A 56,402-nucleotide genomic window follows, 5' to 3' on the forward strand; every position below is an offset into this window, starting at 1 on the left:
AACGGTCGCTGGGCGCCGGGCTGGGCGCGCTGGCTTTGCAATCGATGCGCCATCCCTTGCGCATGGCGCGGGTGTGGAGATTGGCAGTCTCGAGCGGCGGCGGACATCCTGCGCGGATTGTGCGGCGACTCTCTCATCTGGCGCAAGCGGCGCTGGTCGCTCGATGCGCTGAACGTGAGGGCATCGAGCGACTGCATGCGCACTTCGGCCTTGCGCCAGCAACGATCGTGTGGCTAGCAACCGCGATTGCGCGCGCCTCTGGTCGAGATGATGCGAAATTCAGCTTTACCATCCATGGCTTCCACGATTTCTTTGATGCCGCTGAAACCCGGCTCGATCTTAAGGCGGCCGATGCCGCTGCGGTTTTTTGCATCAGCGATTTCACTCGTTCGCAACTGTGCCTCACAACCGATCCCGGGTTGTGGCCGCGTTTCCATGTCGTGCGTTGCGGCATTGACCTGAGCACGTTCGCCTATCGCGACCCTCCCACGCTTGGCTCCCGGCGGCGCATCGTCGCGCTTGGCCGGCTCTCACCCGAGAAGGGCTTCGCGGTCCTCATCGAAGCGGTTGCCGCGCTGTTGAAGCGGAGAAAGGACCTAGACTTGAGAATCATCGGGGAAGGGCAGGCCCGTGGCGCACTCGAAGCGCAAATCGCAGCACTCGGCGTGGGCCATTCGATCAGTCTCACCGGTGAACTTGCGCCTGACGAGGTGCGGCACGAGCTTGGTGCGAGCGATGTCTTCAGCATGCCGTCGTTCAGCGAGGGTCTCCCGATCTCGATCATGGAAGCGATGGCCGTGGGCGTCCCGGTCGTGACCACCTGGGTCGCCGGAATTCCCGAACTGGCGCGAGACGGAAGTACCGCGCTGACCGTAGCGCCAAGTGACAGCGCAGGCATGGCCAAGGCCATCGAAAGGCTGCTCGACGACGGGCCCCTGCGCTTGCGGCTCGCGCGCGCGGCGCGAACGCGGGTCGAGCAGCAACACGATATCAATCGCTGTGGGGAGACGGTTGCTCACCTCCTCCGGGGGGACATGGCATGAGCCAGGGCGCCCTTCGCCCCTTGCGGGCCGCGGTGATCGGATGCGGCGCGATCGCTTACGAACATCTACCGTTCATCGTCGGTTCGGGAGCGGCACTTCCTGTGGCCTTGTGCGATCGCTCGCATGCCATGGCGGCCGCCGCCGCGGCCCACTTCGAGATCGATGTAGCGCTGTACACCGATGCCCAGAGTATGCTCGCCGCCGAACGCCCCGAACTCGTGCACATACTCTCGCCGCCGCAAACGCACGACTCGCTAGTGCGCCTCGCGCTCGCGGCAGGCTCGCATGTCGTCTGCGAGAAGCCGATGACCGGGTCCGCCGCCGAAACCGAAGAACTGCTCGCCGCAGCTCAAGTTGCAGGGCGGGTGCTGGTCGAGAGCCGGAACTTGCTGTTCAACGATCCAGTGCTGAAACTCTTGGGGCTGATCGGCAGCGGTCGGTTGGGTGAAGTGCGCGAGTGCGAGATTTTGCTGACACTCGATTTTCTCGGCGGACCGATGGGCGATCGAAACTTGGCCGGACCGGGTGTTGTGCTACCGGGTGGTGCGGTACAGGATTTTCTGCCTCACCTCGTCTATCTGCTCCAGGCGTTAACGGGCGTCGGATCCGCCGACACCGTGGTGGGCGAATACAGCAACCGAAGTGGTAACCTGCGCGCCCAGTTCGACTTTTGCGACGTGCTGTTACGTTGCGGAAAAGTACGCGGGCGGCTGCGCGTAGCGACCGATGTCGAGCCGAGTGCCTTTCGCGTGATCGTGCGCGGTAGTGATGCGAGCGTGGAAACCGATCTATACAACCCGTTCCTACGGTTTGAAGGCGCACCCAGTGTCGGCAAGCGTTATCCCTTGGGCCAAATGCTGGCGGGCTTCAGCCTTGCGGGCGCAGGCCTCACCAACCTGCGGAACAAGATCGGTCGGCACGGCACCATGCACGGCCTGCCGCGCATGCTGGCCGCGGTCTATGCCGCAATTCGTGAAGACCGTGTGCCGCCGATCACGCCCGCTGAAATGCTTGCCACCGCCCGGCTGACCGATCAGATCGTCGCATTGGGGAAACCGGCATGAGAGTTTTCGTGACCGGTGCCGGCGGCTTCCTCGGCAGCGCAATTGCCAAGGCGGCTGCAAACGAGGGACACGAAGTTCTGTCCATGCACCGGCCGACATCGCCGTTGAGTTATGCCGACGACATTGCCGGGATAATCCCCGTACCAGGCGATCTACGCCAAGACGGCGACTGGCGCGATCACCTGGCGCGCGCCGAGAGCGTCATTCACTGCGCCGCGGCAGCTTCGGGCGACCTTGCTACGCAGCTTGGCGGAACCGTACTCGCGACCGAGAATCTGCTCACCGCCCTTCCGGACACGCTTGCTCGGTTCGTCCACATTTCCAGTTTTTCCGTTTACGACTTCGGCGCGCCTCCCCTGATGGGTCCACTGGACGAACGCACGCCGCTCGAACGTCGGCCGTTGCGGCGCGACACCTACACGCAGACCAAGCTGATGCAGGAGGAGATGGTGCGCGCACATTGCCGTGCAAAGGTGATTCCCCTTGTGGTCATCCGCCCTGGGGCAATCTACGGACCAGGCAAGGACTGGGATTTCGGCCGGGCGCTGCGCGTTGGGCCTTTCGACCTGATCTTCGCGCCGCTGTCCAGAATGCGGTTAATACACGTCGATGATTGCGCGCGGGCAATCGTGGCAGCTTTGAGCGCGCCGTTCGACGATGAATCCATCGTCAACATTGTGGGCTCTAATCCGCCAACGCATTGGGGCTTTCATCGGCGCGGGCGGCAGGGGGGGGCACCGCTGGGCTGGCCGGTTCCGGTTCCCTATGCCTTGCTCAGGCTGCTCGGAGGCGCGGCGTGGTTGACAAGCAAGACTTTCTTCAACGGTCGGGCACAGCTTCCGGAATTATTGGACCCGCCGCGGATCCAGGCCCGCTGGCGCCCGCTGCGCTATGCCAATACGCGAGCAAGATCGTCGCTCGGCTGGGATGAGGGGATCAGCGTGGCCAACGCGGTAACGGAAATGTTGCTGCCACGGTCGGGTACGTAACGATCCTGGGGGCGGGACTGGAGGATCGTCCACTATCGTCGATACGCGATCCGGCTTCGCCTCGCACAGCATCGGGCAGAGCCTTTTGACGCACTGATCTCGCTGTGCTCGCGGCGACTTTGATGCTTCTCGAAAGGCCGGCGATAAGGCCGAGTATCACGGCCAGCATGTATTGCACGTTTTCGGACACAAACCCCCATTCGACACGGTTGTGAATCACAAATGTAACAAACGCGATACTGAGACCTGACAGAATATCGCCACGAACATTTTTCCTATTTGTAAAAGATATATACAATGGGTAGGCTATAGCGCACGAAAGCAGAATGAGCATTGTAACTAATCCAATAACTCCGGTCTCCGCTTCGACCAAAAGATAACTATTGTGGACGTTTGCGCCCATGTTACCCTTCGTTACCGGCACTCCTGCGCGCTTCCAATAATTGCCGCTATTGGCTGCAACAACGAAATAGTTTGATCCCACTCCCAGTGGAAAGTCATTTATCATCATTCCAGCTGCCTGATTCATTCGGAGTCTCACATCGTCACTATCGAACGAGAAGCTTACGTCGGATCCTTTGAATCTGTTTGACAAAGAACTCATGGCCAATGGGGCGCTTAGCGCCAATGCTAGAACCGCTAACACGGCCATCCCTGTCTTCCGACTGGTGGGCTTGCGCAACAGCGAGAGCACAACCGTCAATCCCGCGCCGACAGCGCCAAGGCTGAGCGACGCGCGCGACGCCGTGAAGATCAGCGCAATGACGCAGACCAACACACCGAACGTCGCCCATCTCACCCGGATTCCTGCCAGCGCCATTGCGATCGAAGGCATGAGCACCATGTTGGTCAGCATGCCCAGGAGGTTCTGGTGGCCCAGCGTTCCTCCCGATTGCGCCGCTCCGTGGGCCCTCGCCCAGCCGGCTTCGAGCGCCTGAAAGGCTACGCCGAGAATCAAGCCTGCGACGATTGCGCTACAATGCCTATCGTCCTGCGCAACAATCGCAACTGCTCGGAAAACGACGTAAAAGCGCAATAGTTGCCATACATAAAAAGAGGATGCCTGGGGAACTGGGGATTGAGACATGGCGATTATTACTGCAATAAGGTAAAATATCATCGGCCATATAAACGGATTTTTGCATGTATTATGCCAATTGTTTAAAACGATGGCCAACGCAACTACATCTAGTACGGTGATCTTGACCCCCTTCACATACCCGGGCCACATCGGCCAAGGGTATGGTGCTACGGAGAGGTTGTACGGGGAGTAGACGAAGATCAACACGCCAAGCAATCCGCTCAGCCACGGCGCCTGACTGGGATTCGACCGCAGCCACTCCATGAGGGCCGGCACCGCGGCGATCAGGGCCGCAAGAACAATCCATTTCATGGCTGCATTATCTCGCTATCTTTACCTCAAGCCTGTCTGAATTGCGGGCGAAACGGCGAATTCAAGTTCAAGGTGATGACGCTCAGCGCAATCCCTGCGCATCGCCTCGTGGGTCGCTTGGCCGAGCCCACAGATACCATTCCTCGTTCTCGGAGACCAACCGGAACGATCGTCTCAGGTCGTCTCGATAGATATCGCTCAGAACTGCGGCGGTTCCTTCATTCTTCGCGATAATCACGCAACCGACATCGGAGAAGAGTTTCTGTCCAGGAACATGGATAGCGCGGGAAAATGAACGGTCAGTGTTTAGCCATATCGGTGCATGTCTGGGCGACGGCGAGCCTAGCAGCGCCGGGAACGGATTCGAGAAATCGAACGCCAACACGGCGGCAAAGCGATAGGCGGGGCAATTATGCCAGATCAGTTCACGGCCGGAAAGCATTCGCCGAATATCGCGACACGTCTTGTCGAGGCATTCACTGCGAGGGTCGGGTTGATAGGTCTCGTCGACTACGAGGTTGCCGAATTCGGTTCCGGCCAACGGCGCGGCGAGATACAACTTGCGGTGCATCTGCACCTTCTGAGCGAGGATGAAACCCCCATCGATTGCAGGCAACGCGAGCGTGACGAGCATGATTGCGCCAAGCCATTCGGCATTGCATGTCCTCATCCCGAACCTGCAGCCTGCGACATCCGCCAGCATGCCTTCGCGCTCCGCGATGATCAACGGCATCAGCAACAGTGTGACCGCTTCGGTGGTGTAGTGGTTCTGCATCAGGACCACCAATCCGCTTCCGCCAACGGCAAGGACCACGATAAACACCCGCCAATTTGCCCACCAGCGGCGCTCGGACCGGTCCGCGCGGTGCCGGCTGGCAGCACTCATCAGCAGGAGACAGCCGGTCGAGAAAGCGATGAACGTAGGCAATTCGGTCAGGAACTTGCCAAAGCGGACCCCGTTCGAAGGCATCTGCGCCGATAAGGCGAGATCGCCGAAATAGGCGCGAACCTGCCCGGCACTCACCCAGTCAAGCACCGGAATGCTCAGGATAGTTGCGAGGGTCACCACGCCGATCTCTCGCCAGCGGAACGGGTACAGGGCGAGCACGACGGCAAAGATGCCAATGGCCGCAAAGGCATAGGTGATTTTGAGAAGTACAAGCACAGCGATCGTGAACCCGGTCAGAATCGACTCGGTCACGTCCACGCGGACGCCAGGAAGCGCCGCGCGCATCGCAACCGGAAGGAGCAGCGCCCAACCCCACCGGTTGTATGGCGCGAGCATGCTGCTCTGCTGCAGGGCAACCAGCGAATCGATATCGCGCGGGGACAATGCGGTCGTGACCGCGATGAGGCCTACGATGGCCACGGTTATCGGGCTTGCTCTTTGGCGCAGGAGAACAATCGTCAACATTAGCGACAAGGTGGCTATCACCACATTGGCCAGCACCAGTGAAGCGGAAGACGGCGGCTGGAACAGTAGTGTCAGCGCCAACATCCAATCCAGAACAGGACCGATCGGGTTGAAATAATCCACGCTGGACCGAACCCCCTGCGCCGCCTTGTGGAGGGCGTCCTGCGTCGTCCATATATCCACCAGATAATGATCTGCATCATACCAGATGCCGCGCGTGGACAGCGCAACGAGGATCAACAGGATGGCGAATGCGTGGAATCCCCAACTGATCCTCAGCGGCGAATAGCCGATGATCTCGCGCGAGGCGACAAACGCCACCGCAACAAGAGCGATGGCCGCAAACAGGCAAAGCGTCACTATCACCCTCAGGCCTTTAGCCGATTGTTCCAGAAGCATTCCTAACAAATGCCGCGACTTGTTCAGGCGTACCCAGCATGCCGACGTCTTCGGAATTGAGCAGCGATACATGGACGTGTTTGCCCGCGCGGATCAGATGGTTGTACATCGGCGCGATGTATCGCTCACCCATCTCCTCACCGCCCGATCCGAAAAAATCGCGATATAGCGAAATGTAGGAGGCCGCGGAGGCGAACCAGTAAAGCCCGACCGTCGCATGAGGGGAAATTCGCTGCTTCTCGCGGAGCTCCAGAGCTCGTCCATGCTGGTCGATCCGGGCGAACGACCAACTTTCCCCGGGGCCGGGAAAACACGGCACCCAGCCTGAAGCGCCTGGCGGAACCTGGTCTGGGCACATCGCGTCGGGCCGAACGTAGGTGTCGATGTTGAAAACCAGGAAGGGGAGGGCGGCATTCGCCCCTTCCGCGAGCAGAAGGGCAGTCGTGGCTTGACCGTCCGTCAACCCGTCCAGCTCGAGAATTGGGCCCATGGCGATCGAGAGCGCATCGCAGCGCCGTGAAAGAAAATCGAGCGCGGACGTTTCCTTGCGGGTCGCGAAGTGGAACTGCCAGCCTTCGCGTTGAAATGCGGCCAGTGCGCCCATCGACCAATCGAATAGCGGGCGGCCAAGCACCTCGATCTCATACTTGGGCTGCGCATAGCCGGCCTTGGCGAAGCGGCTGCCCATTCCGGCCATGGTGATCGCGACCGTGCCGCGTGCGCTGCTCATGCGATGCGATCCCGCGCGCAGATCGCATCCAGTTCCTCTAGTGTGTGTTCGACGAATTCCCGCGGTCGAACGGTGCGGTCATCGACATAGAAGCCCTGCTGACCTGGCCAGGTCTTACCCATCCACAGCTCGTCAAACGGCACTTCATGTTTTTTGAGCCATGTGATCAGTGTGGGCAGTACGTTTGCGAGTATCTCACCACAATTGCCGTCGTAGGTACGCATCCCTCGCGCCGACGAGAGTATGATGCGCCAACCCTCCTGCTTTAGTTCCACAAGACGTTGACGCATCCTAGGCTCGACCGGCAGGTCGGAATAGGAGTCCGCCGAGCCCTTTATCGGGCACAGCGTGCCGTCGATGTCGATCACCATAGCTTTCGTCTTTTCAATCACACCGAATCTTCCAATTCCGCGAGAATATCGCCGGCGATCAGGCAGAAGGCGGGCAGCTTCTCGGGGGAATCCCCATGCAGGGGCAACATCGACAAAAATAGCGATGCCTCGATCGCGCGCGTCAGGCCAACATCCCAGCCATGCGCGTCCAGCTTCGAACGAAAAGCTTCTTTCATCCAGTTTGGTGGACCGCCCCGTTCCATCGCCAGAGATAACTGCATTCTGCCGTTGAGTTTACATTCGGCAAGGCCACTATTGACGAAGTCGTAACCGCCCAACGCGGAATGGCTGAACTTGGCGACATCGTAGAACGGATGCATGAAGGCTCCCTCGCGGCTTTCGGACCCGCGCGGGTCGATCAGCCGAAACAGATTGATCTCTGAATTATACAGGATGTTGGAGAAGCACGGATCGCCGTGGCTCAGAGCTAGGTAGTCCAGTTGCGAGCGGGCGAACCCTTCGCGCAAAGACGAGCCGCACCGATCGACCAAGACATCGAGGCTGCCGTGCGGCCCTGAAATCTCGAGCCATCGATCGAGGTGAGCACCAACCGGCGTTTCCCGCAATTGTGCGATGCGCATGTCCAACTTGTCGATGATGTCCCGCTGACCGACCAGCCTGACCTCTGCCGCGCCGACCGCGTCTCTCCCCCGCGAAGCGAGGAACGCAAAAAAGCAGTCGGTAAACCGATCGAACGTCGCCTCGTCGAACGTGTCATGTACGATCTGCATGGCTGCGTCGGGCACGGACAGTTGCTCCATGGCATAGGACGCATTGTCGTCTTCATCGATGAAATCGAACGTTGGTTGCAGGAAGCGCTTCATCCCTTCGTCCGCAATGTGGAAGAACGAATATTCTCCCCGCATCTTCGCTTTATCCCGCGAACGCTTGCGGAAGACACCGCCAGACTGGCTGGTGCTGTTGAAATGCCGGGCCTCCGTTCCGCCCGACATAAATGTCAGGAATGTCGAGATCTGGGATATGTCCGCGAACCGGGCTTGATTACCGACCCGCACGGACTGTGTTTCGAGACCCTGAATGAACCGCCGGCGCCCGGCGGCGTCCCGCTCACCAAGCAATGCCACAGCGTTGTCGCGCGACAACAGTGTCGGCGCATCACTGGCGTTGGCCTCGCCATAGATGACCTCGCTCAGGGCGTACGGCAATTTGGCGATCAGGGCGGCGAAGATATCGGTGGCAAGCGGCACGATCGAGGAAGGGAGGCGGAAAACCTTGGCTTCGCTAGGAAGTTTCTGAAGGTATTCCAGCAATTCCGGTACCTGCTCCTCATCGATCAGCCGTACATATTCACCAACGGTGTTGGCTTCGACCATTGTCCGGACAGCATCGGCCAAGCGCTGCCTTCGCCGGACGATATCGCCGAACCGCTGCGCACCGATGATCCGGGAGATCGCGCGAGGTACTGGAACCGTCTCGTCGTAGACCACTACAATGCGCACATCAGGCCCTTGTCACCGTTGGCCCCCAATGGCGGCCAAGGAAATCTGCGTTGGAAACCTCCAGCATGCGACGTCTGCAATAGAACCAGATCGTTAAAGGCCAAACAATTAGCAGGCCGGCAAAAAACAGCCGAGTGGTGAGCGCGGACGGAACACCCAGTTGATCGAGCAACAGAAGCGTGCGCCAGCCGGAGTTGGCGCGGACCAGCGTCTCCGCCAATGAAGCGGACAGGCTGCCGTGAGCAGGACTGAAGACCGAGAGCATCAGCGCCACGGCTCCAATTTCAAAGAGCCAAATGCCTATCGTGCAGACCACCAGGATTGGCGCGGTGCTCTTGATCGTTTCGCGGCCCAAACTGGCCAGCTGACGCAACTGATGCACGATCTGCAGCGACTGAAGCGCGCGAGGCTTGTAGTGGTGCAAAAAGATGTAACTCTGAATGAAATGAAGAACCCTCGACGCGGCGAAAAAGCCGATCGTTACCGCGATCATCCCAATCCCGAAGATGCCGACGAAAAGCGCGATGCCGGGCATCCCGCCGAGTACAAGTACGACTGCAAAGGCCAGGAACATCGGGCCGTCCATCGATCGGTCGATGACGATTGTGATCAGCGCCTTCGGAAGCGAACCGTTGACCGTGCGCAATTCGTTCAGCCGGATAAATTCGTCCAGTTTGAACGGTGCGATCATCGACCATGGCGCGACGGACAGGTTGAGCAACGCGAGGGTGCGGAAACTTGTTTTGTGAATGTACACCCCGATCACGGCCAGCCGGATGGCGCGCAGCAGATGCGAAACCAGATAAAGCCCGACGCAGCCGATACTGACGAACGCCGCTTGGGCGTGCGGAACCTGACGAGCCGAGAAGGCCTGCGGCGCCCTGAAGAGCCAGATGGCCATAACCAGGAACGTGATCCCGGATACGATCGCAAAGGGAAAACGATTGGCCTGGGTCAAGCGGGATCTTCCGATGGCGACCAGCGCCGAACGACCGTAGCCGGGTAACTGCTCCGCGGCGTGATACGATGTTCGGCGCGCAGGAAAGCCTGCTTCGATCGGATGCGCTGTCCAAGCATCTTTAGCATCGTGATGCCCTGGGTGAACAGCTTTGCGTTCGAGATCTGATCGTCTTCGCGCCAGTTGATCGGGAAGAAGGCGAGGCGCTTGCCCGTATCGGCGAGCCCGAACACCAAATAATAATTGAAGGTCAGGTTGTCGGCGAATTTCAGGTGAAAACCGTTGTCGAAGATCGATCGCCGGAACAGATTCAATCCGGAACCGAGATCGTAAAAGCGCTTGCCGGCAACGGCCGAGAAGATCAGGTTGAAGGTGACATTGGCCCACGTCCTCAACATCGAATACCCTTGAAGCGTCGATCCCTTCATGAACCGGGCACCGAGCAAGGCGTCAAGATTCCGGTGCCCACCTTTGCGCAGAAGCGGCAGGATGTCGCGGATCGATCCCTGGTCGTCGCCGTGAAGCACGATGACATACTCATATCCTTCCGCGCGAGCGAAATCGAACGCTACCTTGTGCGACCCGCCAAGGTTGTAATTTTCGTCGTTCTGGATGAGTAATTTGTCCGGCAATGGGCAGGCGTCGAGCGAGGCCTCGGCACGCCTGAGGGTGCTGTCGGTCGATCGGTTTTCGATGAGCGCGATGGCGAACTTGCCCGGCTCGTCCGTCAGGCACGCCAAGTCGGCAATCACGCGCGGCACCTGGTTCTCACAATTGTAGGCGGGCACGAAAATTAGGAAACGGTCAGACATGATCCCGACTTTATAGGTGACTGGTCTAGTAAAAGCTAAATCGACGTTCGACGATGTAGCCGACGGCCAGAAAGTTGGCATACATTGTAATGGGAGTAACGAGTAGTTTGGACAGGTTGGACACGATCGTTACTCTATTCGGAGTCATGCCTGTGACATGTCCGGTCGCAGAGGCGATGCCGCTGAGATCGATCTGCTCCAGGCCGCTGGCGGTAATCTGAACGAAGAACGATGCCGCCGTGACGGACACCACATTCCAAAGCACGTATTTTACAACGACTCCGTGCAGGCTTTCGACGTGGTTGCGGAAGATCCAGTGTCGCGCCGTGATCAGAACGAACGACACGGCCACCGCCGCGCTGACCAGATTTGACGCGAAATAGGTATGGTCGAGCGCGACTAGGTAATTGAAGATCACGAAATCGATACACCAGCCGATACCCGAAAGCAGCGTGAAAGCTGGCAGTTTGAGCAAGCTCATTTCGTCCTTCAACTCCGCGCGTTTGGCGAGATGCCGGTACGGTAACGAATGGTTGCACGCAAGCGTCACTGCTTGGTCTGAACCCTGCCGATTCGCCGTGAGATGTTGCACAAATCATGCTCAATCAGGGGCGGCGCACCATCCTCAGGAGAGATGCTGGCTGCGGCGATCTGCCCGGTCGAGCACGTACATGCCCTGCGTCGGCCCAAGGGTTGGGCAATCCGAAGCCTTGGCGCTCGACCCGGTTTTTCAGAGGGTTCAACGCCCAATCGCCGTCTTGGCCAGTTCTCGGTCCATGACCTGGGCAAGCGTAGCGGCGAGCTTGCGATCATTGGCGTCTGTGAAATGACCATCCGGCAGGTAATTTGTCGGGGTCTTCGGGTCGATGTGTTGACTGGTCGACACGTAAGGAATCTGCTCGCGGGCCAGGGTGCTGCACAGCGCGCGCGTAAGCTGGTCGCCGTAGCCGAAGCTGTCGATGATGTAGATTACGGGCACGATCCCTTCGGCTCTCGCCCTTCGAGCGAAATCGATGACAATGGCGTTGGCAATTCGGACCGGTTCGCTTTTGCGATCATGGCTCTGCGCCGTGAGCGCACGGTTGCGCCATTCGCGGTCGCGCCGCTGCGCCCATGCGCGCCGGATCAGTCGAACAAGCGTGGAATTGTCGAGCCAACTCGCACGAAACAGGAAGGAATCGTAGAAGGGATCGGTCCGGGCGAACTGTTCGAGGGCTTGCGTCCACGCCGGAGGATCGTTGAAGGTGCTCACATATTCGGGAAAACTCTCGTACGGCGGCTTTATTTGGCGCAGGCCTCCGGCGGTTTCGATAAACCGGTCCGCTGTATAGGGCATCGCAAAGCTGGTATTCCAATCCATTGGACTAGGCGAGAGGATCATCGGTAACGTCGAGGACATGATCGCCAGCACCGCCACCTTGCTGTGCCGGCGATCCGGGTCGCGCAGGAACGCGCCATAGGACCAGTTCGTGGTTGCCCCCGGGGCTCCAACCGAACGCGCTTGGAACTTGGTCGGAGTGGCCTGTAGCGCGTCGGCCAATCTGACCGCATGGGACATTCCGTAAATCGTCACCTCGGTCGCGCCGGGCTTGGCCGGCCGTTCAACCGCCACCAGCGGATCGTACCAGCCCGCAAGCGTTATCGGTGCAGTAAACTCTCGATGGGAGCGCGTGATGCGCCGCAGGCGCCCCTCCATCGAGCGCCCATAATCGAAATAGAGCGCCAGCTTGCTTGGATGAAGATTCTTGGGGTCGTTGGGATAGGCGAAGGCGACGTTTACACCCACATCGAGAATGGCGAGCCATAGCGCAACCCAGGCAATGGTCACCCAACCCCGGCGGCGGGCAGCTCTTTCGTCAAAACTGGAAATAGATGAACTGGGCGGGCTCATTGCTCGTTCCCATCAATGTAAGAAACAGCATAAATGCGATGGCCAAACCCACGATCGTAGGGTGGATCTGGCGATAGAAGCGCGCGTCACCCCCGCTTCGATACTGGGCGATCTCCCAAGTGATCAGTAGCAACAGGCCGGCGACTGCCGAGATAGCGGGCCGACCGGCATCGATTTCAAGCCCTCCACGCCCGCTGAACAGGGTAGCCGTGTAATTGACAACCTGATCGAACGAGCGCGCGCGAAAGAGCAGCCAGCCGTACAGCGTGATGATCCCGAAACCGGTGATCTTGAGGATGGCCAACGCCGGGCGGTCGCGCGCCGGACCGCGCCCGTTGACGATAACCCGGTGAACGCTCAGTGCCGTCCCATGATACAGGCCCCACAGCACATAGTTCCACGCCGCACCATGCCAAAGCCCGCCGAGTAGCATCGTCAGCATGAGGTTGCGGCAGGTGAAGGCCAGGCTTCCGCGGTTACCGCCGAGTGGCTTGTAGAGATAATCGCTGAGCCAGGTCGACAGGCTGATATGCCAGCGTTGCCAGAAGTCGCGCGGGGAGCCCGCGAAATAGGGCTGATTGAAATTGTACATCAGCTCGATGCCGAAGAGCTTGGCTACACCGCGCGCGATATCCGAGTAACCCGAAAAATCGCAGTAGATTTGGACAGCGAAGGCCAGCGTTCCGGCCACTACGGTTCCCCAGGTCGCATCCGGAACCGCATAGGCTTGATCGGCGACCATCGCCATGCCGTCGGCTATCGCAACCTTCTTGAACATGCCGAACATTATCAGGAAGCAACCGCGCCGGATCTGATCTCCGGTTATTTGGCGAGGCTGGCTCATCTGCGGCAGCAGGTTGCGCGCGCGTTCGATGGGGCCGGCGACGAGCTGAGGGAAAAAGCCCACGAACACCGCGAAATCGAAGAAGCGGTCGGTGGGCTTCAACTCGCGGCGGTATATGTCGATCGCGTAACTCATCGACTGGAAGGTGTAGAACGAGATCCCAACTGGGAGCACGATGCTGAAGTGGCTTGCCTGGGCCGCGAATCCGGCCGCGTTTAACGAGGCAACGAGGCTGTCGATAAAGAAGTTGAAGTACTTGAAGAAACCCAGGACGACGAGCTGCAGGGTCACGCTGATGCCGACGCAAGTTTTGCGCCGGCGCTCCTCGGGCAGCGTCGCCAGCACGCGATATGCCAACGTGAGCCCGGCCAGAAACACTGGTATGCCGATTAGCACGTACTGCATCATTGGCGTCAGCAGAGGCGCTTCGGTTCCGTCTCCGCGGAGCCGACCCAGCAGTTCTGACATGTTGCAGCCGAGCAGCAACAACGCCGCACCGGTCAGAAACAGCCCAGGCACGATGACCTGGTGCCTTGTAAGTCGTCCGCGATCGAGCACGAGTCCGGACCAGAAATCGATCGTGGTGGAAAATATGAGTAGGAAAAGGAAGCGCCAGTCCCACCAGCCATAGAAAACATAGCCCGCTACAAGCAGTAGCCAATTCTGCCCGCGAAACGGCAACACGCGGTAAAACGCGTAAACGATCGCAAGGAAAACCAAAAAATCGAGTGAGTTAAACAGCATAACCTATGCGCGCTCGTTATCAGTTCAAATGCCTGACTAGCCAGAGGAGTGCGTTGTCTACAACACTCTTGACTCACCTCACGGGTGGCCCACTTGGCCCATCCCAGCTATCGCCGATTTAGGAGAATTCACTTCCGGTCCTTGTTCAGAGCACGCCTAGTCTTCTGACATAGATTTCGCCCCAGCGATGGTATCGTCGCGAGATTTCCCCTCGATCTTCCCGGACCCTTGATATGTTTCGCAGACAGCGATTCCCTAGGTCAATTACACCACCGCTTCTCGACCTAGCGATATCAGGACGCACGCGTGTACGATCATCAGGTGCGCACCATTGGCGATTACGAACGACGACGTCAATTCAGCCTGCCAGGCGAGGGGCGGATATAAGCACCGTATAAGCACGTTCCCAAGGAGGCCCCGGACGAACTCGAATTTCATGCGGTTGCAACGCTTGTCAATTCTCCTCATCGCCCGGCGCATGCCGATGTATCCCCCTTGGGACGCCAACCGGTCGAATCAGACGGTGCTGTTGGGAGGAGGTTAACCAAACCTGCGCTATGTCCTGCGCAAAGGAGCGGAAATTTGATCGCGAAAGCTTACCTGGCCCTGGCGGGAATGTGCCTCCTGGCAGCTTGCGGCACTCCGCCGCGCGATGTGAAGCTCGCGGGGCTCGATCTAGGTCAACCAGCGGTCTTGGAAAAACTCAAGGAGGGGCTCTCGCCCGGTGAGGGCACAGCGCTGATTACCTATGCTGCGTTTCATTGGCCGGGATCGAAAAATTACTGCGGACGACCTGCGTTCGCCCAGGATATTGAACCGAAGACCATCGGTGAGGCAATTGACCGCACGATCGCATTTGAGACAGCACTCACGCGCAAGCGAATGGCCGAGGCGAAACACGCAACGCCCGCCTCCGAGCGTGCGCAACAGGACAAGCAACTGATCGACAGATTCGATGATCTCACACTTAGGCGCGATATGATTCTCAGTCGGCAGGGTGGACGAACCGATCGGGCAAAAGAACTGCGCAAAATCGAGCAGCAGATCGAATCTGTAAGGCTGGAACGGGCGAAGCTCGCCAGACTACCATCTTAAGTTCAGGACCCTTTCTGGGCAGGAATGCGAGCATGGTCGCGACCGCGGAACCTCAGAGGCAGTTGACGGCGCGCTTGTCGTAGCTGATTGCGACGCCACGGACGTCCTTCCGGCGGCAGATGGAATTTCCGATCAGATGACGGCCCTCGAAGCGATCGCGGTCGACTCGGACCGTTCGCTTGCGGCTCGATCGGCCGAGCAAGACGAGCATGCTTTCGGCTGGACGCAGCGAGGGGCGGAGCCGGTCGGCATCATAGCCGTACTCGCGAACCAGAGCTCGGGAACGCGCTGAGAACCCTTGTTGGGCATGGAGCGGTGCGACGAGTCCTGCTGCGATTGCGCAGATCAACTCGAACTAATGAGAGTTTGCCGTGAGTTCCGCCTGCGGACCTCCCTGTCGCAGATCCCGGATCAAGCCCCAGCACCTGTCGAGGCAATTGATCGGACCTGCACTCACTTGAGTGGATACTGCGTCGCTTGGCCGCAACCAAGCCACGGCCAATCTCGTTTAATCCAAAAATCCGGGCCGCGCGACTTGTCGCTCAAAAACCCACCGCTATCCGCCCCGCAACAAAAACAGACGGGTCGGGTCAATGTAAGTTTCTCAGGTCGCGCCAGTTGGTACGGGGCTGTGGCCTTGCGCAAGTCGCAGTGGTGCCTCGGGTAACGCACTCAAACGAACGTCGGCCCCTTTTACATCATGGTCAATTGATGATTTGCGGGTTCGTCTTGTCGTGCTGCCAACGGAATGATTGCGAGCGCGCAGTTCGGTTAACAGAAAATTAGGCAACCGGTTTTACTCGTCCTTAGGCAATTCACCTCAAATTAAGTCCACTCGCTTGGGGGCCGGACTGATATGACCTATAGCCGCAACATGTCGATTGCCGCTTTGTTACTTTTCTGCGCAAGCTGCGGGGGCGGGTCGGGAGACTTGCTTTCAAGCGCTGACCAAGGAGAACTGGCGCGCAAGGTGAAGCTCGTCGCAGCTCCATCGCCAACTCCGTCACCCTCACCGACGGCGACATCGACCTCCTTAGCGGTGACGGTCGGGGCAGCCGGCTATGTGCTGTCGCCAACGCTCGATGGTGCACCCGATCTTCTGGCGTCCTTCGATATTGCCAACGGCCTACAGGCTGCGTGGGGGACCGGCGAAATTCCCGGACTTTACACGAGTGACCGGTCGGAAGGCGCATTCCGATTCACCTGCGGGGGAGATGGTAAGGTCGCCCAGGACGATCCGCTGGTCTATCCCAATCAGCCGGGTAAGAGCCATCTGCACAAAGCGTGGGGCAATACGGACTTTAGCGCCGCCACGACCCCGGCGAGCCTCGCCGCCAGCGCGACAACGAACTGCAACAAGACGGCCTATAGTCTGAACCGCTCCTCCTATTGGATGCCAGCGCTTATCGATGATCTTGGAAACGTGATGCAGCCTAATTTCATTTCGGTTTACTACAAGCGAGGCGCCGCATCTTCCGCTTACTGCGATCCCAACAGTGCAAAATTCGTTGGCACCTGCGTATCGCTGCCCAACCAGATCCGCTATGTCTTCGGCTGGAACATGAACAGCCCCACAGCGAAGGTGGATGGCGCGAGTTGGTATTGCTCGGGCGGCGACAACCTGCATCACGCAAACCTGAATCAAGTTTTCGCCAGCGGCTGCAAGGCGGGCGATACCCTGGTAGCGAACACTATCGCTCCCAATTGCTGGGACGGGAAGTATCTCGACACGCCCGATCACCGCAGCCACGTGGCGTATGCAGACTATTCCCGGGGGGATGGAAATGCCCACTGTCCCGCTAGCCATCCTTTCTACATTCCGCAGGAAGAGAACAAGGCGATGTGGACGGTGACCGCCGCCATGATCCGAGCGGATGGTACTAGCAGCGTAAGGTTGTCGAGCGACGATATGTTGCCTGGCGCCCAACCCGGTGAGACACTCCACGCGGACTACATCGAAAGCTGGGTAGCCGGAGCCAAGAAAATTTGGATGGACAACTGCATCAACAAAGGACTGTCGTGCTCGGGCGGCGACCTCGGCAACGGCAAGCAGTTGATTGGTGCCTGACACACTTCCTGGAACTCCGCCAGCCTGAGCCAACTTAGAGCGAAACTGGTCCCGGCTTGTATCCGGCGGAATGAGGATTCTGATCCGTCGGAGTTTGGCGGAGACCAGTGTGTTTGAGTTACTCCAGGGTGCGGTTGTGCACTGTGTCGTAGCATCTTGCTCCGGCTTCGGAAACGATCGATACTGCAATAGTCGGTAGGTTGCTTCTGCCTTTTGGAGTCGGTTGATCGTCTCGGAGCCGTGGCCATCGCCGATATTGATGAAAGGGCTCTCGGGTCGATCTCTCCCGCCCGCAATTGCGGTCCCCCATCGGTCTCCGGCAGGTAAGCGTCCGGTGAGCGGGTTTTCAGGCTGACCGGTAGTTCCAGGGCAGCAGTTCATCGATGTGGCGCGCTGGGTGATCGGCGATGCGGGCGATGGTGTCGGCGAGCCACGCTTGCGGATCGAGCTTGTTGAGCTTGGCGGTCTCGATGAGGCTGAAAATGGCGGCGGCGCGATGCCCGCCCTGGTCGGAACCCGCGAACAGCCAGTTCTTGCGACCGATGGCGATACCGCGCAGCGCGCGCTCGGCGGCGTTGTTGTCGATCTCGAGGCGACCATCGTCGATGTAGCGGACCAGTGCCGACCAGCGCGCGAGGGCGTAGCGGATGGCGACCGCAAGGTCGGAGCGCCGCGACAGCCTGGGCAGCGTCGCATCGAGCCAGCTTCGCAACGCGGACAGCAGTGGGCTGGCTCGAGCCTGCCGTTCGCATCGTCGCGCATCGGGTGGTCGGCCGCGAACCTCGTCTTCGATCGCGTAGAGTCCGGCGATGTGGTCGAGCGCCTCGCGCGCGGTGGCCGAGCCGGTGGCGGCGTGGACGTCGAAGAACTTGCGCCTGACGTGCGCCCAGCAGGCGACCTCGGCGATCTTCGTACCGTAGAGCCGGTCGAACCCGGCATAGCCATCGGCGTGGAGGTCGCCGGTGAACGCGCGCAAGTGCCCGGCTGGCCGGTCGCCGCGGCGGTCGGGCGCATAGCGGAACACCACCGCGGGCGGCGCTTCGCCGCCCCATCCCCGCTCGTCGCGGACGTAGGTCCACAGCCGCCCGGTCCTGGTGCGGCCGGTGCCTGGAGCGAGCACCGGAACCGGGGTGTCGTCGGCATGCAGGGTGCCGCCGCCCATGACATGGCGCTCGAGCGCGTCGACCAAGGGGTCAAGCAGCGTCGCCGATCGCCCGACCCAGTCGGCCAGCGTCGAACGGGCCAACTCGACTCCTTGGCGCGCGTAGATCCCCGACTGCCGGTAGAGCGGAAGGTGGTCGGCATACTTGCTGACCAGAACATGCGCGAGCAGCCCGGCGCCGGGCCGGCCGCGCTCGATCGGCATCGATGGCAAGGGCGCCTGGACGATGCGCTCGCAGGTCCGGCAGCTGAAGCGCGGACGGACGTGACGGATGACGCGGAAGCTCGCCGGAACATAGTCGAGCTGCTCGGTGACGTCGGACCCGATCTTGCGCAGCGCGCCGCCGCAATCGGGACAAGCGCAGGCGGGCTCGTGCAGCACCTCTTCGCGCGGAAGATGATCGGGCAACGGTTGGCGGAAGGGCTTGGCGGCCTCACGCATCCTGGCCAGCGCCGGTGCGGTCACCGCAGCAACATCGGCCTCGACTTCTTCGAGGCCCAGCTCGAGCTGATCGGCCTGGCGCGCAAGCCGCTCCGACGACGCGCCGAACTGCATCCGTCGAAGCTTGGCGAGCTGCATCTGGAGCCGCTCGATGAGCAGGTCGCGCTGGCCGAGCTCGGCCTGCGCGGCGACCAGCATCGCCTTCAGGACGTCGATATCGTCGGGGAGAAGATCGGCGTCGAGCAACATGGCCACTTATACCAGATACGGCCCGCCACGGCACGCAAAAAGCACGCAAAACCGCCGTTCTACTACCACGCCAGCGAGGGTTGCGCGGTGCGGATCGGGTGCCGCCACTCGACCCCTTCGAGCAGCATCGACAACTGCGCCGCGCTCAGCACGGCAACACCCTCGGCGGTCGCAGGCCAAGTGAAGCGGCCGCGCTCGAGACGCTTGGCGAACAGGCACAGACCCTGTCCGTCCCACCATAGCAGCTTGACCAGATCGCCGCGCTTGCCACGGAACGCATAGACCGCGCCGCCGAACGGATCGCGCTTCAGCCGATGCTGGACCAGTGCCGCGAGGCCGTCGAAGCCCTTGCGCATATCGGTGACGCCGGCCGCGAGATAGACCCGGACCCCAGCCGGCGGGCCGATCACGTCAACCCGGCAAGCACGGCCTTGAGCACGCGCGCGTCGATCGGCGGAGCGAACCGCACGCGATGGCCGCTCGCCGCAATCACCTCGATCGCGCCCGCGGACAGTGCTTCTGGAGCAGCCGCAACCGGCCCGGCGACTTCCACAGGCACGAACCCGCTGGGCGGCAACAGTGATCGCTCCGCCCGCACCAGGCTCGACCCCACCAGCGTCCTGCGCCAGCGGTAGATCAGCGACCCACACACCCCATACCGGCGGCCGACCTCGGCCACCGACGTGCCGGGCATCATCGCCTCCGACACGATCCGCGCCTTGTCGTCCTCGCTGAACCGCCGGCGCGGACCAGCCGGGGCCGCGTCCACAACATCGATGATGCGCGTAGCCATAGTGCCGCACCAGTGCCTGCCACAGTGCTACACCTGTGGCTTGCTCGTCACGGCAACTGCAAGGTGGGGATCACCGGACGCTTACTCCGGCAGTACGCCGTTCCTTCATTGTGCTCATTGCGCAGGGTAAACAGCGAAGCTGTCGCGGTCCCTTCCACAAATGGCAACGGGTATTTCCGGTCGTTCGAAAGGACGATGCATATCGCTTCGCTGCTGCCATGCAGATCAAGATGTCGATGTGCCGATTATCTCATTTCGAACGCGCGGAGAGGTACGGCTGCAAATTCTCGCGCGTGATTAAATATTGATACAAACGGGTGATGGCGCCTTACTGCGTAAAAGCACGCCGCATCAAATCTGCCGCCAAATAAGCAGATTTCCTTACAATTTGCCGTTCGCTTATTTTCGGTCGCCAGTCACTTCTGGTCATTTTACTCCGTGAATCCCCGGATGTTCGCTCGATACAGCGCCGATGCCAGCAGGCGGAGCGCCTTGGGCGCACGCGATCGGCCCAGCAATACGACCCGCGACAGAACAACGATGCCGCCGCACCCAGGCCCGGTGCGCGGGGCACGAGCGGGTGGGATTGACGCGTCGCTCGCGGACGAGCCGGGGAGGGAGGTACATCCTAGCCATGCTCGATCACTCCTTGTTCTGCGCCCAGCGCCGTTGCGCGTTTGGCCCGAGCCGGCTTTGCCGGGCGGGTCGTTTGGGTGTCAGTAAGATTAGCGGTCGAGTCTGCACACCCAGAGGCAACCGCACGGGCCTTGCCGCCGTGATCATGCAATTTTTAGTGCCGAGCGAAAATAGGCGATCGTCCGCCGCAGTCCTTCCTCGAGTTCCACCGTCGGTTCCCATCCGGCAAGCTCGGCCTGGGCGATGGTCGTGTCGGGCTTGCGCTGGGTCGGATCGTCGGCGGGCAGCGGCATCGTAACCAGCCGCGAGCGCGAGCCGGTCTGAGCGATAATGGCTTCGGCGAGCTCGCGGATCGTGAACTCATTGGGATTGCCCAGGTTGATCGGACCGTGCACGTCGGGTCCGGCCTCCATGAACCGGAGGAAGCCCTCGATCAGGTCGTCGACGTAGCAGAACGAGCGGGTCTGCGAACCATCGCCGAAGATCGTGATGTCGTGCCCTTGTAGCGCCTGGACGATGAAGTTGGACACCACCCGCCCGTCGGCGGCGTGCATCCGCGGCCCATAGGTGTTGAAGATCCGCACCACCTTGATGTCGAGCGCATGCTGGCGATAGTAGTCGAAGAACAGCGTCTCGGCGCAGCGCTTACCTTCGTCGTAGCAACTGCGGATCCCGATCGGGTTGACGTTGCCCCAATAGCTTTCGACCTGCGGGTGAATGTGCGGATCGCCGTAGACTTCGCTGGTCGAGGCCTGGAGGATCGGCACGCGCAAGCGCTTCGCGAGGCCGAGCATGTTGATCGCGCCGATCACGCTGGTCTTGGTCGTCTGCACGGGATCGTGCTGGTAATGGATCGGCGAGGCCGGGCAGGCGAGATTGAAGATCTGGTCGACCTCGACGTACAGCGGGAAGCACACGTCGTGGCGCATGAACTCGAACCGGGGATTGGCCGCCAGGTGATCGATGTTGCTCTTGTCGCCGGTGAACAGGTTATCGACGCACAGCACCTCGTCACCGCGGGCCAGCAGCCGGTCGATCAGGTGCGAGCCGAGAAAGCCGGCACCGCCGGTGACGAGCACGCGGCGCCGTCCGTAAGTGATTCTAGCCAAGGAAATCCCAATCCAAGTTTATGAACAGCGTCCGCACTAGAAGTTGCCCTTACCGCTGCCAATGTCGAGACATTTTAGATCCGGCGAACCGCAAGGCGTCTTGAACGCCTGCAAATCTTCGTCGGCGCTGATCATAAGAGCGGCCAAAACTAAGGAACGGCCAACCTCTGTCAACCGGCGCTGGATCGCGACCCTCGATCGGCGCCCAACATTGACCCCATTGGTGAAAAGCGTTTTCGGGTTGCCCCGGTAGTCCGTGGAGGGACCCGCGGGCAGAGCGAGCGCCGTCAGGAGCGCTGGCGGCCGCGTCTTGGGAGGTGCCTGTGGGCCCTCCGGGTCAACCCGGGGCATGGGGGTCCGGAGGAAGGGGTTCAGGTGGCGTTGCGGATTTTGAACCGCTAGCTCTCGTTGCCAGTCTCGACGATGTCGCAGCGGTGAGCGAGCCGGTCGAGCAGCGCGGTTGTCAATGGGCACTGAAGTTTCCGCAGAAGTGGGCGCTTCAAATTCCCTATGCTGGCGGCGGAGCGGTGATCAGCCGTATTCGGGATCGCGTTTTGCTTTCTTTCGTGGTCGTTCAGCCGCCGCGCGAACGGCCGATCGACAATTCAGTCACGCCGCCAGGCTCGATCATGGTCAGGACGCTGTGTTGCTCGAGATTATCAGGAAACTGTCGGGAGCCGCGGCGAAGTAGAGCCCGAGCCCCGGTCTGGCTAGTCGATCGTCTCGCCCATGGGCAGAGGTCTTCTCCTCGACCAACAGATCGGGATAGGGCTGTCACAGCTCCAACGCGTCGTTGGATCCATGTGGACTCGCCACGCTTTAGCGCGTTCCTCAAAATCCCTTATTGATTTGTTCCACGCACCAGCCTCGTCTCGTTTTGAGACACACGATTGAGTCGCGTCGCGCGTTAGGTTCGTGTTAGTTTTCGACGAGCCGATCCCACCGCATCGTCCAAGTTTGGAGCGCCTGCACCGATCGACGTTTTATCTTGGGGGGCACCCGATGAGCAGACCATTCACCACTCTTTGCGCGGTGGCACTCGGCATGATCGCCACCTCTCCAGCGCTTGCAGCAACCGTCCTCTTCACGGGCGGGAGTTCGGCGCTGGACGGCACTAACGGCAACGTCCGCGCGTTCTCGAGCGGTGGCATCAGCGTTCAGGCATCGGCCTGGACATGGAATAATGATGTTCTTGAGCAGGCTTATCTCGGCTATTATTCGTCCGGTCTGGGCGTCACCAGCAATAGCGACGGCACCGGCGCAAGCAACAACAGCCACACTGTGGATAACGTCGGCCCTGATGATTTCATTCTGCTGGTGTTCAATCAGCTGGTGAACATCTCGTCCGCCCGGCTGACCCAGTTCGATGTGAGTAGTACCATTGACGACAACGACGCGACGGTCAGCTACGCGACGGTGGCCAACGCGTTTGTCTCGCCGACGCCGGCTACTGTGCCGATCAACAGCCCCCTTTTCGGCGCGCTCCAGATCGGCGGTGCGCTCCAGAACAACGACTACACGGTCTCGGGGCACAACTCGGCACCCTACGACACCATGCTCAATTCGGCGGGTCTTGTCGGCAACGTGTAGATGATTGGGGCCGCGAGGCAAAACCCGGATTCGCGAGACGACGGCTTCAAGCTGGGTGCGATCACCGTAAGTGCGGCGGTCCCGGAACCGGCGACCTGGGCGATGATGCTGATTGGCTTTGGCTTTATTGGCGGCGCAATGCGGAGTCGCGGCAAGGTGCGGCGCCGCGTCGCATTTACTTTGTGAGCAAAGGCAAAAGGCAGAACAATTCAGCCGCGGTCCAGAGCGGCGCGTAACCAGGCTTCCCACTTCCGGCGTTTTTACCCCAGCGAACCATCGCCCAAACCCAGGACGAAGGTGAAGCCAGCCAACGCCTCGAGCGCGGCGGCTACTCGAACAGGGTGGGGTGGGCACCGGCCAGGTCCCATCCCGCGGTTAACTCGAAGGAGTCGAGCCGCTCGGCGAGATAAAGAGCGAGCCAGCGGATGGCCTTTGTCCGATGATAGCGGTCGGCGTGAGTGAGCGCTGCAATGGCGGCGGGCGGGCTGCAGGCGAGGGCGACCTCAAGGTGGGTCGCCAGACTCTCGGGGTCGACTCGGGTCATAGCGTTCTTGGAACATAATAAGAACACCGTATCAACTGCGGTGAGGCATCCGTCGCCTCCGGTCTCACATGTGCGGTTCGTGCATCACCAGCTACACCACGCCCCGGGACAGGACCCCCAACTATCAAGCTGTTGGACTGCGTTAGGGAGTGAGGGGAACGGCCACGATCAAACGGAAACATCGACCTGCTCGTCAGCCAGCCCGCACTGCACACCTTTGAGACTTAACAAACTCAAGTTCCCAAGCAGGTCCGTACCCGGCCTGAGGAACATATCCGTTGCTGGTATGGCGACTTGTCTTGCTCCCGATTACAGTCTGGGACTTACCGAACCACAATTCGAAAGTAGGCCCGTGTCGCTTGATGCAAAATTCGCTGGTTCAAGGGAAGTCCCCTTGCCAACGAACTCACGCTGCACCCGCAGCGCGCGCGCGAGCAGGCGCTGGCGAGTTCGATTGAGGCCGTGAAACCAGCCGAGGGTGGAGGCAGCTTGGCAATGGCCGCTCTCGTTGTCACGGCAAGCTAAGGTGTGCTCGGAAGGTTTTCGACCAGGCCGGGACGGCCGAAGTTCGACTGAGCTCTCCCCCACCGCATTACACGAATTCGATTGCGCACTCAGGAATGATCGGCGAGCGCTGAGAGGGCGGGAATGACGCTGTGACATCCCCGATGCTCGTGACGCCTGACGGCACCGGGAAGAGCTCGGACGCGCTCAACAACCTGCGGCTCCGGCTTCTGCGACTTTGGCGGTACTGGGCTTTTCGGCGTACCTTCTACTTCATTTCTGCGCTCGTCGCCCTTTGGTTTGCCATGACTAGTGAGAGGCCTTGGGTAGAATCGAGGAGTGCCCCTACTGCCGAAGAGGCTGGCGCTGCTCGGTCCGCGCTTTGGCAACTACGCGGTAGAAGCTCTGGTCTCGCTGAGGGCATTCCGGTCAGGCTGTCCGACACCGAGATGGCCGGTATCAGCGCGCTGGTCAGCCACGGACTGCATCCCTGGCGATTGAAAATGACGGCACGGCATGGCCAATTCGAAGTTCAAACTAGTCGCCCCCTAGTGGCTGGACGTTGGCTCAACTTGCGGGCCACTTTTGCGGGCGAAAGCACAGGATTTCCATCACCTCAGCTGTCAGCGGGCGTTATTACTCTGCCCGCCAGCCTAGGTCGGTATCCCTTTGAACTGGCCCGCTGGGTGCTGACATTAAGCGGTACTGACCTTGCCCCGCTCGACGAGATCTTGCGGGCCGTCGTCGTCGATAAGAATGTCGTGAGCGCGACCCTAAAACTCCCGAGCAAGACGGGGTTAGTCGATCGACTAGCTGGCCTGTACGGCAACGCAATCGACTCCAAATCTGTGGTCGAGCTGTATTGCGAGCTTACGGCCCAGCAGCGTGCAAAGCCCGAGCGCGACTTTGCAGCTCAGGTCCGACGAGCCTTCGCTTCCAGCAATGTTCCGCCTTCTCCCAGTCGCAATGCAGCTACCCTAGTCGCCTTGGCTATGTTGGTCGGCGACGAGAAAGCGGGCTACCTCGCTGGAGTTGAACCAAGCCAGACAAATAGCTGTCGCATCAATCCTCCCACGGTGACGCTTTATGGCCGGGGTGACTTGCCAAAGCATTGGGCGTTGTCGGCCGCCATTTCAGCAGCCCAAGGAACGCAGCTTGCGCGTGCCGTAGGCGAGTGGAAAGAGCTTGCCGATAGCGTCTCCCCGCAATCGAGCTTTGCGGCTAACGACCCGTCTGGCTTCTCCTTTGTCGATTTGGCAGCGGACCGGGCGGGGGTTCAGATAGCAAAGGTCGCGATTGCACCGCAGTCCGCCAGCGCGACAGCGAAGTGGCTCTCAATTGCCACTGCGGATCAGCTTTTGCCACAAGTGGTGCTGCAAGGGCCGGAAGGGATTACCGAGGGCGAGTTCAAACGTCGGTTCGGCGCGCTCGATGCGAACCGATATCAAACCGCGGTTGCCGTGATAGACCGCGCGCTGGCCACCGCTCGGTAGACGCGCTGGTGGCTATGGCCGGCGGGAGCTCGCTCTCTGGGTGCCTCACAGACGAAAACCCGGTAATTAACGGTGAGTGCCGCGCCGGTCGCCTTTTGCTGTGCTTTTGATTGGTGGACACGATCGATTCATCCTCCATTGACGTGGATCTCCGGCAATTGGCATTCGAGTGATCTGCACGAGCGGATCGCGGATCACGTGTATTCTGCTCTTTCCTGGCGCGAACCGCCGCGGCGCTTCCGGCTCGGTGCGAGTTGAGCAGCGAACCGGTACAGCGGGCGCCACGAACGGGATGGGCGGCGCTGGCGCGACACGGACGTCCCCCCGGCAATGGCAAGCTGGTACTGCGCATGGCGCGGGTGATTGCCTGGGCTGAGGCCGAGGACGACAACTCCGTGCCTGAGGTGGCGGTCTGGCTGAAGACCGAAGCCAGCCCCACGGTGCATCACGCTACACTTTTTAAGGACCTGATCACAGCCGGTCTTAGCTTGGAAAAGACTGTGCTGGCATCGGAGTACTGATGCGAGGATTTGCGGCGGGCACGGCCGGACTGCCGGATGCACCCACTGCCTTTGATGCAACGTGGCCCCCATCGCCTAGAGTTCGTCAACGAGACCGCAACCTTCACCAAGATGATACGGGTGAAGGGGCGAGCGCGTAAAAAAAGTACACTTCTCCATGGGCGCCCACCGTACGAACACGGAAACACCCAGACTTTCATTGCCAGGCTCAGAGCCGATGCTCTGACCATCCTAGATTGTCGATCGTCCGGTGATCTGGGAGACCAGGCTGTCCAAGATCGAGGTGCAGGTCAGAACCCTGCATCAAAAGCGGCTGGGGGTCCAGAAGCGGAAAGCACCTCAGTCACTGAAATCTTTCAGCTCTGAACCGCCCAGGACTCGAAAGCCGGTCACATTTCAGCTGAAACCGGGTCTCAATACAAGGAAACAAATGCGCGCCGAAGCCGGATTCGGCGCGCATCTAAAAGAGCTAATCGAAATTCACTGTCTACGAACTGAACCGAACCCGGGCTACTCTAGAACCGCCACGACGGCGCATCACCGTCCCAATGCCCGCAAACCCGATCAGCATCATCAACCATGCAGCAGGTTCCGGTACAGGCACCGCGACGTTGTCAATTTCAAACGAGTTCTTCGAAGATTCGAGTCTAAACCCATTGAATAGCGTGTCTCCCGTTCCGAACGCCTGAAAAAGGCCATTCGTTCCGGGGTCAACCTGATCCCCGTTAGCGGGAGTGAAGAAATCGCTGCCAGGAATTACCGTTTCCAGCCCATCACTCGTCAGCAGAGTCAACGTGTTGTAATCGTCGATTGATCCCCAATCGAAGCTGAATGCGGAGACCGGATTGAGGAAACTGATCGTGGCCATACCACCAGCCAGGACAGAGAGATATTTGGTGCCGGCAGGCGTAGAATTTGCCGGAGGAGCACCATTGCTGTCGCCGGGAGGACTTTTAATCTGCACAGATGAACTCAGCACCAAACTGGCTGGAGTTGTTGAGTCGAAATCGTACACGACTGCCTGACCGGCGGGCGGGCTGGAACCACCGGGGGTAAAGCTGATCATCGTCGCGGCGTTCGCTACACCAGCGGGAAGTAACGCCATTGCGCCCAAAAACGCGAGAGATTTACGCATGACCAAACTCCAACAAAACCGAGGAAAACTAGATTGCGCCCACTCTCGACCCTTTGGCCGATTCGAAGTCACCATACCTGTCGAAAAAGCGAAAGGGAAGGTTAACTAACAGAGAGATAGCGTTGCTGGCCATTGGGTTGCCATCTTGTCCCAGATTGAAACGAAATCCTGGCAAGGGACGAACTTCGCGTTGCCGGTTATTCCCCCGCGGTGACGGTGGCTGGTCGCCGATTGCCAGGGATATCAATCGCGTGTGGATGACGGCTTGATAGAATGACTAGGAATGTCGGCTCCCAAAGATTGCCGTCTGCGCGGTCTAGGCGCCAGCCAGCTCGCGCAACGCCAGAATCTTGGGCTCGTTCGCCTTTTTGAGCTAACTCACTCGTGGCAGCTAAGCGCCCAGCCGCCTCATTTGAATACGTGAGCACCGCGCGCGCGCAAGACAATACCAAGGTCCAGAACGCCCTCCGTCTCGGGAAGGCCGGCGTGCTCGCGGCCCAGCTCTCCGGCCTCGACTTCGTCGACTGCGAAGAGCTGGGCTATCCGCCGTTCGCCCACTCGTAGGCCCGGCGGCTGTTCCACCTCGTCAGGAGGCTCTACGAGCGCACTTCGGCGATCGTCACCACCAACCTGGCGTTCCCGAAAATCTCGCCGCCATGCGTAGACCTGAGAAGGATCAAGCCCATGCCGACGTGCCACGGCGCTGACGCCCTCGCGGCCAGAATAGCACTCCGCGAAAATCGAAGCCTTGACCTCAGGCGGCCAGTCACGGCGCTTGCCCGCACCCGTGAACACCTCGAACCGCTGCACGCCCCTGCTCACAGGATTATCACCCGAGATTATCATAGTAGCAGCGCACTCCAGCCCGATCGGGGCGCGGAGACTCGGCGCTGCGCTTCAGCCACGCAATGTGGCGGTGGGACAGCGCCTACGCATCATCGAACCCGCAGCGCGGTATATTCTTCTTTAAGATGAAGAGGTCATACCCAGGTCGCAAGGAGCTGGGTGATGCATTTCAATGCAGTTCTTCAAGTCGGCGCGAGTGAGGGTTTAAGCGGCGCGGAGCGACCGGCTCGTAGGGCGGCCAGTCGAAGGTCTCTCACTCTTTCGGCGATTAGCCGTTCGCAATCCCAAGGCGAATTGCCGGTTATAGTGCGTGACATTTCCCCCATGGGCTTCCTGATCGAGGCCGAGACCGAGGCCTTGTCGCAAGGGGAAGTGATCGGAATCGAGTTACCCGGCGCGGGCACGGTGATCGCACGCGTGGTGTGGGCGAACCACAGATATTTCGGTTGCAGCCTGGACGAGGAGATCTCGCCTGGCACAATCAGTGCAGCGCTCCTCAAAGCCGACGCTCGCGGGCATCAAGGCGAACCCACAGCTGCGACACGCGAGATGGTTTTTGCTCCCAGGGCGGGAGCTATCCGATTGGGCCCAGAACTCAACTTCTCGGTGGCGTTCCGACTGACTGTGCTGTTTTGGACCCTGATTGGCTCGGTAATCTATTTTGTCCTGAACTGAGCTTGCCGCGGGAGCTACGATTGCAGGCGCCGGCATTATGGCTAAAAAGCCCGTTTAGGCGTTGGCGACGCGGAAACGATAATCCCATCTAGATGGTTGGGCGATGTGGCCGCTAGGAAACCAGAAAGACCGACCAATACAAGGTCGGCAAAGGCTAGCGTAAACGCGGGGTGCACTCCTTAGATAATAAGTCGAAACATTGCACCGCTGCGAACTTTCCTTAGGTCCGTTGAGGGAAGAAGGCGCTAGGATTGCGGACCCCGACAGCCCGTTTCATCTGAGCACCGACCCTGTCGAGGTCAGTCTGCAACCCGATGATGGCGGCATCGATCTCCTCGACACTCAGGCATCCAGCGGTCAGCGGTTCCTTTTTGACGACAACGAAGAGCCCATTCGCGCCATCATCAAAACCAAAAGCTCCAGCCATGATCACCTCCAAGCAGTGGCGGGAACATACAGATACCCTCGATTAGGTGCGATTGGCAATTCTAGAGGACACCGCAGGCCGCGTCGATCCTGAGGGCGCCTTGACGCGGTAGTGAGATAATGCCGTGCGTTCCTCGATCTCACTTCCAACGCGGACCACAATACGCCGCTTTCGACCAAGAAGCCTTTTCGCGGGCGGCGAGCGTTGGGCCTTGCCGCCCGCGGTGACATGCTCAACATGGGCCTCCTGCGCGACCTTCATCGCCTCATGTTTGGCCAAGCCTGGAACTGGGGACGGGCTATTCCTGCGAAAACAATCGCCGCAAGTTTCGGCTAATTCGGAATCGGAAATAACTCGAGCGATTTACCGGATCCGGCAGAAGAGATCGCTTCGATCGCGAGCTAGATACTCGAGCTTGCCGCGACGAAAGATGCCCGGCTTGCGACCATGGGAAGCTGCGCTGGCGGCCTCATCGCCTCCCTGCATCTGACCAACAAAGTCTGGGAAAGTGGCTTTGCCGAGGAGCGCGTTCTCTAACCAGTTACTATTGGCGCAATATACGAGGCTGACGCCAGCAATCCGATCAGCCTCCCGCCGGTCCTAAGCGCGATCGCCGGAGCTATCGACCAGATGCTCTGGGAGAAAAGGCGCATGCGATGGTGCGGCCGCAGGCAGATGGTAAAGTTCGAGATCCGACAGCCCGCGGCAATATCAGCTGCGGCGGTGAGCCAGGGTCGTCTAGCGGTAAGTGCGGCGCGGTGCGGCTGCTCAGGGTTGGCCGGACTGGTTGGTGGCGGTGCCATCTATATAGTAAGCACACGTCGATGCGGCGAACGCCGTGCAAACACCTCCGCCAGCGCAACCAGATCGAGCCCGTAGCGGATCTCAAACGCTGGCTCACCGATCTGGTGCTGCTCGGCGTGGTGGGCGCGACACAGGCTGATGGTCCAGCGATCGGAGGGTTTGAGCGCAATCCCGCCGTCGGTCCCGGTGCGGACGTGGGCGCACTCGATGGGCCCGGCAAGGCAGCCGGGTACCGAGCAGCGATGCTTGCGCACCCAGGCGCGGTGCGCGGGACAGGACCGCGCGGGGTTGGTGCGGCGCTCGCGGACGAGCCGGGGCGGGAGGGACACGCTAGCCATGCGCGGCGAGCCCTTCCGCGACCGCGATGGTGCTCGCCCGCTTCGCCCGCTCCGGCTTGGCCAGGCGACTGGCTTTGGCCCCGGGATGCGCCGCGGGAACACCCGCGGCCTCCGGGGTGACGCTGGCCGCCACCGGCTGCGCCAGCACCTTGCGCCGCGAAGCAATGGCCCACCCGACCCGCGCGTAGGCGGTGGGCTGCTCGCGCGCCAGCGCGGAGAGCTGGGCGCGGTTGCTGGCGAGCAGCCGCTCGATCGCCTCGGGGGTGACGCAGCTCTCGACCACCGCGGCGATGTCCTCGGCCCACTGGACCCAGCCTTCGACCGGCGCGGGGAGGGCTGCGATACCGCCGCGGCCCGACGAGCTGCGGCCCGACGAGCTGGGGCAGGGCGAACTGCGATCCGGGTCCTCGCGTCCGCTGGCGGGGATGCAGAACGCATGGAGTACCGCGTGCTTGTAGGCCGAGGTCATCGCCTTGGCGCTGGCCTTGTCGCCATGGTCGAGCGCCTCGCCGATCGCCTCGATGGTGTGCGACGAGCCATCCTCGACGCTGACCAGGTCGAACGCGACGCGCAGGACCACGTGGATGAGGTTTTGTCCCTCGGGATCGGTCCGCTCGCCCTGGGTCCGCTCGAGCACCCGGGGCAGGATACACAGATTGTGCTCGGCCAGCAGCGGCGCGAGCCGCTCGACCACCTCGTCGATGGCGCGATAGGCATAGCCCTCGTCGCGGTTGATCCGCTCTTTGGGCAGGCCGTGATGGGCGAAGGCGGCGGTGATGGCGCTGATCGCACCGTAGACCCGGGGCAGGCTCATGAGCGTTGCCCGCGGATCGGAGCGGCCTCCCTGATGGTGATCGCGCCGGCCTTGCTGCGTTTGGCCTCGATGCCGTGGCCGTAGGCGCGCGCGACATCGGCCTCGACCAGTTCCTTCAGCGACGAGGTTGCCGTGGCATGCGTCTTTGCCGCCTCCCGGTGCGCGAGCCAGTCGGCGGCGAACGTCGCCCAGGCGTTGTGCCCGGTCATGCATACCTCGCGCACCCCCACCGGTTTGGGGGCATAGCTGATAATGCTGATCACCGGAGGCTCGCCGCTTCGGACACAATGCCAGAACCGCATCTCGGCCTCGAGCAGATCTTCCTGGTACATCCAGTCCGAGGCCACCTCGTAGACCTCCCACTTGGAGTTGCCGTAGAGCACCGAGAGCAGCGCGGTCTCGCAGCCCACCACGGCCATGGTGTGCTGGAGCTGGGGCATGTAGCGTTGCAGCACTTCGTCGGGACTGCCGAACGGACTGGTGTGCTTGGCCTCCCAGATCGCACCTTGCTCCATCACGTACCCATCGAGCGTGGCGCTGCGCCAGGGTCGGACCGGGCAGCGCACGCGTTCCCCGACGCGGGTGACTGCATGCCCGACCAGCTTCTCGTACCACTGGCGGTTGAACGCCTCGGTCCAGCTGCCGAGCATGACCGCAAGCTTGTCCGACAGGTCTTCGGGCGCCACCTCGCCGCGCTTCTCGCGCCAGAGGCGCAAGATCCGCTCGGCCGAGCCCGACAGGATGGTGTTGGCGTCCGAACCGCCGATACTGCCCACCCGCTCGGCGATTGCCGCTGCGCTGAGGCCAAGCGAACCAAGCTCGGGCCAGATGGCCGATCCCCGCAATGGCACGCGCTCGGGTTGCGCGGCCGATCCTGGCCGACCTTGCGGAGTGGGCAGCACCTGCGCTGCCTGATCGTGTTTTGCCACGCGGGTTGATCCCCGTTTACCCGGGCGCGGGTTACCGGCATGAACCTTGGGCGAGGGTGCGGCGCGGGATGGCTGGGGGTTGCTCATGACAGCGCGCTCCCAGTGCCAGTGGTGGTGTCGGTGATGGTCTCACTGACCGCCGGGTCCGCCGGGGTGATCGCGTAGCGCGAGATGCCATCGCGCGTTGTCCGTACGATCGCGTGGCGCTTGTGCCGCAGCGTGGTGAGCGCGGCGCGAACGCTGTGCGACTGCCATCCCGTGGCCGCCATCAGCTCATCGATGCTGACGCCGCCGGGTTGACCAAGCAGCTCCATGACCAAGGTGTTCTTGCTCCGGGGCGGCGGCTGCAGCCCCTTGGCGTTCTCTGGCGCTGCGCCCTTTCTGGCCTGCGCTTGGGATCGTGGTTTCCGCCCGCGCGTGGCGACGCGGCTCGGGGCGTTGGTGGTCTTGCGGATCATGGGGTGTCTTTCGGTGTTCGAAGCCGCACCAGTGCTGCTTCCACCGACCACACCCCCGCCGGTCAGCCGGTCGGGGGTAACGCGCCGCTCAAGCGGCTGCATTCGCACGAGCAACCAATGCTCGCTTCGCCAGCACAGTCCACTCGAATGTCGAACACCCGAGCACAAATCCGCGTCCGGCAAAAAAGCTGGAGGTGGACTTGGCGGCCACATCGCGGCGAGGTGGCCTTGCAAGTGTGAACAATGATCAAAAGCGAGACCAGGAGGAGGAAACCGATGTCATCGCGACCGTTTGCACTGCTAACCGCCCGGTTTGAAGATGACGCGACCATCGCTGCGAAGGGGAAGGAACGCAGATCGCGCGAGGAACTCAAACACCGCGCCCAGCTGATAGCTGGCCACTTTGATGAGGTTGTGACCATTAACCGTGCGATCTTGGCTCTTACTGAGGATTGAGCCACTTTCGGGGCGCGAGCGAACCATGCCCTAAACGGGAAGGCTCCGGGCAGAAGGCAGAAAGCATCCGCCAGCCTCTCGGACGTCGTCGCTGTGGGGTTGCGCTTTCCCCGCTGCACGGGGCACTACTCGCGACTGATCGGGCGCACTACCTGGCGCCCGACGTTGTTACCGCCATCCTAAATGGAACGCAGCCAGCGAACCTTATGCCGGCCCAGCCGAGTACGACCCGGAAACGGGCATTCGCAATCGTCACAGGCACCGCTCAAACGATAAAGGGCGCAACCTTTCAGACTGCGCCCCCAATCGAGTTCGAAGACAAATGTTATGCTAGCTGGAGCAGACCGTTGCTCTGCCGACGACGACGCAACGCGAAGCCGATCACGCCGAAGCCTAATAGCATCATGGCCCAGGTCGCAGGCTCGGGAACCGGTGCGACCGCACCCTCGCCGATCTGCGCAAAGCTAGTAATAGTGTTACCGCCTGCAGAGAGATCGATACGATAGGTATTATTTTGGCTGGCGTCGAAGTTATTTCCGAATAGGAAACCGAAATTCAAGCGCGCGCTGTTCTGAACATCGCCCGTCGCGGTGGTGAAATTGTCGTTTCCGGGGAAAAACGGATTATAGCTGACAGCTTGACCGGTGAGCAGGCTGGTAAGTAGGATGTTCGCGTTCGAAGTATCAAAGCCGCCGTCGGAAAAAACGTTGCCGATGCTGAAGTCGTAGCTGATCGGGCTAGTGCCGAGTGCGAACGCGTAAACACCATTCGTCGATGCTGGCGCCGATACGCCGGTCTGATGAAAGCGAACCGCGAGCTCATTGTTATCGTTCACCAGAACGGTTGCATTTGCCGGCGTATAGTCGTTGCCAGCTCCATACTGAAATCCGCCAGTCGGATTAGAGTTATATGTGACAACCGACGCCGCATAGACCGCCGGAGCCGAGCTAAATGCAAGCGTGGCAACCAGCCCAATAACAAAATGCTTCATGTTCCATCACTCCATTTCGCTGGTCGGCTGGAGTTGCGAATAGATCGTAGTGGCAAACTATTATGCCAATTAATCATAGGTAAAGTGCGACAATCACCAGGGAGGCCCTGGCCATCAGCCTATTTTTACCAGTCCGCCCCCACTCACCCTAACGCTACAAGACGCGTTAACGGAGGTCCTAAATTTAAACTAACGATGTTGCAACCGGAATTTTTCGACTTTTCGTCAAAATTCAGAGCCTTAGCCTATATCAAATGACATAGACCGATAGTCCAGGCGCTCAAAACCGCAAATGTGCACTGCGCAATCTTCCTTTCTGATGGGTCACCCGAATGACTCCACAATTGGGTTCTTCGCCGCCTTGAGCTAGCTGGAAAAAACGGTGTGGTTGAGGGTGCCCGGGCTCAACGTTGCCGAGACACTTACGCTGCATTTTTGGGCGCTTTAGGACGGGCGATGCCCACTTTCGCAAACTGCCATTTAGGCGAAGCCAGCGGAAGCCGGCGTGTCAATTCCAAGCGATGCGGTTAAAGCAGGGCGATCGGCTTCCTCGGCGCGGACGAGGCTCTACCCGCAAGCTCCGCGGGCATCATGACCCCTATCAGGTCGCCCTCGTCGCGCCACACAACTCCTGCCGCTAGAAACGCCTTTTCGATCCGCTCAAGCATCACAACGTTGTTTGTACCAACCGCTTCAAAGTTGAAAACCGTCGAGCGGCTCACGCCTGCCATCTTGGCCAATCGATTCGTCGACCACCCAAGAGCCGCCCGAGCCATCCTTGATTGCATTCCGTCCATCTCAGACAGACTATCTCGGACTAACTTGCGGTGCAACGTACGGAAAGCGCTTGGTCCCGCTACAGGAATTGGCCGGTGGATGCCGCAAGTTCGGCAAGCATTGCTACAGAGACGTGCAACGGCGAGATCGCATTATGCTGTAATTCGCGGGCTGGCCCGGTTCGGCTGCCACAGCACGTTGCAGCGCACCCCACAAGTCGGCGGCTTGGCAATTGCCCGCTCGTTCATTCTCATGACGCGCATTCGAGACGAGGGCGAACGCAGGGTTCCAAGAATATTCTTCACGTAGGCTAGCCAGGCCGAGTGGATAGAAAGCAGGTTCGGAATTCATGCATCCATCCGGTGAGGGCCGCGGCCCCGGGAGGCGGGAAGGTCGGCGATACGAGCGAGGACATCGGCGAGCAAAGCTTGCGGATCGATGTCGTTGAGCCGCGCGATTTGGATGAGCGTGTAGAGTAAGTCAGAGCCGAACGGGCTAGCTCGAATGGATAAGCGCTTCGGCGTTCAGGCGTAAGTTACTGCGACCTTTTGCCCACGCCGACGCATTGCCGCTCCACTGATCCCAAAACCGATCAGCATCATTGCCCAACTCGCTGGTTCGGGTACCGCGGGTGCATTGATCAATCCATTGAAGTTCAGAGCGAGCCGCGAAGGTGGACCGCCCCGTACGTCGACTGTTCCGATGTTGACGAATGAACCACTCGCTCCATCGAAGATTCCAGTCCCGCCAGCGATGTTGTAAGTGAACTGCTGATCGAAGAGTCCCGCCACTCCCGCACGCGCAACTGATAAGCCATCGAACGCACCGTTGAGCAGCGATCCTCCAAAATCGAGCGCAAACGTACCTGTAACTGGCCCGGTCGCCCCCTGAGTGCAGGCGTCGTGGCTGTAGGTGAAGCTGCCCAGGTTCGAAGTGCCCGAACTGTTTTGAGGCATGACGATGCCGCGAAACGGTAGGGGGGTGCAGGCCGCACTGGCACTCACCGTGGCGGTGGCATTGGCGGACCCGATAAAGATCAACTCTGCGGCCTGAAGCGGCGCAGCAACACCAATGGCACCAAATCCGATCGCAGCTGACACAAGAATCCTGCGCTTGCTCATGACACTTACTCCCTCAGCTTTACAGGTCAGTCGCCTGCCAACTGACAGCACGCGAACGGCAGGAGGTGAGTGGGTCAAACGGCGGCTGCGGTGAATGATGGGACGCCGATGATTTGCCGATGATTTGCCGAGGGTGGTTCGGGCCGCGCCTTTCGCATCGCGGACGAACTCACTCCGGAAGCCATACTATGATCGCATCCGGCGGCGCCTGGTGTGCCCCGAAACCGCCCGCCATTGCTGGCATCTGAAACGTGCACCTGATCAGGGAGGCGGTTCAATCGATTGCGCTCGCCGCCGGACGCTCCACGAACAATGCGGGACCGGCTGCAGTGTTTCGCGGCCACAGCCGGTCCCGCAAGCTCTGGTCGATTGCGACCCAACCAGGGGAGCCCGGCCGAAATGCTGTTAGGTCGGACAGATACTAGACTCTCGTTCCACGCACGGGTTCCGTCTCGACGGCTTCCGGTTGATCAGATCGGGGTTTTTTGTGGAGGTCGCATAAGTCGCGCCCACTTTCTGATGGGCGGGGCACGGCTCCGTGCTCTTCGATCCAATTGGCGTGCAACTCCATGTCCGTGGAGATTTTCAAAAAAAGTTGCGCTCGATCGGGTTCGGCAACGGCGCGTGCACGATAGTCGCCCCCAGCTTGCACCGCACGCTGGGATCGCGGGTATGCACCGCCTCTGCTCCCCCCGAAGCGAACGTGACTGCCGCCAATTATACCCGATCAAACTGGGTGGGGAGTTTCCTATGCCCAGCTTGGCGAAGCCGCCTTAACTCAACTTCGGGCCTTCGTCGGATCGATAGTCTCACCAAGTTGAACGCCGAAACGATCGCCGAGAACCCACGCAACTGTGCCCTCCACCCAACCAATATTGCGCAGATCGAAACCAACGGACGAACCAGGCCGTACGGGCACATCGCCCTCCGCCAGAAGGCCGGTTTCGGACAGGTTCCGAACCTTCACACGATATTCCGCATCCTCGCCAGCCAAGCGCAGAGTCGCAAATAGGAAAACGCTATCGCGCGGAGCGCGGCGGTTTTCATCCTCGACCAATGGCGGCATCCTCTTCGTGGAACCTTACCATGCTTCTGGCCAATCATAGCGGCAGTTTGGGCGACGCTGAAATGATTGATCCAGAATGCAACATGCCAAGACTTCGGGCTTGCCTCGGCCGGCACAGTCCGAGAAAGCTCTCCCTCTTCATGAGTTTAGAAGCACCCATGGTCTCTTCGCGACCTATCCGCGAAGTCGTGGTCATCGGACCGGATGGGCATTTACGAAAGTGGGAGCACATCAAGGCCGAAATCATCGACAACGCGCTGCTGGCTTGCGACCTGAACGTCACCCAGGCTTGTGAAGCGATCGGGGTGGGACGGAGCAGTTTCTATCGCAGGCGTCGCCCTTCGCGCACTCGCTCTAAGTCGCGGCTGGTTTAGCCCAAGGATCGCTAGTTTGCACCCTGACCATCAAGTCGGGATAGGGCCGGCACAGCACGCGGGCGTCATCGGGCGAGACGTCCGGCCACTCTCTCCAATCCTGCCGTCTGAGAATCACGGGCATGCGGACACGAACCCGAACCCCATGTGCGCGTGTGAGATCGCAGGCTTGCCAGCGCTAATCTGGTCTGTTGTAAGCTAATCCGGCAGGACTAGGGGGCTTGGCCATGGCGCTTCGATCGATCGCGATACTGATGGGGTTGGCCGTGTTGGGACTTTCGACCCCCTCGGCAGCCGCCGTGCAGCTAGTGTCGGGCGGGAAGCTTACTGGGGCAAATGGTGTCGACGTCGGAGGGGCGCTTTACGACGTGACCTTTGCGGAAGGGACGTGTGCAGGTGTTTTCGGCGGCTGCAACGAGCTTTCGGACATAACTTTCACTTCGCTAACTGCTGCGAATGCCGCGTCGCAAGCATTGCTCGATCAGGTATTCCTCGACAGCGATCTTGGCCAATTCGATTCTGACTTCAGTCGCACATTTGGCTGCGCAGCAAATTCGGACGGCTTTTGCTTTGTAATCGTTCCGTATGAAGTGTTCGACGACGCAAGCTTCTCCGGAGCAGGAGCGGTGAATTACAATTCTCTTGCTGACTCAGTTGGTTCGATCGGCGCCAGTTCGGCCTTCAACACGGCGAATGCCAATGCCAACAATAGCGTGTTCGCCCGCTTTAGATCGTCATCCCTCGCGGCGGTGCCGGAACCAGCTACTTGGGCGATGATGTTGCTCGGTTTCGGCATGATCGGATTTGGGATGCGTCGGCGGATGACAGCCAACACGCAGGTCCGGTTTTCAAACATTTAGCGACAGCCCTATTCGGCCAAATCCGAGGCGATCTCAAAGACCGAGTTCTCGCAAGCGATCGAGTCGCAACGCTGCTCGAGCCACAGCAAGTGAAGGGTCGTCCACACCTGCGACCTATACCGTATGACAAAGGCGCGCGGGGAAGTGGCAAGACTTTTCAAATCCGCGATCGGCCAAGTCGGCAACGCTGGTGGCGAGGTTTACCCCGGCTATCCCGGCCTGGTAGTTGCCGGTGGCGATCTGCGATCCATGACCTGGGGCTTCCCGCTGGTGCTCAAAGGCAAGACCGGCCAACCGCTCAAACCCAGACCGGTCAACAATACGGGCGCCGACAAGCTGGCCAGCTTCATGTGGCGCTACTCGTTTCAGGATCGTCGCTGCCTGTTCCTGGTAACCGAATTTGCCGAGGCGGAAGGCGAGAAGGGCGCCAAGACCCGGACCTGGTTCCGGTTGCCTGACCAGGGACGTGTTCGCTGTCGCGGGTATCTGGAGGGTACGCCGGAGTGGGGTCCGGCCTATTCGATGATCATGATCGAAACCTGTATGAATGTCGCCGATGTGGATGATCGCATGCCCGTAATCCTCCGGCCGCAGGATTGGCGAGACTGGCTGGACGGCGCGCCAGATGATGCCGCGATCCTCTGCCGCCCATACCCCGACGTGATGGTGAAGGAGCAGACCACTGTTCCATGGGTGAAGCGGGCAAGCACAGAGGTGATCTACACGTAACTCAGGCCACCGGAGGGGGGAGAACGCGATGAATAACCATGGGGTTCTAGTCGGATGGACTCACCAGGAATTTGGGCAAAAGCTCGTTCTGAATCTCCAGACGGTGAAGCAAATTGGGTCACCCGACGACATTGATCGCACTACGATCCTGCTCACCAAGAACCAAGCGGCCGTTCTTGGAAATTACCTATTCCAGATCGCTGGGCACTCGCCCCCGGTTCCGGGAGAGCGTTCCTGGCTCAGACGGGTGTTCGGCTGAGGCCGCGTGTTACAGGCGCCGCAGGCATCGCCAAAATACGCGCAATTTGCCCGTCGATGCCTGCTGGGCGTAATGACGGGGGCTTGCGGCCGTGCCCACGGGGGACGCCACTGTCGCTGTCTGAGCGCCTCGCACAACACCCAGAGGGTTGTCTTACGGTGCCACAGCCCCAGTTTAGAGGCGCGCAAACGTCCCTTCCTGTTCCAACGTCCCATGGCAACGACAACATCGCGGAACTGCGCACGAAAGCGACTAGGCTGAACGCTGATTGGCCGCGCTGCGTAGGGCCGGCCCAGGCTATCAACCTTGGCTGGCACGACCGCTGGGGCGCAGGGCGGCGATCTCACCATGGGCGCGTACGCAGCCGTAGCGCGCGCTTCACCCTGCCGCTCGCTGTGCGTTCCTTGAGAATCCGCTTCCAGTGGATGAGTTGGAACCGCACGAACTGGCTGAAGCTGTCGACCTGATCGTCGTAGCGGCCCGCAGGAAAGGCTTTGAGCTCATTGCGGAAGTCTGTGAGCCACGGGGCTTCTGCAGGGAGTAAAAACTGACCGGCTTCGACTTCGGCCAAACAGCCTGCGAATCGCTCTTCCTTGCTGGCGGACGGACGGATCATCACTGGGCGGAAAGGACCGGTCGCCGCCAGTTCCTGGCAAAGGCAAAATCCACTGCCGGCCTTCTCGATTAGCACTAGGTCAGCAGTCCAACGGCGCTGCAGCTCGATTACCGCGCGCTTCAGGTCTGGAAAATCCAACCGATGGCGGAATACTTCCAGAAGGTACCAGTTTTTGGTTGCTAGCTCGAACCCCCAGGTGGTGCAGACCGAATAGTCGCTGGTCGGCGCGGCCGACATGCCGGTGTCCCAGCTCTGCACGACTTTAAGAAAGCGATGCCGCTGGGGTGCCGTGCTGTAGGTCCCGAACCACTCCATACGGATGAGGTTGCCCTCTGGAGCGATCGGATCCTGCTGGTACTGGGCGGAGAATACCGGGGAGCCCAAATCGCGGCGTAGTTGATCCAGCACAGCCAAGCTCTCGCGCTGGGGGTCCAGCAAGTCTCCGACCATGCGCTTGTGAAACCGGCCCGCTCCGATGGCCACTTGCTCTTCCTTCTCGGCGATCGCCGGCAGGTTGAGGTGTTGGTAACCCTTTTCGAGCAGGTACGCGGGTAGATCGTCCTCATGCAGCCGCTGCTGGATGGAGAGGATTACCCCGGCGCCCTTGGCGTCGAGCCGGGTTAATAGGGTATTGTCAAACCAGCCGTGCAGCTCCTCGCGCGTCGCCTGGCTGCGAGCCTCGTCCGCCTTCATGCAGTCGTCGACGATGATGATGTCGGCACCAAATCCCGTGACGCTTCCCCCACCGAGACCGCCTTGCGAGATCCGCCGGCGGTGGTCACGAGTTCAAGCGCCCGGTTGCCTCCATCGCGAATCCGGGTTCCGGGAAAGTCCGCCTGGTACCACGCCGCCTCCAGGATCGTGCGGGTCTGGTTCGAATGAAGCCGAGCAAGGTCCTGGCTATAGCTGGCGACCATGATCTTAAGGCCTGGATCGTGGCCCAAGAGCCAAGCGACGAGCGCAACCGACGCTGAAATCGATTTGAGGTGGCGCGGGGGAACTGTGATGACCAAGCGCCGGGTGCGGCCGGTTAGGACGCCCTCGAGCGCGTAGCACATCGCCTTAATATACCACGCAAGACGGAGCGGGGGCGCACCGGGATGGAGCGTCTCGAACACCTTCATGACGAACAGCGAAAGGTCTTGCCGTCGAGCGGCGGCCAGCGCGCTGGTCACACATACTGTCATTGGTCTGGCTCCCCTGTCGGGGCGAAGCTTGCTTTGAGTTCTTCGAGGATGGCGAGATCGGTAGCGGTGAGCTCTTGGTTGGACATCGTTGCCAAAGCTGGCGCGGGGGCGTCGGGAACCGCGCTTGCGTAGAGCGCATACAGCTGCTGGAGCGCGCGTTGATTGCCCTTCATCGCCAGCTCGACGGTCTTGTGAAGCACCGCCTCCATCCGGCTCATCCGTTTATCCCCCGCGGCGGTGCGAACCGCGACCTTCTGGGTGAGCGTCTCGCGAACCATGGTCTTGAGCCCCTTGGCACCCCGCGGGCGGCCCTTGGGGTTGCCCGACCGGCCGGGTTTGAACCGGCTCTCGAATGGGGGCTTCTTGTAGCCGACATCGTAGTCGGTCCCCGTCTCGAGCGGGATCCCAACCTCGCTTGGCGGCTTTACTACTGCCGGAGGCTCGCAAGTGGGTGCTGGTCGTTCTCGCTGGCGGATCCGCGGTCCGGGGATCGGGCGCGGGTCGGTTTGGGCCCCGCTGGCGGCAGCAAAAGTTGGCGTTGAGGTATTGCGGTCGGTCGACATTGGGCGATTCCAAACGGTAGAGGGTTTGGCGAGAAAGATGGCGGCCTTGATGGGCCTGGCCGGTTCGTCAGGCGCCGTCGCCAGCGCCCGGAAGAGTGCCATCCACGCTGGGCGATCTGCGGCGCTCGGCGACCGCGTCAAAGGTCTCGCCAGTGTCGACCAGCGTCGCCTTTTGCCCGGTCATTTTTTCCCAGCGGCGGATCGCAACGTCAATGTAGCGCGGGTCGATCTCGATACCGTACCCGACCCGTCGGGTTCGTTGGGCAGCCAGGATGGTGGTGCCCGACCCCATGAAGCCGTCAATGACGATCTCATTAGGGTTCGTGACGTCGCGTATGGCATCCGCAGCAAGCGCTGCAGGCTTTTTGGTCGGATGCTCCGCGAGTTCCGCTAGGCGGTTCTTCCCGAATGTGTTAACTCCGGGGTAGTCCCAGACGTTAGTGCGGTAGCGGCCGTAACGGCCCAACTCGACGTTGTTGGTGTGCTTGGCAGTGCCCTTCTTGGCGATCCAGAACAGTTCGTGTTTGGAGCGGTATAAGGAGCCCATGCCGCCGTTAGTCTTGTTCCAGACACACAGGTTGAGCAGGGTTAGGTTGTTGGATTCCATCGCCGCCAGAATCTCGGGGCTGTGACGCCAATCCATCGCCAGCGTGAGCACGCCACCGTCCTTGAGCACGCCCGCCATATGACCAATACTTGTGGCCAAAAAGACGGTAAACTCGCCCGCGCTCATTTCGCCCGAGGCCATCGCGAACTCCGCGTGTTTAACCCTTCCTAAGCCGCTAACGTGCCCGTTGACCGGAAGGTTGAACGGCGCGTCGGTGAACACCATCGCCCCGGTCTGGCCGTCCATCAGCCGAACCCAGTTTTGGCCGTCGAGGCTCGACCCGCAAAGCAAGCGATGCGGTCCCATAAGCCACAGGTCACCCAGACTCGAAACAGGTATGGAGGGCGGCTCGACAATCTCGTCTGCGGGATCGCACGTGTGCTCCTGATAGGCCGGCGCATCGAGGATCAGATCGATCTCGGCGGTGTCCCAGCCGAGGATTTCGACGGGCGCTTCGTCGATGGCTATGATCGCATCCAACTCGATCGCCAGTTGCTGCTCGTCCCAGGTGGCTAGTTCGGCCAGGCGGTTGTCAGCCAACCGATAGGCGCGAACTTGCGCTTTGGACCAGTGGCCCGCGACAAGCACCGGAACCTCGCCAACACCGAGCCGCCGCGCCGCTTCGACTACCGCTTCGCCGGCGACAATAACGCCGCCTTCGTCAATCAGCGCAGGCATCGCGAAACCGAACTGGGTGAGCGAAGCCATCAGTTTGACGATCTGCTTTTCGGGATGCTTCCGCGGGTTGCCAGCGTAAGGAATCAGGCTTTCCAGGGATTGGTAGTGGATCGGGCCGAGCTTGTGCTCGAGCATCGCGAGCTGGTTGGCGAGGCGGGTAGAAGAGGCGGTCCGAGCTGGTGACTTTCGCATGACTTGTTCCTTCGCGTTGCCAGCGAAGGAAGCAGCAGGGCAGGCAGCAAGCGCGGCGAAGCCGAACAACCGTCACCCCGCCGCGCTTTCGCGTGGCAGTGTTGAGTTGTCCTTTTCGTGCTGCCAACTGCCGCCGGTGGCGAATGCTGAATGCTCTAAAGAGACGGCGATCTCTTAGCCTTAGGCAGGCGTCCTGTAAAGTATAAACTTTTCTTTCGAGCCCACCCGCACAAACGTGGAAAGTCTATATGAAAATCGTCTAACAAACAGACAGGTATTAATGGCAAAGTGTAAGTAAATACGTGATGAGAAGCATAGCGCCGTGTGGCCCGGGATTTTGAACAGGGTCGAGCGTTGCCTCGCAGGTGGACCTCGGTTGTTCAGGCCGGTGCCAGTGGCGATGATCCTGCCGCCGCAGCCCAAGAGGTGATGGTCAAGCTAAAGATCACTCTTTTGGTGCCAACATCCCTGAAGGCGATCCTAAGCTCGCTGTTTGTGCCAGAAATTTCCCTGTTCCGATTCTAGGGAATCATCAGAGCGAACTTGGGGCTTTCCGAGGATATCGACGCCTTTCCGACATCTGTTGAAGACATCGATTCCGCGCATTCCCTGTAAATTCCCGCATATCAGTGAACCCCACCAAGGAGCGGTTTGCGCTCGACTGCTTGCACCGGCGGTTTAGCAGCCTTCAAGGCAACCTCGGTCAGGTGCACTTAACCGGCCCGCACCTACAGCGAGCGCGCCAAAGATTATGCCTGAAATGAGGGCGCCCGAACCGCTAGTTGGCTTTGCGCGCTACGGTGTTAGCGCGGCTCAGAGATCCAGAAACAGTTATGGCGGAGACGGAGTCCGCCAAACCATCGGCCGGATGCAGCCTATTCCGTCCAAACAATTCTCGCAAAACCGGTGATATTCGGCGATAACCGCTGCCAGCCGTTCATATCTGTTCGTTTGCGTTCCCATAAAACCGCGCTATTATCGGGGAGCGGTTATGGGAACGGCTGGCGAAACGCGCAACGGTGGCGCGGCGCAAGGTTTGATTTCCTGACAGGGAGCCGAAATGCCTCGCAAGCTCAGCAACGCGCTTACCCCGCTGGCAGTGAAGAACGCCAAGCCTGGCCGCCATGCGGACGGTGGTGGGCTGCATTTGTTGGTGAAGCCGACCGGCGCGCGCTCGTGGGTCTATCGTTTCATGCTGGCGGGCCGGACGCGCGACGTTGGCCTTGGCGCGGCTGGGCCGGGCGCAATGTCGCTTGCCGATGCCCGCGACGAGGCGGCGGCGCTGCGGCAGAAGGTTAAAGCCGGGACCGATCCCCTAGCCGAACGCGAGCGAGAAGCGGCTCAGGCACTCGCCACTGCTCAGGCGTCCAAGGTGGCCGGGACTACGTTCAAGGAAGTGGCGACCACCTACATCGCCTCGAATGAGGAGAGCTGGCGCAATCCCAAGCATCGCCAGCAATGGGGAAATACGCTTGCCAGCTACGTCTATCCGGTGATCGGCGACTTGGCCGTCGCGGACGTGGAAACAGCGCACGTGCTCAAAATCCTTGAGCCGATCTGGAAAGGCAAAGCCGAGACTGCCAGCCGAGTGCGCGGGCGGATTGAAACCATCCTCGATAGCGCCAAGGCGCGCGGATACCGCCAAGGCGAAAACCCGGCGCGTTGGCGTGGCCACCTTGCGCAAATCCTTCCCGCGCGCACCCGTCTGTCGCGCGGCCACCACAAGGCCATCGCCTACGACGAAATTCCGGCATTTGTTCGCGCACTCCGCGCGCGCGAGGCGGTCGCCGCGCTGGCGCTGGAATTTACCATCCTCACTGCTGCCCGCTCCGGCGAGGTGATCGGCGCACGCTGGAGCGAGGTCGATCTGGCCAAGGCCATTTGGACCGTCCCAGCGGACCGCATGAAGGCCGCGAAAGAGCATCGGGTTCCCCTGTCAACCCGCGCGGTGGCAATCCTTGAAAGCCTCCAGCCGTTGGAGAGCGAATGGCTCTTCCCCGGCGCGAAGGGTAACAAGCTGTCGGGCATGGCCATGGCGATGCTCATGCGCCGGATGAAGGTTGACGCGACCGTGCACGGCTTCCGCTCGGGCTTCCGCGATTGGGCAGCCGAGTGCACCGCCTATGCCCATGAGGTCGCCGAAATGGCCCTGGCGCACACCATCGAAAACAAGGTGGAGCGGGCCTATCGGCGCGGCGACCTGTTCGAAAAGAGACGGCGGCTTATGACTGATTGGGCCGCCTATTGCGCCAGCGACGGCGGGGCTAGTGGGAAGGTTTCTCCGATCCGAAAGCCCTTTGAAAACCGCGCTTGATGTGCCGCATTAGATGGGGATGCTGGGGCTAGTACAAGGGGGGGATTCGTGATGCGCAATAGCTGGGTCATTACGATCGCTGTTTTGGGCCTTGGTATGGGTTCCGGAGTTGAACCTGCATCGGCGCAAAGTGCGGCTCTCCTGCTATTTGACGGCGAAAAAGGGGAGCAGTTTGCTGGCTGCTTAAATTGCGGCCGATACGATCAAGCTTCAGTGTGCAACCGTTACGGGGACTACGGATCGCGCTACTCGTCGAAAAGCATATGGAATCGATACGGCGATTTTGGATCACGTTACGCGACAAATAGCCCCTGGAGCCGCTATGGCGCGGGTCTGAGAGTCGTTGATCCCAAGGGCAATTATTATGGTCGATTTTCGCTCTCAAGCTATGGGCAATCCAAGCTCCCAATAGTTCGCGCGCTGCTCGCGGCTTATGAAGCCGACGATGATCTTGAGAAGCTTCGGGACGCCCTCTGCGACAGTTAAGCCTTTGCGGCAATTTGCGTCGATCAACGTTTGCCCTTCATGAGACTAGCCCTAAATTTTAAAGGGGATAGGCCGGCCAGCCGACAAGCGCGCATCCCACGCGCTTCCCCGCCTCACCTCTTGGGAACCGCTCGGGAGGCGGATGCATGGAACTTGCGTTAGCAGAAGAGGAACGGCTTTTTTGGGCGGCTTTTTGGATGCGTGATCGAAGAGTAACGCGCGACTTCGATGACGCCGGACGCAGTTTGTGCGCCTACCATATCAAGGCCCTTGTCGAGAATGCCGAGCTTGAGATCTCGACTTTTGCAACGAGACTTAAAACGACCGGTTATCCATCATGGGACGTCAATATGCGTGCCAGCGCAATGTTGCAAAAATTCGCCGTCGATAAGCGGATGGTCGGCAAAAGCTGGCCATCGATCGCGCGAGAGGTGCTTGAGCGAGAGCTGACGCGAGCTTCAAAAGCCCTTTGGGAATACCTCAAGGCTACCGACACGTTACGTGGAGGTGCGAAGGAAGGATTCCAACCGCACCAATCTCGCGCGCCATCGGTGAAGAGCGGGCGACCTCCTGCCGACGACATAATTTTAGCTAAGGCCGATGAAATGAAAGCCAAGGGATTAAACACTTACGAGATCGCGAGTCTGCTGCGGATGGAGACCGGTTTCGAGAACGTTACAACGACGGCGGCGCGCAATCTCATCAAGGGGCGGTGGAAGCCGACTGGCAGGCCTAAAAGGGGTGAGACCTAAAACACGCATCCTCATCGCGCACATGCGGAGTTAGCCGCGCATTTCTCGTTGGGCTTTGGAGGACCCGGTTCAAATGAAACCGAGGGAAACCAATGCCAACCGAAAAACGCGAGCCGCCCAGAATTGCCTACAGCATCAAAGAGGCATGTCAGGCGTCCAGTCTGGGGCGGACCACTCTCTATTCCCATATTGCGGCGGGTCGCTTGCTGGCGCGGCGCATCGGCGGGCGCACCATCATCCCGGCGGATAGTCTGCACGCACTTCTGACCGGGGAGGAGTGATCCATGCCCCAGACAAGCAAAACCCCGGCAGTTGAGGCCGGGGCTTCGCGCGATAGCTGTGGTGGGCGTTCGCAATCCCTTCCTAGCCTGGACCTCTACCGGGCGCAATTCCTGACTTGCGCTTACGCTGTCCGGCCCGAAATGGCCGTCATGGTCGCGGCGCTGGCTTTCGGGGGAGGGTCGGCATGATCGACATTCATGCAATCCGCCGGGACAACCCCTTGCCGGACGTGGCGGGCAACGTGGTCGCGCTCAAACCCAGCCGCACCGAATGGCTGGGGTGCTGTCCGTTCCACGCCGAACGCACACCCAGCTTCACGATTTTCGCTGGCGGGGAGCGATTCCGTTGTTTCGGGTGCGGAGCTTCGGGTGACGTGTTTGATTTCGTGCAGCGATACTATGGCGTGACGCTGTCCGAAGCCGCGCGGTTGCTGTGTGCAGGCAACGTTCCCAAACAGGCCATGGCGACCCAGCCATCGCCGCTGAAGGCCAGCCGGACACCCGAGGCCATCGCCCTTTGGAACAGGGCCGTTCCGGCGGCTGGGACGCACGCTCAGTCGTATCTGGCGCTCCGGGGCATCCAACCCCCGTTCCCCCCTGACATCCGCTTCCCTGACTCTTCCCTGCGACAATCTGGGGCCGTTGCCCTGCCTGGTTGCGGCGGTGCGCGACGTCGCGGGCGATCTGACCGGAATCCAGCGTATCTGGCTGGCGGACGATGGGGAGGGCAAGGCGAACGTGGCCAAGCCCAAACGTTCGCTGGGCAGCGTGAAGGGCGGAGCGATAAGGCTGGGCGATCTGGACGCCAGCGGTATCGTGACAGTGTGCGAAGGCCCCGAGGATGGGCTGTCGCTGCTGGAGATGGTGGGCGGACCGGTATGGGTCGGGGCGGGGGCGACGTTTCTGCCCGCAATGCAGTTTCCCATCGGTGTGCGTAGTGTTGTGATCGCGGCGGACAACGACGGCGCTGGCGAGCGTTCGGCGCGCGAAGCGGCGTTGGCGTTTGCTCACCGTGGCCTGTCGGTTCGCATCATCAGGCCTCTGCCAGCCTTCAAGGACTTCAACGATGAATTGCGGGGAGCGGCATGAGCGTGCGGCGCAAAATCGACCCGGCGCGGCTGGCGGATGCCGAAACCGTCACCCCCGCAGACATCATCGGCCAGCCGCAACCGCTGGTTCGGGCGATCCCCGGAGGGTTGCCGTATCCTGTCGTCGCGCTGGGACCGCTGCGCGGGGCCGTGGAGGCGGTGCAGGGCATGACCCAAGCCCCGGTCGCGATCCCCGCGCAATCGGCCTTGGCGATAGCCGCGCTGGCCTTGCAGGGGTTTGCCGATGTCGAGACGCTGGGCGGGCCTCGACCGCTCTCGCTCTATTGCCTGACCATCGCGGCATCGGGCGAACGCAAAAGCAGTTGCGACGCCCCGTTGATGCGGGAGCTTCGCGCTTTCGAACGGGAACAAGCGGCGGCACATGGCGATGCCCGAAAGGCGTGGGATGTCGAACGCGCAATCTGGAAAGCTCGGCACGAAAAGGTGCTGGGCGAGGTCAAGAAAGGCAAGGCCGACAAGGCCAACCTGGCCGCGCTGGGAGCCGAGCCGTCGCCGCCAGCCATGCCAGACCGGCTGGTATCGGAGCCGACTTACGAAGGGCTGACCAAGCTGTTTCACTTAGGCCAGCCGACCTTGGGGCTGTTCTCCGATGAAGGCGGGCAATTCCTGGGCGGCTTCGCGATGTCGCAGGATAATCGGCAAAAGACGTTGGCGGCGCTGAACAGCCTATGGATGGGCGACCCGATCAAACGGACCCGGCAAGGTGATGGCGCATTCACGCTCTACGGGCGGCGGCTGAGCCTGCACCTCATGGTCCAGCCGATGGTCGCCCATGCTTTGCTGGCCGATCCGCTGGCAGCGGACACCGGTTTTCTGCCGCGCTGCTTGATTTGCCAACCGGCATCCACCATTGGCACCCGCCTGCATGATGCCAGGAAGTTGAACGGAGCGCCGCTGGAAGCCTTTGCCGAGCGGCTGGCGGAAATCCTGCACACTGGCATGGCGATGGACCCCGACACCCGAGAACTGAAGCCGCGCGCCGTGCTACTGTCGAGCGAGGCGAAAGCGCAGTTGGTCGCGTTCAGCGACTTGGTCGAGCGGGCGCAAGTACCCGGCGGCGATTACGAGCCGATCCGGGGCCATGCCAGCAAGGCGGCGGAACAGGCGGCGCGAATTGCTGGCGTGCTGACGCTGTGGGTCGATCTCGGCGCGCAACAGGTGTCGGGCGAGGCGATGGCCAACGGCATCGCGCTGGCGCAATTCTACCTGTCTGAAGCCGCGCGACTGGCAGGGGCGGCGACGGTATCGGTCGAGGTCGGCAAGGCCGAGGCGCTGCGCCAATGGATGCTGTCTGCCTCGTGGGGCAAGTCGTGGCTCACCGTGCGCGACGTGGTCCGGCTGGGACCGAACATGCTGCGCGAGAGCCCTGAGGCCAAAAGGGCGGTGCTGTTGCTGGCCGAGCACGGTTGGCTGCTACCCCTGCCGCCGGGCACAGTCATTGAGGAACAGGCGCGAAAGCAGGCCTGGCGGATCTGCACATGACCCCTGCGACACTTGCGACATTGCGACATTTCCCACGTCGAGCGGAGCGGCCTTTGTCGCGATTGTCGCGGTTGTCGCAGGGGGTGGGGCGAAAACACAAATTTGGAAAAAGGATCGATCGGCATGACCAAAAGCAAATCAAAGCAGACTGGCACCACCTCGAAAGGGGCGGTTGTAGAATGCAAACCGGGTGAATCCGAAGGTCGGAGCATGGCGGGCGCAATGGTCGATCCGTTCTTCCGCCACGGCGTCGTCGCCAAGGGGCTGGCGGACAAGATGGCGGGTAAGCTGCCCGGCGAACCCGACTTTGGAGACTACGGTGAAAGCCTGAAGGCCAAAGCGAATGCAGCCGCCAATGGCGAACTGAAGATGGCGAGCGAATTGCTGACCGTGCAGGCATTTTCATTGGATGCAATGTTCACCGAACTGAGCCGCCGGGCTACCCTCAACTTCGGCGACTACCCCCAAGCAGCGGACCGCTATGCCCGACTGGCCTTCAAGGCTCAGGGCAACTGCCGGGCCGTGCTGGAAGCGTTGGCCAAGCTGCACCAGCCGCGCGAACAGACGGTGCGGCATGTCCACGTCAACGAGGGCGGGCAGGCCGTCATCGCCGACGAATTCCACCACCACACCGGGGGGAGCGGAGAAAATGAAAAATTTGACGGACAATCCCATACAGCCGGATCGACTGGCGCAAGCCCCGCGTTGCCGTGCCCGGACCCGTTCGGGAACGGAGTGCCAATCGCCAGCGGTGCAGGGCAAGCGGCGATGCAGGATGCACGGCGGGACTAACCCCGGCGCTCCCAAGGGCAACCGCAACGCCTGGAAGCATGGGGCTAGGTCCGCGAGCGCGATGCACGCGGCGGCGTTCATCAGGTTGATTGGGCGACTGGTTGATGATGAAGAGGCTTAATCACGCTGCCGGGTCAAACCGGACCGGCAGAAAACGACCTATTGCTGCCGTTCCCCGCTCATTGATGCGAAGGTTTGGAATGGGGACGATTTCCGGCTGTCGGCTAACTGTTGGATTCTTACCACACTGCTGCTAAGGTCAAATCATGACTAGAAAACGCGATATTTTAGCATGGGGGCTGATTGGCCTTTTCGCTTTGGGCATCGTAGTTAACCGGCATTCTGTTCCACATTCGCTAGACACCACGATTAGCTACTTGGCCCGCTAGCAACGAGGCGACGCCACAGGAGCGGCCAGTCTAGCGCCTGGTCTTATCCAACGTGATTGCCGTTTGGCTTCTTACCAGATCGTCCAGCGCCTTCCCCAAGCGATCATCGTTGGCGTCAGTGAAATGTCCGTCTGGAAGATAGCCGTTTACGTCGTTGGGCGAGATGAACTGGTGTGAACTTATGTAGGGCACATTGCTGGCTCGCAAAGCGGGCTCGACAGCTCGGAAGAGCACGTCCGAATATCCAAGATCATTGACCAGAAAGACAATTGGGATCCTGCCCTCGGCCCTGACATCGGCTGCGAATTTGAGGATGATTGCCCGCGCAAGCTGAACAGCCTCGCTATCCTCGTTGAACTTGACGGGATCAAGAACGGCATGCTCGATTTTCTTGTGCCGGTCGGTGTTGTAAGCACGCCGAGCGAGGCGGGCCAGGGCAGAATGGTCCAACAGGTTCGACCGAAACGAGATGGAATCGAACAGCGGATCGTTTCTGGCGAAGAAATCGACGGCCCGCGACCAAGCGGCCGGGTTCGTAAGCGTTCGCTGATATTCCTCGAAGGAATCGTATGGTGGGTGAATCACTTTCAGCTCGCCATCGCGCACGACAAAACGATCTCCGGTGTACGGCATTGGATTGTCGTTGTTCCACATGGTGGGCGAGAACGACGTGATCGCAGGCAGCAGATTCGTATTGAACGTCAAGACCACCGCAACGCTGCCCTTCCTCCCATCTTTGTCCCGAAGAAAAGCTCCGTATGACCAGTTCGACGATGCGCCAGGAGCCGCCACAGAACGCCAAGTGAGGTCGTCGGTGACCCGGACAAGAGCGTGCGCAAGGCGGACGGAATGGGAACCGCCATAAATGGTCACGGCGGGTTTTCCGGCGGCCCCACTGGGTTGAGATGCGATCAGGGGCTGATACCATCCGGAAAGGGTAATCGGTGCCGTTTGCGACCTGTCCGCCCTGGTCCTGCGCTGCAGCGAGCCCTCGGCCGATCGACCATATTCGAAGAACGATTGCAGGCGCGACGGCATGGTCTTCGGATCGTCAGGGTACGGAAAAGCCAAACCGATGAAAGTGTCGATCGCAGCAAGGCCCACGCTCGCCCATGCGATAATTCCCAGCAGCGGCCGGAACGTCCACCTGGCGCGGCGCGCGTGTTCAAGATCAGAACTGGAAATAGATAAACTGTGCTGGCTCACGGGACATCTCAACAATCATGGCTGTGATCGAGGCGGCGAGAACCAAGCCGCAGGCGGCCAGTCCGATTGCATTAGGTTGCCATTTGATGAAGCGAGTCCCTTCCGGGAGGGCGACATTCTTCCATTGGTTCCAATTCACCGAAGGGCGATAGGCCCTTAGGATCTGCTGCGTGTTGGGCAGAAATAGGATGATGAACCACCCCACGGCGACGAACATCAGCAATTCAGGGCGGTAGGGGGCGACGGACGCGGGATCGATGTCGAAGCCGAGCAGCGTTCCGTAATAGGCCAATGCGCCCGACACGGTTTCCGAGCGGAACATGACATTGGCTGCGAGGACGCACAGGAGGGTGAGCAAGTGATAGAGAAGACGCTCGCCCCTTGCAGGCTCGTGCGCACCCTTCAGACCCAGCCGCTTCCGCCTACGCTTCCTCGCATTGCGCCAAATCTCGTTGATCGAAACGTAGCTGGCATGGAGAATCCCGAACAACACATAATTCCAGCTCGCCCCATGCCAGATTCCGATGACGACGAAGGTTAGGAAAACCGGGAGCACGACTGAGGCGAAAAAGGTGCCTTGGGAGCCGAAGCGCCGTCTGACGGCGGCGCGGGTCAGCTTGAGCGACAGGGCTGGCAGGAAATAGCGAACCATGAACCGGTTGAGGGTCATGTGCCAACGCCGCCAATATTCGATGATGCTGTTGGCGCGGAGCGGCGAATGGAAGTTCAGGGGAAGTCGGATACCGAACATCCTCGCCGAACCGATCGCCATGTCGGAGTAACCCGAGAAGTCGAAGTAAAGCTGGACGGTGTAAGACAGCACGGCAATCCAAGCCGCCAGGACGCCAGGATTGCCCCCGTCCGCGACCATATCGAACACCGGGTCGCAGGCATATCCGGCGTTGTCGGCCAAGACCGTCTTCTTGAAGAGGCCAATGGCGAAAATGACCAATCCCACCGTCAAATTGCTCGCCGTCCGAGATCCCAGGTGGGAGCTATCGAATTGGGGCTTCGTCTCCCCGTATAGGATGATCGGCCCTGAAATCAGCTGCGGGAAGAAAACGGACACCGCGGCGAAATCGACGAACCGCCCGCGCGCGACCTCCCCGCGCGAGCAATCGATCAGATAGGATATGCGTTGGAAGGTAAAGAATGAGATGCCAAGGGGAAGAACTATATTGAGTGCCTGAATCTTGGCGTCGGCGACAACATTCACATTCTCGATCAGGAAGTTGGTATATTTAAAATAGACGAGCAACGCGAGATTGCCCAAAACTCCCACGTTTCGCAGAAGTGCGATCCGACTTAAGTCTTCTGCACCATAAGCCCGTATGATCGCACGCCCCAGCACATAGTTTACGACCACCGATCCGATCAAAAGAGGCAGGAACTTCGCGCTCATCCAACTGTAGAAATACAGCGAAGCCGCTATAACGAAGATTTTTGCGGCGTCGCGGCTGACCTTTGCGAGCAGGTAAAACGCGATCAGCGACAGCGGCAGGAATGCAAAAAGATAGGGAGCGGAGTTGAATAGCATCGCGGGCCTATTTTCGCTATCTGATCAAGCGGTCTGGTTGTCGTCGATCTTCATGGGAAGCTCGGGCGCCGCATAGCTTTCCAACGCAAGTTCCCAGATCGTCGCGCCGTCGGGGCAACTTTCGACCAGTGAAAATCCGAGACGTTCATAGAGGCCAGCGACCATCTGGTTTTTAGCCGTCGGGAGGTATGTGCCAACCAGCTTCGGCACCCCCTCCGCCAGCGCAGCAGCGGCAACATGCGCAAGCACTGCTTCCTCGACGCGGCGGCCCAGCACCCGACAGCTCATCAGCCACAAATCATTAGACCATTGCGATGTGCTTTTGTCGAAGGAAACGACGCTGATCATTCCGTTGTCGCCGAACTTGTCAGCGAGGCGGACCTGCATCGTAAATTTGTCGGCCGCATTTTCCATGCCGGCGATTTCTGCTTCGGTGTAACGTCGTGTCGTCAGATTGAATTGGTTCGACTTGTTGATGAGTTGGGCCACGCGCGCCCGCCCGATCGAATCGAATGGCCTGATCGTGCAGACCATGTCGAGGGATCGAAGATAGCCTTCCAGATCGGTCGACGAGGCGAGCATCGAAGTGCGCTCGGCGTTGGCTTTGTAATACTCGGCACGCTTGCGATCCTCCAGCGAGATCGCAATTGCATCGAAATAACCGGCCAACGCGAGGATGGTGGCGTATTGGGCGGGATCGTCGGTCAGTTCCGGGACCGCGACGAACGGCAATTCCCGCCGGATCAGCTCGCGTTCAAAGGGGTTATCGTCAAGGAACACCAGCGCGTCGATGCCGATATTCAGGCTCTGGGCGATATGCCTGATGTTGGTCGCCTTGTCCTGCCAATTGGCCTGGAACACCGAGATATGCTCTTTCCTCAGCAGCATGTCGGGATGCTCGCTGAACGGCCGCCAAGCCACCGCTTCGTCGTTCTTTGAACTGATCGCGATCACGATCCCGCGAGCACGAAGGTCCAGCGCTGCACGTTGCACCGAGAGGAATGCCTCGCCTTCGGCCGAACCCTGGCCGATCACAATGCCATCCAGCCCGTCATCGCCGATGACGCCGCCCCAGACGGTGTTGTCGAGGTCGAGAACGAGGCACTTGCGGGTCTTCCCCCTGATCGCGGCGACCGTCCGCGCGATGAGGTCCGTAAGCAGAGGAATGAACTGAGGAGCGACGGGCAACTTCGCCGAATGCCAATGGACCGGATCGAGCCACCGTGCCGTGCCGACCGCAGCCGCGAACCGCGCTGCGTCGACGAGTACAACGTCACTCTCACTGACCCACTCGACAATGCTGCGATTGAGCGCTTGCACCATTGCATACGGGCTCGAGGCCTCGGTGGCGTCGAGGCTGCCAAAGAGCGGCTCGACAGGCGGAACTAGCGTCTGCACCAGAATTGGCCCGGTCAGGGATGGCCGCAGACTTTCCGCGACAGCCTTGATGTAGGCGAGGGCGTGTTCGACCTGCGCGTGGGCTGTGTCGGCATCGCTTGCGGCAGTGTTCAAATGAAGATCGCGGTAATCGAACGCTAGGAATGCACTGTCGAGACCGGAAGACCGAAGCTGGCTGGTCGGGTCCATCGCTTGTTCGAGAGACCGTCCATATTCCGCTTCCACGACATCGATGAGCACGAAGTGGCGTAGGCCTGAACCCGGGATCGCCGTCCCGATCAAACTCAGCGTGCCGCTTCCGATCAGGCCAAGCTTGAACCGCGCGAGCACGCCGCCCGCATCGCTTTGGCTGCGTCTTGCCGCGAGTTTGCCGAGACGTCCGAGCTGGTTGAGGTCGAGCGCATGATTGGCAAGGTCGATTAGCTCAGCGTCCGCCTCCGCATCGATGCCTCCTGTCCGACTATCGAGTTGTTTGCAACGTTGCCTGAAATCTCCGGGGGCGCGGCGCAGCCATCCTAGGTCCGCAAGTAAATCCATGTCCTGCCCTAATCAGCTCGGAGACTTCGAGTTGAGAGCCTTGAGCAGGTCACCTACGTTATGCAGGCTCTCTACCTCGCGGCTGGTAAAGCGGACATTAAATCGCTGTTCGACTGTGACCATGAAACGGATGTGGTTGAGACTGTCCCAACCTTCGACATCGCGGGCGGTCGTTTCCTCGGTGATTTCCGCAACTTCATCATCGAAGACATCACGCACGATTTCACCGAGTTGCTCGATAGTGACTACTGGCACAGCGATACCCCCATTCGATTCGCGCCTGACTAGTCTCGACACTCACTCTTGGAAACCTCTCACAGCCAGGCGAGCCTAAGCGGTTGAGGTTTCGACAGGAACGATAGGGTTCGTACAAGCTCTCGCTACGGTAATTCGTCGTAGGTAGGGGATCGCCTCCGCATCTGAGCTTGGAGGGAGGCCATATCGGCCCTTGGGGGGCGCCCACCCCCTCAGGTTTTTTCCGCAGCGATGCGCCGAACAATCACATCGTTCACGTCCTCGTTCCACCCATTGTGGTCATAGCCAACCAAAGGGGCTTGTTTGCCGCTTGCCAAATCGTTCCTGCTACGTTCTCAAGGCCGGATGGCCGAGCGTTTCCCTCCACCGTGGACCATGAAAGGGAACGCGAACTGCTATTGGATAGTGGCCGCGAATGGGGTGCGGGTAGCCTACGTCTACTTTAGCGACGACCGGAGCGGCCACAGCCAGTTGCACCTTGTTTCCCGTGACAGTGCGCGCCGCCTCGCGAACAACATCGCCAAGCTTCCTGAATTGGTCCGGCTACGCAATCAACGTTAGGGCAAGCGGCTGGTTTTTCGGGGAGCGTTTATGGGAACGACACCCGATTGCTTGAAAAAGTTT

55 protein-coding genes and 4 pseudogenes are annotated in these 56,402 nt (G+C 60.3%); 24 read left to right on the forward strand and 35 right to left on the reverse strand.

All coding sequences use genetic code 11. The features are described from left to right. Nucleotides 1-62 precede the first annotated feature (62 nt). From GKE62_RS17660 to GKE62_RS17670, 3 genes are read left to right on the forward strand one after another with little or no spacing between them, the layout of a single operon-like run. Entirely contained in the window at nt 63-1,043 is a 981-nt protein-coding gene (locus GKE62_RS17660) for a glycosyltransferase family 4 protein (protein WP_195908510.1), read from the forward strand. After that, nucleotides 1,040-2,107, forward strand: a complete 1,068-nt coding sequence (locus tag GKE62_RS17665; RefSeq protein ID WP_154693370.1) for a Gfo/Idh/MocA family protein — start codon at nt 1,040-1,042, stop codon at nt 2,105-2,107. The genes GKE62_RS17660 and GKE62_RS17665 overlap by 4 nt, the downstream gene beginning before the upstream one ends. A gap of 8 nt (nt 2,108-2,115) precedes the next feature. Continuing rightward, complete coding sequence (locus GKE62_RS17670) at nt 2,116-3,096, forward strand: NAD(P)-dependent oxidoreductase (protein WP_195908511.1); 981 nt, start codon at nt 2,116-2,118, stop codon at nt 3,094-3,096. Here the strand turns inward: GKE62_RS17670 and GKE62_RS17675 are convergent. From GKE62_RS17675 to GKE62_RS17720, 10 genes are all read right to left on the reverse strand, one after another. Then, nucleotides 3,044-4,489 carry an O-antigen ligase gene (locus tag GKE62_RS17675; RefSeq protein ID WP_154693372.1) on the reverse strand — a complete coding sequence of 482 codons (1,446 nt, stop codon included), beginning with the start codon at nt 4,487-4,489 and terminating at the stop codon, nt 3,044-3,046. The genes GKE62_RS17670 and GKE62_RS17675 overlap by 53 nt on opposite strands. An 82-nt stretch (nt 4,490-4,571) precedes the next feature. After that, complete coding sequence (locus GKE62_RS17680; RefSeq protein ID WP_195908512.1) at nt 4,572-6,302, reverse strand: hypothetical protein; 1,731 nt, start codon at nt 6,300-6,302, stop codon at nt 4,572-4,574. After that, nucleotides 6,280-7,032 carry a glycosyltransferase family 2 protein gene (locus tag GKE62_RS17685; RefSeq protein WP_230206797.1) on the reverse strand — a complete coding sequence of 251 codons (753 nt, stop codon included), beginning with the start codon at nt 7,030-7,032 and terminating at the stop codon, nt 6,280-6,282. The genes GKE62_RS17680 and GKE62_RS17685 overlap by 23 nt, the downstream gene beginning before the upstream one ends. Next, nucleotides 7,029-7,403: a capsular biosynthesis protein gene (locus GKE62_RS17690; protein ID WP_230206798.1), complete on the reverse strand. Its 375-nt coding sequence runs from the start codon at nt 7,401-7,403 to the stop codon at nt 7,029-7,031. The genes GKE62_RS17685 and GKE62_RS17690 overlap by 4 nt, the downstream gene beginning before the upstream one ends. Before the next feature lie 17 nt (nt 7,404-7,420). Next, nucleotides 7,421-8,884, reverse strand: a complete 1,464-nt coding sequence (locus GKE62_RS17695) for a hypothetical protein (protein WP_154693375.1) — start codon at nt 8,882-8,884, stop codon at nt 7,421-7,423. Nucleotide 8,885: 1 nt separating this feature from the next. After that, a complete protein-coding gene (locus tag GKE62_RS17700) occupies nt 8,886-9,842 on the reverse strand; it encodes a lysylphosphatidylglycerol synthase domain-containing protein (protein WP_154693376.1) in 957 nt (318 codons plus the stop codon). Then, nucleotides 9,839-10,735 (reverse strand): glycosyltransferase family 2 protein, encoded by an 897-nt coding sequence (locus GKE62_RS17705; protein ID WP_370516023.1) that lies wholly within the window; start codon nt 10,733-10,735, stop codon nt 9,839-9,841. The genes GKE62_RS17700 and GKE62_RS17705 overlap by 4 nt, the downstream gene beginning before the upstream one ends. Then, complete coding sequence (locus GKE62_RS17710) at nt 10,680-11,147, reverse strand: GtrA family protein (RefSeq protein ID WP_195908513.1); 468 nt, start codon at nt 11,145-11,147, stop codon at nt 10,680-10,682. The genes GKE62_RS17705 and GKE62_RS17710 overlap by 56 nt, the downstream gene beginning before the upstream one ends. 246 nt (nt 11,148-11,393) lie before the next feature. Next, on the reverse strand, nt 11,394-12,545 hold the full coding sequence (locus GKE62_RS17715) for a hypothetical protein (RefSeq protein WP_154693378.1): 1,152 nt from the start codon (nt 12,543-12,545) through the stop codon (nt 11,394-11,396). Further along, complete coding sequence (locus tag GKE62_RS17720) at nt 12,511-14,133, reverse strand: MBOAT family protein (RefSeq protein WP_154693379.1); 1,623 nt, start codon at nt 14,131-14,133, stop codon at nt 12,511-12,513. The genes GKE62_RS17715 and GKE62_RS17720 overlap by 35 nt, the downstream gene beginning before the upstream one ends. A gap of 582 nt (nt 14,134-14,715) precedes the next feature. On the opposite strand from GKE62_RS17720, the gene GKE62_RS17725 reads away from it, so the two are divergent. Both GKE62_RS17725 and GKE62_RS17730 read left to right on the forward strand, forming a co-directional pair. Next, nucleotides 14,716-15,228: a hypothetical protein gene (locus GKE62_RS17725; RefSeq protein ID WP_154693380.1), complete on the forward strand. Its 513-nt coding sequence runs from the start codon at nt 14,716-14,718 to the stop codon at nt 15,226-15,228. Nucleotides 15,229-16,084: 856 nt separating this feature from the next. Further along, nucleotides 16,085-17,296, forward strand: a complete 1,212-nt coding sequence (locus GKE62_RS17730; RefSeq protein ID WP_154693381.1) for a DUF1996 domain-containing protein — start codon at nt 16,085-16,087, stop codon at nt 17,294-17,296. 346 nt (nt 17,297-17,642) lie between these two features. Here the strand turns inward: GKE62_RS17730 and GKE62_RS17735 are convergent, their stop codons facing one another. The 4 genes from GKE62_RS17735 to GKE62_RS17750 all read right to left on the reverse strand — a co-directional run bounded on the left by GKE62_RS17735 (nt 17,643) and on the right by GKE62_RS17750 (nt 21,686). After that, a complete protein-coding gene (locus tag GKE62_RS17735) occupies nt 17,643-19,148 on the reverse strand; it encodes an IS66 family transposase (RefSeq protein ID WP_154693382.1) in 1,506 nt (501 codons plus the stop codon). A gap of 62 nt (nt 19,149-19,210) precedes the next feature. Then, a complete protein-coding gene (gene tnpB, locus GKE62_RS17740) occupies nt 19,211-19,558 on the reverse strand; it encodes an IS66 family insertion sequence element accessory protein TnpB (protein ID WP_154693383.1) in 348 nt (115 codons plus the stop codon). Next, the gene (locus tag GKE62_RS17745) at nt 19,555-19,941 is read right to left on the reverse strand and encodes a transposase (protein WP_154693384.1); all 387 of its coding nucleotides are present in this window, start codon (nt 19,939-19,941) and stop codon (nt 19,555-19,557) included. The genes tnpB and GKE62_RS17745 overlap by 4 nt, the downstream gene beginning before the upstream one ends. Before the next feature lie 779 nt (nt 19,942-20,720). Further along, nucleotides 20,721-21,686, reverse strand: a complete 966-nt coding sequence (locus tag GKE62_RS17750) for a UDP-glucuronic acid decarboxylase family protein (RefSeq protein ID WP_154693385.1) — start codon at nt 21,684-21,686, stop codon at nt 20,721-20,723. 1,002 nt (nt 21,687-22,688) lie between these two features. Here GKE62_RS17750 and GKE62_RS17755 point away from each other — a divergent pair. Together GKE62_RS17755 and GKE62_RS19265 are read left to right on the forward strand one after the other, a co-directional pair. Next, nucleotides 22,689-23,276: a hypothetical protein gene (locus GKE62_RS17755; protein WP_154693386.1), complete on the forward strand. Its 588-nt coding sequence runs from the start codon at nt 22,689-22,691 to the stop codon at nt 23,274-23,276. Nucleotides 23,277-23,342: 66 nt separating this feature from the next. Further along, nucleotides 23,343-23,462 (forward strand): annotated as a pseudogene (locus tag GKE62_RS19265) (PEPxxWA-CTERM sorting domain-containing protein); the annotation flags it as partial. Nucleotides 23,463-23,604: 142 nt separating this feature from the next. Here the strand turns inward: GKE62_RS19265 and GKE62_RS17765 are convergent. Next, nucleotides 23,605-23,820 (reverse strand): hypothetical protein, encoded by a 216-nt coding sequence (locus GKE62_RS17765; RefSeq protein ID WP_154693388.1) that lies wholly within the window; start codon nt 23,818-23,820, stop codon nt 23,605-23,607. 953 nt (nt 23,821-24,773) lie between these two features. Here GKE62_RS17765 and GKE62_RS17770 point away from each other — a divergent pair. Both GKE62_RS17770 and GKE62_RS17775 read left to right on the forward strand, forming a co-directional pair. Next, the gene (locus GKE62_RS17770; RefSeq protein WP_154693389.1) at nt 24,774-25,817 is read left to right on the forward strand and encodes a hypothetical protein; all 1,044 of its coding nucleotides are present in this window, start codon (nt 24,774-24,776) and stop codon (nt 25,815-25,817) included. A gap of 254 nt (nt 25,818-26,071) precedes the next feature. Then, a complete protein-coding gene (locus GKE62_RS17775) occupies nt 26,072-26,338 on the forward strand; it encodes a hypothetical protein (RefSeq protein WP_154693390.1) in 267 nt (88 codons plus the stop codon). A 487-nt stretch (nt 26,339-26,825) separates the two neighbouring features. Here GKE62_RS17775 and GKE62_RS17780 read toward each other — a convergent pair whose 3' ends face one another. Next, nucleotides 26,826-27,473 carry a PEPxxWA-CTERM sorting domain-containing protein gene (locus tag GKE62_RS17780; protein ID WP_195908514.1) on the reverse strand — a complete coding sequence of 216 codons (648 nt, stop codon included), beginning with the start codon at nt 27,471-27,473 and terminating at the stop codon, nt 26,826-26,828. 420 nt (nt 27,474-27,893) lie between these two features. On the opposite strand from GKE62_RS17780, the gene GKE62_RS19525 reads away from it, so the two are divergent. Then, nucleotides 27,894-28,037, forward strand: a complete 144-nt coding sequence (locus GKE62_RS19525; protein ID WP_195908724.1) for a hypothetical protein — start codon at nt 27,894-27,896, stop codon at nt 28,035-28,037. Nucleotides 28,038-28,115: 78 nt separating this feature from the next. Here GKE62_RS19525 and GKE62_RS17785 read toward each other — a convergent pair. Next, nucleotides 28,116-28,319, reverse strand: a pseudogene (locus tag GKE62_RS17785) (transposase); the annotation flags it as partial. Nucleotides 28,320-28,481: 162 nt separating this feature from the next. Between GKE62_RS17785 and GKE62_RS17790 the strand changes: the two are divergent. Next, nucleotides 28,482-28,994: a PilZ domain-containing protein gene (locus tag GKE62_RS17790; RefSeq protein ID WP_154693392.1), complete on the forward strand. Its 513-nt coding sequence runs from the start codon at nt 28,482-28,484 to the stop codon at nt 28,992-28,994. A gap of 220 nt (nt 28,995-29,214) precedes the next feature. Here the strand turns inward: GKE62_RS17790 and GKE62_RS17795 are convergent, their stop codons facing one another. The 10 genes and pseudogenes from GKE62_RS17795 to GKE62_RS17830 form a co-directional block, all read right to left on the reverse strand. After that, on the reverse strand, nt 29,215-29,421 hold the full coding sequence (locus GKE62_RS17795; RefSeq protein ID WP_154693393.1) for a hypothetical protein: 207 nt from the start codon (nt 29,419-29,421) through the stop codon (nt 29,215-29,217). A 42-nt stretch (nt 29,422-29,463) separates the two neighbouring features. After that, on the reverse strand, nt 29,464-29,682 hold the full coding sequence (locus tag GKE62_RS18620; RefSeq protein ID WP_195908515.1) for a hypothetical protein: 219 nt from the start codon (nt 29,680-29,682) through the stop codon (nt 29,464-29,466). Nucleotides 29,683-30,224: 542 nt separating this feature from the next. Beyond that, nucleotides 30,225-30,563, reverse strand: coding sequence for a hypothetical protein (locus GKE62_RS19275; protein ID WP_230206800.1), 339 nt, complete (start codon nt 30,561-30,563; stop codon nt 30,225-30,227). Next, complete coding sequence (locus GKE62_RS17805) at nt 30,556-31,377, reverse strand: ERF family protein (RefSeq protein ID WP_195908516.1); 822 nt, start codon at nt 31,375-31,377, stop codon at nt 30,556-30,558. Before GKE62_RS17805 ends, GKE62_RS19275 begins: the two co-directional genes overlap by 8 nt. After that, nucleotides 31,374-32,306, reverse strand: a complete 933-nt coding sequence (locus GKE62_RS17810) for a YqaJ viral recombinase family protein (protein ID WP_195908517.1) — start codon at nt 32,304-32,306, stop codon at nt 31,374-31,376. The genes GKE62_RS17805 and GKE62_RS17810 overlap by 4 nt, the downstream gene beginning before the upstream one ends. Nucleotides 32,307-32,389: 83 nt before the next feature. After that, nucleotides 32,390-32,764 (reverse strand): DUF3489 domain-containing protein, encoded by a 375-nt coding sequence (locus GKE62_RS18625; RefSeq protein ID WP_195908518.1) that lies wholly within the window; start codon nt 32,762-32,764, stop codon nt 32,390-32,392. Nucleotides 32,765-33,545: 781 nt separating this feature from the next. After that, the gene (locus tag GKE62_RS17820) at nt 33,546-34,211 is read right to left on the reverse strand and encodes a PEPxxWA-CTERM sorting domain-containing protein (protein WP_154693397.1); all 666 of its coding nucleotides are present in this window, start codon (nt 34,209-34,211) and stop codon (nt 33,546-33,548) included. A 1,124-nt stretch (nt 34,212-35,335) separates the two neighbouring features. Then, nucleotides 35,336-35,464 (reverse strand): annotated as a pseudogene (locus GKE62_RS18630) (transposase domain-containing protein); the annotation flags it as partial. Nucleotides 35,465-35,512: 48 nt separating this feature from the next. Then, nucleotides 35,513-36,109: a PEPxxWA-CTERM sorting domain-containing protein gene (locus tag GKE62_RS17825; protein WP_154693398.1), complete on the reverse strand. Its 597-nt coding sequence runs from the start codon at nt 36,107-36,109 to the stop codon at nt 35,513-35,515. A 778-nt stretch (nt 36,110-36,887) separates the two neighbouring features. Beyond that, nucleotides 36,888-37,166, reverse strand: coding sequence for a PilZ domain-containing protein (locus tag GKE62_RS17830; protein ID WP_230206801.1), 279 nt, complete (start codon nt 37,164-37,166; stop codon nt 36,888-36,890). A 29-nt stretch (nt 37,167-37,195) separates the two neighbouring features. On the opposite strand from GKE62_RS17830, the gene GKE62_RS17835 reads away from it, so the two are divergent. From GKE62_RS17835 to GKE62_RS17845, 3 genes are all read left to right on the forward strand, one after another. After that, nucleotides 37,196-37,549 (forward strand): helix-turn-helix domain-containing protein, encoded by a 354-nt coding sequence (locus GKE62_RS17835; protein WP_195908519.1) that lies wholly within the window; start codon nt 37,196-37,198, stop codon nt 37,547-37,549. Between the two features lie 227 nt (nt 37,550-37,776). Further along, complete coding sequence (locus tag GKE62_RS17840; protein WP_230207101.1) at nt 37,777-38,409, forward strand: PEPxxWA-CTERM sorting domain-containing protein; 633 nt, start codon at nt 37,777-37,779, stop codon at nt 38,407-38,409. Between the two features lie 123 nt (nt 38,410-38,532). Further along, nucleotides 38,533-39,138, forward strand: a complete 606-nt coding sequence (locus GKE62_RS17845) for an SOS response-associated peptidase family protein (protein ID WP_154693401.1) — start codon at nt 38,533-38,535, stop codon at nt 39,136-39,138. A 602-nt stretch (nt 39,139-39,740) separates the two neighbouring features. On the opposite strand, the gene terL is transcribed toward GKE62_RS17845, so the two are convergent. From terL to GKE62_RS17865, 4 genes are all read right to left on the reverse strand, one after another. Further along, entirely contained in the window at nt 39,741-40,706 is a 966-nt protein-coding gene (gene terL, locus GKE62_RS17850; RefSeq protein ID WP_195908520.1) for a phage terminase large subunit, read from the reverse strand. Next, nucleotides 40,703-41,200: a hypothetical protein gene (locus GKE62_RS17855; RefSeq protein ID WP_154693403.1), complete on the reverse strand. Its 498-nt coding sequence runs from the start codon at nt 41,198-41,200 to the stop codon at nt 40,703-40,705. Before GKE62_RS17855 ends, terL begins: the two co-directional genes overlap by 4 nt. After that, nucleotides 41,197-41,763: a DUF5681 domain-containing protein gene (locus GKE62_RS17860; RefSeq protein ID WP_154693404.1), complete on the reverse strand. Its 567-nt coding sequence runs from the start codon at nt 41,761-41,763 to the stop codon at nt 41,197-41,199. The genes GKE62_RS17855 and GKE62_RS17860 overlap by 4 nt, the downstream gene beginning before the upstream one ends. Before the next feature lie 67 nt (nt 41,764-41,830). Then, nucleotides 41,831-43,309: a DNA methyltransferase gene (locus GKE62_RS17865; RefSeq protein WP_230206802.1), complete on the reverse strand. Its 1,479-nt coding sequence runs from the start codon at nt 43,307-43,309 to the stop codon at nt 41,831-41,833. 991 nt (nt 43,310-44,300) lie between these two features. On the opposite strand from GKE62_RS17865, the gene GKE62_RS17870 reads away from it, so the two are divergent. The 9 genes and pseudogenes from GKE62_RS17870 (at nt 44,301) to GKE62_RS19910 (ending at nt 50,577) form a co-directional block, all read left to right on the forward strand. Beyond that, nucleotides 44,301-45,554: a site-specific integrase gene (locus tag GKE62_RS17870; RefSeq protein ID WP_154693405.1), complete on the forward strand. Its 1,254-nt coding sequence runs from the start codon at nt 44,301-44,303 to the stop codon at nt 45,552-45,554. 51 nt (nt 45,555-45,605) lie between these two features. Continuing rightward, a complete protein-coding gene (locus GKE62_RS17875; RefSeq protein ID WP_195908521.1) occupies nt 45,606-46,040 on the forward strand; it encodes a hypothetical protein in 435 nt (144 codons plus the stop codon). Nucleotides 46,041-46,186: 146 nt separating this feature from the next. Further along, complete coding sequence (locus GKE62_RS17880) at nt 46,187-46,792, forward strand: hypothetical protein (RefSeq protein ID WP_154693407.1); 606 nt, start codon at nt 46,187-46,189, stop codon at nt 46,790-46,792. 92 nt (nt 46,793-46,884) lie between these two features. Beyond that, nucleotides 46,885-47,073, forward strand: a complete 189-nt coding sequence (locus GKE62_RS17885) for a helix-turn-helix domain-containing protein (RefSeq protein WP_154693408.1) — start codon at nt 46,885-46,887, stop codon at nt 47,071-47,073. 185 nt (nt 47,074-47,258) lie between these two features. After that, nucleotides 47,259-47,453: pseudogene (locus tag GKE62_RS19280) on the forward strand (CHC2 zinc finger domain-containing protein); the annotation flags it as partial. A 283-nt stretch (nt 47,454-47,736) separates the two neighbouring features. Further along, entirely contained in the window at nt 47,737-48,162 is a 426-nt protein-coding gene (locus GKE62_RS19285) for a toprim domain-containing protein (RefSeq protein ID WP_230206803.1), read from the forward strand. After that, entirely contained in the window at nt 48,159-49,664 is a 1,506-nt protein-coding gene (locus GKE62_RS17900) for a YfjI family protein (RefSeq protein ID WP_154693411.1), read from the forward strand. Before GKE62_RS19285 ends, GKE62_RS17900 begins: the two co-directional genes overlap by 4 nt. A gap of 222 nt (nt 49,665-49,886) precedes the next feature. Beyond that, nucleotides 49,887-50,456, forward strand: a complete 570-nt coding sequence (locus GKE62_RS17905; protein ID WP_230206804.1) for a hypothetical protein — start codon at nt 49,887-49,889, stop codon at nt 50,454-50,456. Continuing rightward, the gene (locus tag GKE62_RS19910; RefSeq protein WP_370516024.1) at nt 50,416-50,577 is read left to right on the forward strand and encodes a hypothetical protein; all 162 of its coding nucleotides are present in this window, start codon (nt 50,416-50,418) and stop codon (nt 50,575-50,577) included. The genes GKE62_RS17905 and GKE62_RS19910 overlap by 41 nt, the downstream gene beginning before the upstream one ends. Nucleotides 50,578-50,875: 298 nt before the next feature. Here the strand turns inward: GKE62_RS19910 and GKE62_RS17910 are convergent, their stop codons facing one another. Genes GKE62_RS17910 through GKE62_RS17925 form a run of 4 tightly spaced genes read right to left on the reverse strand, consistent with a single transcriptional unit; the run spans nt 50,876 to nt 55,820 of the window. Then, nucleotides 50,876-52,051: a hypothetical protein gene (locus GKE62_RS17910; protein WP_154693412.1), complete on the reverse strand. Its 1,176-nt coding sequence runs from the start codon at nt 52,049-52,051 to the stop codon at nt 50,876-50,878. Then, a complete protein-coding gene (locus GKE62_RS17915) occupies nt 52,017-53,588 on the reverse strand; it encodes an MBOAT family protein (protein ID WP_154693413.1) in 1,572 nt (523 codons plus the stop codon). Before GKE62_RS17915 ends, GKE62_RS17910 begins: the two co-directional genes overlap by 35 nt. A 24-nt stretch (nt 53,589-53,612) precedes the next feature. Next, entirely contained in the window at nt 53,613-55,523 is a 1,911-nt protein-coding gene (locus tag GKE62_RS17920) for an HAD family hydrolase (RefSeq protein WP_154693414.1), read from the reverse strand. Nucleotides 55,524-55,535: 12 nt separating this feature from the next. Continuing rightward, on the reverse strand, nt 55,536-55,820 hold the full coding sequence (locus GKE62_RS17925; RefSeq protein WP_370516025.1) for an acyl carrier protein: 285 nt from the start codon (nt 55,818-55,820) through the stop codon (nt 55,536-55,538). A 303-nt stretch (nt 55,821-56,123) separates the two neighbouring features. Here GKE62_RS17925 and GKE62_RS18635 point away from each other — a divergent pair, with 303 nt between their 5' ends. Beyond that, nucleotides 56,124-56,339, forward strand: coding sequence for a hypothetical protein (locus GKE62_RS18635; RefSeq protein WP_195908523.1), 216 nt, complete (start codon nt 56,124-56,126; stop codon nt 56,337-56,339). Nucleotides 56,340-56,402 lie beyond the last annotated feature (63 nt).

The organism is Novosphingobium sp. Gsoil 351, assembly GCF_009707465.1.
Classification (GTDB): Bacteria; Pseudomonadota; Alphaproteobacteria; order Sphingomonadales; family Sphingomonadaceae; genus Novosphingobium.

Coding starts and splice junctions, on each gene's coding strand:
- GKE62_RS17660 (WP_195908510.1), top strand. CDS start 63: ATGGCGCGGGTGTGGAGATTGGCAGTCTCGAGCGGCGGCGGACATCCT.
- GKE62_RS17665 (WP_154693370.1), top strand. CDS start 1,040: ATGAGCCAGGGCGCCCTTCGCCCCTTGCGGGCCGCGGTGATCGGATGC.
- GKE62_RS17675 (WP_154693372.1), bottom strand. CDS start 4,489: ATGAAATGGATTGTTCTTGCGGCCCTGATCGCCGCGGTGCCGGCCCTC.
- GKE62_RS17680 (WP_195908512.1), bottom strand. CDS start 6,302: ATGCTTCTGGAACAATCGGCTAAAGGCCTGAGGGTGATAGTGACGCTT.
- GKE62_RS17685 (WP_230206797.1), bottom strand. CDS start 7,032: ATGAGCAGCGCACGCGGCACGGTCGCGATCACCATGGCCGGAATGGGC.
- GKE62_RS17690 (WP_230206798.1), bottom strand. CDS start 7,403: ATGGTGATCGACATCGACGGCACGCTGTGCCCGATAAAGGGCTCGGCG.
- GKE62_RS17705 (WP_370516023.1), bottom strand. CDS start 10,735: ATGCCAACTTTCTGGCCGTCGGCTACATCGTCGAACGTCGATTTAGCT.
- GKE62_RS17715 (WP_154693378.1), bottom strand. CDS start 12,545: ATGAGCCCGCCCAGTTCATCTATTTCCAGTTTTGACGAAAGAGCTGCC.
- GKE62_RS17720 (WP_154693379.1), bottom strand. CDS start 14,133: ATGCTGTTTAACTCACTCGATTTTTTGGTTTTCCTTGCGATCGTTTAC.
- GKE62_RS17730 (WP_154693381.1), top strand. CDS start 16,085: ATGACCTATAGCCGCAACATGTCGATTGCCGCTTTGTTACTTTTCTGC.
- GKE62_RS17735 (WP_154693382.1), bottom strand. CDS start 19,148: ATGTTGCTCGACGCCGATCTTCTCCCCGACGATATCGACGTCCTGAAG.
- GKE62_RS17745 (WP_154693384.1), bottom strand. CDS start 19,941: ATGGCTACGCGCATCATCGATGTTGTGGACGCGGCCCCGGCTGGTCCG.
- GKE62_RS17755 (WP_154693386.1), top strand. CDS start 22,689: ATGAGCAGACCATTCACCACTCTTTGCGCGGTGGCACTCGGCATGATC.
- GKE62_RS17765 (WP_154693388.1), bottom strand. CDS start 23,820: ATGACCCGAGTCGACCCCGAGAGTCTGGCGACCCACCTTGAGGTCGCC.
- GKE62_RS17770 (WP_154693389.1), top strand. CDS start 24,774: ATGGCCGGTATCAGCGCGCTGGTCAGCCACGGACTGCATCCCTGGCGA.
- GKE62_RS17780 (WP_195908514.1), bottom strand. CDS start 27,473: ATGCGTAAATCTCTCGCGTTTTTGGGCGCAATGGCGTTACTTCCCGCT.
- GKE62_RS17790 (WP_154693392.1), top strand. CDS start 28,482: ATGCATTTCAATGCAGTTCTTCAAGTCGGCGCGAGTGAGGGTTTAAGC.
- GKE62_RS17795 (WP_154693393.1), bottom strand. CDS start 29,421: ATGGCTGGAGCTTTTGGTTTTGATGATGGCGCGAATGGGCTCTTCGTT.
- GKE62_RS18620 (WP_195908515.1), bottom strand. CDS start 29,682: ATGAAGGTCGCGCAGGAGGCCCATGTTGAGCATGTCACCGCGGGCGGC.
- GKE62_RS19275 (WP_230206800.1), bottom strand. CDS start 30,563: ATGGCTAGCGTGTCCCTCCCGCCCCGGCTCGTCCGCGAGCGCCGCACC.
- GKE62_RS17805 (WP_195908516.1), bottom strand. CDS start 31,377: ATGAGCCTGCCCCGGGTCTACGGTGCGATCAGCGCCATCACCGCCGCC.
- GKE62_RS18625 (WP_195908518.1), bottom strand. CDS start 32,764: ATGATCCGCAAGACCACCAACGCCCCGAGCCGCGTCGCCACGCGCGGG.
- GKE62_RS17820 (WP_154693397.1), bottom strand. CDS start 34,211: ATGAAGCATTTTGTTATTGGGCTGGTTGCCACGCTTGCATTTAGCTCG.
- GKE62_RS17825 (WP_154693398.1), bottom strand. CDS start 36,109: ATGAGCAAGCGCAGGATTCTTGTGTCAGCTGCGATCGGATTTGGTGCC.
- GKE62_RS17835 (WP_195908519.1), top strand. CDS start 37,196: ATGCTTCTGGCCAATCATAGCGGCAGTTTGGGCGACGCTGAAATGATT.
- GKE62_RS17840 (WP_230207101.1), top strand. CDS start 37,777: ATGGCGCTTCGATCGATCGCGATACTGATGGGGTTGGCCGTGTTGGGA.
- GKE62_RS17845 (WP_154693401.1), top strand. CDS start 38,533: ATGACAAAGGCGCGCGGGGAAGTGGCAAGACTTTTCAAATCCGCGATC.
- terL (WP_195908520.1), bottom strand. CDS start 40,706: ATGAAGGCGGACGAGGCTCGCAGCCAGGCGACGCGCGAGGAGCTGCAC.
- GKE62_RS17855 (WP_154693403.1), bottom strand. CDS start 41,200: ATGACAGTATGTGTGACCAGCGCGCTGGCCGCCGCTCGACGGCAAGAC.
- GKE62_RS17860 (WP_154693404.1), bottom strand. CDS start 41,763: ATGTCGACCGACCGCAATACCTCAACGCCAACTTTTGCTGCCGCCAGC.
- GKE62_RS17870 (WP_154693405.1), top strand. CDS start 44,301: ATGCCTCGCAAGCTCAGCAACGCGCTTACCCCGCTGGCAGTGAAGAAC.
- GKE62_RS17875 (WP_195908521.1), top strand. CDS start 45,606: ATGCGCAATAGCTGGGTCATTACGATCGCTGTTTTGGGCCTTGGTATG.
- GKE62_RS17880 (WP_154693407.1), top strand. CDS start 46,187: ATGGAACTTGCGTTAGCAGAAGAGGAACGGCTTTTTTGGGCGGCTTTT.
- GKE62_RS17885 (WP_154693408.1), top strand. CDS start 46,885: ATGCCAACCGAAAAACGCGAGCCGCCCAGAATTGCCTACAGCATCAAA.
- GKE62_RS17900 (WP_154693411.1), top strand. CDS start 48,159: ATGAGCGTGCGGCGCAAAATCGACCCGGCGCGGCTGGCGGATGCCGAA.
- GKE62_RS17905 (WP_230206804.1), top strand. CDS start 49,887: ATGGTCGATCCGTTCTTCCGCCACGGCGTCGTCGCCAAGGGGCTGGCG.
- GKE62_RS17915 (WP_154693413.1), bottom strand. CDS start 53,588: ATGCTATTCAACTCCGCTCCCTATCTTTTTGCATTCCTGCCGCTGTCG.
- GKE62_RS17920 (WP_154693414.1), bottom strand. CDS start 55,523: ATGGATTTACTTGCGGACCTAGGATGGCTGCGCCGCGCCCCCGGAGAT.
- GKE62_RS18635 (WP_195908523.1), top strand. CDS start 56,124: ATGGCCGAGCGTTTCCCTCCACCGTGGACCATGAAAGGGAACGCGAAC.